Origin of the sequence: Litchfieldia sinesaloumensis (assembly GCF_900156865.1) — a bacterium.
In the GTDB taxonomy this organism is placed as follows: Bacteria; Bacillota; Bacilli; order Bacillales; family Bacillaceae_L; genus Ferdinandcohnia; species Ferdinandcohnia sinesaloumensis.
Map to the genome: position 1 here is coordinate 4,508,784 of NZ_LT732529.1, position 42,508 is coordinate 4,551,291.

Here is a 42,508-nt window from a genome sequence, read left to right on the forward strand (position 1 = left end):
AGTTATATTTTGCGGCATATTGAAGTAGACGATGTACAGTTTGAAATCGTTGAGGCAGATGGTAGTGCGGTTGCTGAAAAGCTGTTAAATGAACAAGAGTTTGACATTGTATTTACTGATATTCGAATGCCAGGGATGGATGGTTTAACACTAATTGATATATGGAGAACAAGGCTCAGTCAGACCCAATGGGTCGTTCTCTCAGGATATGATGACTTCTCCTACGCCCAAAAAGCTATAACTCTAGGTGTAATGGATTATCTATTAAAACCAGTATCGAAAAAAAGTGCACGTCGAACACTAGAAAGACTCTTAGAAAATCATAAAAAACAAACAAACAATTTCATTAGTCTGAATGAACTAAATGAATATCTACAGAAACTTGAAGGAGCAATATGGACACTTGACGTAGATTCTATGAAATCAATCATTTCTTCTATGTGTGACACGTTTAGAACGAAAGAAATCGAAATTAGTTATCTACAAAATACCTTAAATAATTTATACTTCAACCTTGTTCAGCGAATTAATGATCGGGGCAGTGTTTTTATAGATGCCAAGGATTCTTCTGTAAATGGGAAGAATAAGGAATCGAGTATTGAAAGCTTTCAGGAACAATGTATTATTCTAATTGAGCAAATTCGTACACAGCGTAAGGGTCAATTCCTAGATCCAATTGAATATGCGAAAGAGTATATAACAGATAATCTCAATCATAAAATATCTCTTGAAAATGTAGCCAACCGATTAGGACTTAGCCCATCCTATTTTAGCCATCTTTTCAAAAAAGAGACAGGAACAAGCTTTGTCGAGTTTCGCAAAAGATTGTTAATGGAAAAGGCAATGAAGCTAATGGAAAATGGCAGTTTAAAAATAACGGAAGTTGCAAATAGTTTAGGTTATGAAGACCTTCCACATTTTACAAGAACATTTAAGAAGTACACGGGATTATCTCCTTCACAATATATTTCAACATTGGAGATAAAATAATGAAATCCCTATATCTTAGATTGAATTTATTTCAACGACTACTACTGTCAATTTCGATTATCACGGTTACTTCATTAGTATTAGTAGTCGTTACAACCTATATAAAAGCTTCAAGTACGATAGAGCAACAAGCCACATTAAATTTCGAACAAATTGTAAATAATGTTTCTTTCCAAATGGATGATTATCTACATAATTATGAGTTGGCTACCCTACCACTTGTAACAAATGATGAGGTTCGCGCGTTTGTAGAGCAAATTCAGAATACTAGTTTTGAAAGATATTTAAATCATTACGAGATCCAGAGTCAAATGTCAGCATTAATTACACAACGTCCTGAGATTGAACAAATATATTTAATGGAAGAAACAGGTCGTTATATCCGGGCCATCGAAAAAAGAGGTGTTTTTCCGAACCGCGAATTTTATCAGGATTTACATGAACGTACTCCGGAGAGCGGGAGAATTATCACCTATCCCCGAGTTGAGAATAATCAATTCGTTATTACATTAGCAAGAAAAATACGTGGAACAAGTACGTATGATACGAAAGGTATATTGGCGGTAGATTTAAATGCATCCAAATTAATTAGGTTATGGAAAAATATTGAAGTATATGAGAACAGTTTCTTTATGATAGTGGATGAAGATGACAAAATCATTTTTCATCCAAACTATGAGAATATCGGAAAAGAAATTAAAAAATCAATAAAGAGTGAATTAGCTCTTACAACGAATGGAAACTTCTATGAGACTTGGAATCATCAAAATACGTTTTTCTATTTTAAAACATCTGAATTTACGGGTTGGAAACTGGTATTAGCTGTACCGAGAACAACATTGTTCGAGCCAATTTCAGTTATTCGAACAACCGTAGCTATTTTTGGTGTGATTGCGTTATGCTTGTCTCTCATATTAGCTCAACATTTTATTCGGAAAATAGTGAACCCAATACGCGTCTTGGAAAGTACAATGAAATATGTAGAGAAAGGCAATTGGAAACTAGCACCTGAACCTGAGGGACATGATGAAATCAGTACTTTAGTTCGTAATTACAATAGAATGGTAAATCGATTATCCACTTTAGTTGATCAGGTCTATAAAGTAGAGCTTGAAAACCAAAAGGGTAAAATACTATTGCAAGAAAGAGAATTAGAGAAACAAAAGGTAGAGCTTCAAGCATTGCAGGCTCAAATTAACCCACATTTTTTATATAATACGTTAGGGACCATCAATTCCTATGCCATCATGAAAGAAGAAGATGAAATTTCTGAGATGACAGAAGCATTAGCGAATATGTTTCGATATTCTCTTCAAAACATTGAAGTTGTTAAAATCGAAAAGGAATTATCCCATATTAAGAGCTTTTTAATTATCCAGCAGCATCGATGGGACAAGCAGATCTCATTAACGATTGATATCGAGCCGCAGTTAATGCAAACAGAAGTCGTAAAATTAAGCCTACAACCACTAGTTGAGAATGCAATAGAACATGGCTTTGATAGAATATCTGAGGACTTTGAGATTACAATTAAAGCGGAAGTAAGTGGAGATGTTTTATATATTTCGGTAATAGATAATGGTATGGGGATAGGTCCTACGAAATTAGAAGAGCTTAGTAAGCGTCTAGAAAACGAGGAGCTCCATCCAAAAGTTGACCAGGGAATTGGATTACTAAATGTCTCCAAGCGAACAAAATTGTTGTTTGGTCATCGCTTTGGAATTGAAATCTTTAGTGAATTAAATAAAGGGACAAATATAAGGTTAGCGGTTCCCTATAAACGTAAAAAAGCGAATATTTGATGGTGGGGGTTTCAGCATGGATACAGACGGAAGAATGGCACCAATATATAGGGGTATGGAATGGATTATGCAATTTGCCTATTTACAGCTCTTATGGACTATGACAACGCTGCTTGGTGGGGTTATTGTTGGAATATTTCCAGCGACCTTAGCGATGTTTGCTGTAGTAAGGAAATGGATTAGGGGCGATTATGAGTTTTCAGTCTTTTCGGTTTTCTGGAAGCAATATAAGCTGGATTTTATGAAAGCTAATGCAGTCGGTTGGATTATGGTATGCATAGGCTTCAGTCTTTATTTTTATTATGATCTTATTACAGGGTTTGATGGATGGCTATATTCAATTGGTCGTGTAGTAATTGTGATGCTCGCGATTATCTATTGTATGACATTGTTGTTCTTATTTCCATTTTTCGCTCATTATAATGTTCCAATGCTTGGTGTGTTGAAAAAATCAATGTTAATCGCTCTTGCTAGTCCAATCCAAGTACTCATTATGGGAGTTTGTATAGGTGTGTTTATCTACGTAATGAAGCTAATCCCTATAATCACTTTCATTCTAAATATTAGTTTACTAGCTTTTGCGCTAATGTGGATTGCAATTCTAAAATTTTCAAAGTTAGATAGAGAAGCGAAAGTAAATATGTAATGTATTATTAAAGTAAAGGGTAATATAAAGTTAAATCTAAGTAGTAGTAATCATTGTATAGAAAAGAGGTATTTACAATTAGTACCTCTTTTATTTAGGGTAGTTTCAAGACTATGTTGTTTATATATTTTTGATTTTAGGTGGACTGAAGTTAGCCGTATTTATAGAAAACCAAATGATAACATTATTTTTCGAAAATTTACAAAAAAACTATTGATAATTAAAACGCTTACATTTATTATAGAAACATAGATAGTTTGACTAGGAAACAAATGAAATAAAAAAGGTTTCCTTAGTAGATTTGTATTTTTGATTCTAATTGGAAGTGAAATGAAAGCGTTTAACCAACGCAAGGAGGATGATTTGCGTAACTCATATTGAATAATTAAATTTTTTGATTATTTAGTTTGTATGTTAGACAAATATGAAATGACAAAACTTCAATTCACATTAAGAACAAATTATAGCAATCTAATTATTTAAAGGGATGTAAATTGGGAGAAATGTTTACTATTTTAATAGGCAGATTTTTAAGGGGGAAGTATTCATGTCAACTGTCCACGAAATTGATTATAACAAAGCTAAAATTTGGCAAATTGGATTCTTTACATTTAATAATACCGCAACAAATTTATATTTATTTTTAATTGGATTTTTATCATATTACGCCGCAGGTATTGCGGGACTAGCTGTTGTGTTAGTAAGTACATTACTTGGGGCCGCAAGATTCTTTGATGGTTTAATTGATCCGACAATTGGATGGATTATTGATAAAACAGAATCTAAATTCGGTAAATTCAGGCCTTTAATGATTATTGGAAACTTTGTAACAATGCTTTCTGTCATCTTAATATTTATCACACATTTATTACCTGAACCTACACGAATTGCGTTCATTATTTTTGCTTTAATCGTGCACAAAATTGGATACTCACTCCAAACATCCGTTACAAAAGCAGCACAAACAGTTTTAACAAATGATCCTAAACAACGACCACTTTATATGATTTTTGATGGCGTTTACAATGCATTGCTTTTTACTGGCGGGCAAATTTATGTGGCAAGTTATTTAATTGCAAAATACAGTGACTTTACACTGCCGCTATTCGTTGAACTTGTAACAACAATTATTATTTTATCAGCCGTTTTAACAACCTTAGCCGTTATCGGAATTTCCTCTAAGGATAGGAAAGAGTATTTTGGTTTAGGTGAAGATACAGTAGAAACAACATCTATTCGTGAATACTGGCAAGTTATTAAAGGAAATCGCCAATTACAATTACTTACAGTTTCTGCTTCGACTGATAAGTTAGCAACATCTTTAATGAGGGAATCAGTTGTTACCGTAATGTTATTTGGTATTTTACTCGGAGATTACGCGTTAAGTGGTACGATTAGTGCAGCGATTTTAATTCCGGGATTATTCGTTACATTCTTTGTAACATGGTTAGCGAGAAAAGCTGGTTTGAGAAAAGCATACTTAATTTCTGCTTACGCAGGTATGTTTGCACTAATCGCATTCTTCCCGTTTTTCTTATTATTAGATGACCCAACTACTGCTATTTCTATGGAGTCAATTGGTTTTGCTGCAATTGTGTTCATGGTGCTTCGTATCGTTTCTCAGTCATTTGGAGGTGCACCTACCACTCTAGTAGTTCCTATGATTGCGGACGTATCGGACTATGAAACCTCTAAATCTGGACGCTATGTAGCAGGTATGTTCGGTACAATCTTCTCATTTATTGATCAATTGGTATCATCACTTGCACCAGTGATCGTCGGACTAGTGGTAGCGTCAATCGGCTTTAAGGATGCATTCCCAACTGTAAACGATGCTTTAACAACACCATTATTTACAGCTACATTAGTCTTAGCTTTTGGAATACCAGCATTATGCTTATTAATTTCAATCATCACAATGCACTTCTATAAACTTGATAGCAAAACAATGCAAGGTGTTCAGCAAAATATCGCAACTGCAAAGTCTAAAGGAAAAGACAATACAATCGCGATGTAAAAATGTAAATAGTAAAAAGGACTGTACCAACTAGGGCAGTCCTTTTGCTTTTATCTCGGTTATAAACATTTTCTAGTTTTTCACATCGAAAAAAATATAAAAAATTTGTAGAAAAAAGTCTTGTATATAAAAGCGGTTTCATATATTATAAGTTTATAAAGTTAATTTGTTGGCCAAACAAATTATAAACTATCCAATAACGGTGGATAGCGAATAGATTTGTAGTTAGTTTGTTTAGTAGAAAAATAATAAACCATTTGAAAGCGGTTAATACGCTAGGGAGGTTACAAATATGTCAGCAACATCAGCTGTAAATAATCAGCAATACAACAAAGCAAAGCTTTGGGAAATTGGTTTCTTCGCATTAAATAATACCGCAACGAATTTATATATGTTCATCTTGGCATTTGTATCCTATTATGCAGCTGGAGTTGCAGGTATTGCGGTTGTTGTAGTAAGTACAATCTTAATGGCAATGCGAATTTTTGATGGTATCACAGATCCAATCGTAGGATTTTTAGTTGATAAGACGGAAGGTAAGTTTGGTAAGTTCCGACCATTTATGGTTATCGGAAACATCATTCTAGCCGCTTCTATACTTGTAATGTATAATGTAACTCATCTAGTACCTGAATCGTTTAGACTATTGTTCTTTATCTTAATTTATGCGGTTCATATTATCGGATATACATGTCAAACGTCTGTAACAAAAGCAGCACAAACAGTTTTAACAAATGATCCAAAACAACGTCCTTTATTCGCAATCTTTGATGGCGTTTACAACACATTGATTTTCACTGGTGGACAAGTTTATGTAGCGTCTTACCTTGTGAAAAAACACGGTGATTTCAATATGGCATTATTTACAGAATTAAATACTCTTGCAATCATTCTTGCGGGTGTATTTACAGTATTAGCTGTAATTGGACTTTCTAGTAAGGACAAGAAGGAATATTTCGGATTGGCTGAGGATACAGTACAAACAAAATTCCGTGATTTCTGGCCAATCTTAAAAAACAATAAGCCATTGTTAAAATTAGTTACTGCTGTAACCGTTGACAAATTAGCATTCTCACTTTTACGTCACGCTGTAGTAGTCGTTATGTTGTTCGGTATCTTGATTGGTGATTATGCATTAAGTGGTACAATTTCAATGATCACAATTGTTCCAACGCTATTAATTACTTTCTGGGCAGTAGCAAAGGCAAGAAAAACAGGTATGAAGAAAGCGTTCTTATTCTCAACATGGATTGCATTAGGTACATTCGTTGCACTAATTGCGATGTTTGTGTTAATTGATGGTTCATCCATTTCAATGAGTAACGTTGGAATTGCAACAGTCCTATTTATTGCTCTATACACTATGGCAATGGGCTTTGGACAAGTACCGTCAACTCTAGTTAATCCAATGATCGCAGATGTATCGGATTATGAAACTTCAAAATCTGGAAGATATGTACCAGGTATGATTGGAACATTGTTCTCTTTTATTGATAAACTCATCACTTCTTTAGCACCTGCTATCGTTGGTTTTGCAGTCGCTTTAATCGGCTTTAAAGATGCATTCCCATCTGTTACAGATGTGTTAACACCTGAACTTAAAGTAGTAACAATTATCTTAGCGTTCGGTATTCCAGCTCTAGCACTACTTATTTCTGGTTTAATTATGAGCCGTTATGAATTAAGTGCTGAGAAAATGGAAGAAATCCAAGCGACAATAGCTGAGAAAAAATCTAAGAATACTACTAAAAAAGAAGAAAAAATTGCGAACTAAATAAATTGTAAACGATATAAGCCCCTTGACTTAGTGAAAGCTATTAAGTTAAGGGGCTTATTCTTCTATTATAATCATAGGATATTTTTGAAGCTTAAATGAATCTCTAAATATGGGGTGATTGATAAATACATATGACTGGCTTTCGAGAATACCTAAGAATAAGATTATGCAATTTATGTTAAGTTAATTTTGTAGGATTACTCTAACTAACTATTAAATAGAAATGAGGTTATAGTAACATGAAAAAATTTATGGATGAAACATTCTTATTGTCAAATGACACTGCAGTTACTCTGTACAATAATTTCGCGAAAGATATGCCGATCATCGATTATCATTGTCATTTAAGTCCGCAAGAAATTTACGAAAACAAAACCTTCAAAAATATTACAGAAGCTTGGTTGTATGGTGATCACTATAAATGGAGAGCGATGAGAGCTAACGGAATCGAAGAAGATTTTGTAACAGGTAATGCATCTGATTATGATAAGTTTATTTCTTGGGCAAAAACAGTACCGATGACTATCGGCAATCCATTATACAACTGGACACACTTAGAACTCCAACGTTTCTTTGATGTTCATGAGATTTTAAATGAAAAGTCTGCACCGGCAATTTGGGAAAAAGTGAATAATAAGCTTACTGGCGAAGGATTCGGTGCAAGGGATTTAATTAAAAAATCAAAAGTTGAAGTAGTCTGCACAACTGACGATCCAACCGATTCACTTGAATATCACAAGCTTATTGCTGAAGATACAAGCTTTGATGTCAAAGTATTACCAAGTTTCCGCCCAGATAAAGGTTTAGAAATTAACCAAGAAACGTTTGTAGGTTGGGTGAAAAAACTCAGTGAAGTATCTGGTGTTGAGATTTCAAGCTACGATGACTTCTTAACAGCATTAGAAAATAGAATCGAATTCTTCCATTCGCTTGGAGGACGTGTATCTGACCACGCGCTTAACACAATGATGTATGAACATACAACGAAGGAAGAAGCTGCAGCAGTATTTGAAAAAGGAATTAAGGGTGAAAAGGTTTCAGTTGAAGATGAAACTAAGTATAAATCATATACACTTGTATTCCTTGGCAAAGAATATGCAAAACGCGACTGGGCGATGCAACTACATATTCATGCACTACGTAATAATAACTCTAGAATGTTTAGCAAACTAGGACCTGATACTGGTTATGACAGCATTAATGAGGGAGAAATAGCACGTCCATTAAACGAATTATTGGATGCATTAGATAGTGAAGATGCACTTCCAAAAACAATTCTTTATTCTCTAAATCCAAATGACAACTACATCCTTGGCACAACAATTGGTAACTTCCAAGGTGGAGGTAAGCCTGGAAAAATGCAATTTGGAACGGCTTGGTGGTTCAACGATCAAAAGGAGGGTATGCTTGAGCAAATGAAGGCGCTAGCAAACCTTGGCTTATTCAGCCGTTTCATTGGTATGTTAACAGACTCTAGAAGCTTCCTATCTTATACAAGACATGAATACTTCAGACGTTTGGTTTGTAATTTACTCGGTGAGTGGGTTGAAAATGGAGAGGTACCTTACGACATGGATTTACTAGGCGATGTTGTAAAAGGAATCTGCTATAATAATGCAAAAGAATACTTTGAGTTCTAAAAAGTAACATTAAGGATTCATTATGGATAGCTCACCTAATACGTGGGCTATTTTTGATTTCCAATGATATACTAGCGATAATGAATTTGAGAGGAAGGAAGGTCCAGATGGATAAAAAGTTAGCTCCTAATCATGAGCATATTGATGACGGGATGATCAAACTTGAAGTAAATATTGATAATATGTCGGGTGAATGGTTGGGGTATGTTATGGATTTATTATTCGATGCAGGTGCTAATGACGTCTACTACACACCAATCTATATGAAGAAAAATCGACCAGCGGTGCTATTACAACTGTTATGCACCAAACAGAAATTGGGTAAGATGAAGGAAATTTTATTTACGGAAACAACAACGCTTGGTTTGAGATACTATCCACTAACCGTCCATCGACTACAGCGAACATTTACCGAGGTTGTTACAAAATGGGGTAAAGTAACAGTAAAAGAAGGAATCTTCGAAGGAGAAGCGATTCAAAGGTCTCCAGAATATGAGGATTGTCGCAAAATAGCAGAAAACAACAGTATTCCATTGAAAAAAGTATATGAAGAGGTTTGGAAAGTGCTTAATAAACAGTAATGACAGTTCCTTTGGTTAGAATACTGTCACTAAACCAAAAATACTGTCACTAGAAAAAATGAATAAAACCCACTGAAACCAGTGGGTTACATATCATTAATTTCCATCTGTATATACTTCTTTGTTTGTGGACCGTAAATGCCATCATCTGCAAGTGCAGCATACATCGATTGAAATCTTCGAACGGCATCTTCGGTCAAAGGACCATAGCTACCATCGATCATTTTTGGGTCAAAGTTAATGTGTTTTAGTGCACGTTGAATCATGCGAACTTCTTCACCTTTGTCCCCTCGTCCCCATACTCCGTCTGGAAGTGGAAACTCTTCATCAGTTGAATTGTTTTGTTTAATAACTTCTTCAAGTTTACTTAAAGTAGCTGGCCCAACTAGTCCATCTACACCTAATCCATATCGTTTCTGGAATCGCATGACTGCATTCTCAGTTTCAGCACCGAAGCTACCGTCCGCGCCATAGCGTGGTAGGGGGAAACCAGCTTTAATCAAGTCTTGTTGTATTTCCCTAACAAAAGGACCTGTATTCCCTCTACGAATCGGCAATCTTGTTGAAACACCAGCAACTACAGGTGCCGGATTGCTTGTAGGAATCCCTTTAAAATCACGGTTATATGATTCTTGGACATCATTTATAAACTCCTCCCAAGAAATACCATGTGGGCGTAGCGCATTTTGAGGATCTGTTCGTCTAGATGGATCCAAGGCACTATGCGCCACTATATGTCTTTTCGGGTCTAAATTGAACTTGTCACACAAATAGGCATGATACCAAACATATCGCTTATATGCTTCTTGGAAATTGATTCTCCCACCATGACATAGCTCAACTCCAATTGCCGCATCATTCGCATCATCGCCGAAACGCTCATTATCAGCAGTTATATTATAGCGAACGTGCCATGCCTTTTCGGTAAGTGGGATTATTTCTAATACATATTTATCATCAATAAAAGTGTGGGCAGATGCACTCGGCTGGGAGCGGTCAAAATAATTTCGATTCCCATACGCAGTGGAACCAGGATTACCTGTATCATGACTTACGATAAAACGTACTTTTGAAACTTTTTGTCCTGAACGTGAATTTCCAAAACGAATATAATCTCTTGTAATTGGATACTCCATTTCATTCACCTCCATGAAAAAATGAGTAATCGATTCATTCTATGTTCGTTAAGTTTGTACTGTACCAAAAATATACTTTTGTAACATGGAGGTAATAATGAGGTGAGTAAACAAACAAAAACCGAAGGACCAAATCCCTCGGTTTCTTAACTAATGATTATTTCTTTTTTCGTTCCTTTGCTCTGGCATCTGCTGCATTTGAACGTGCTAGAGCTTCTAAATCGTCCTGGTCAGCAAGTTCACGTGAGAACTCTACATCTCGACCATCAGATTTCATGTTCTTTGGAACCTGTGGTAAGCTTGCCTTGTTTTTATCACGTGTTTTATGTCCTTGTGCTCTTCCCATTGTCAGACACCACCCCTACATTAATGGAGAGGTTGCAATTTCAACCTACTCAATTATTAGGATGACCTTTAGAATCAACTTAATAAGTGGAAATTTGTATGTAATTTTAGTGACGAGCCTGTTTTTTAGTGTAGCCACCAGCTTGGTCTGCTAGTTTAAATTCTCTAGAATAGACAACCTCTTGCATACTGCTTAATGTACTTTTTGACTTATTGTCACGTCTTTTTTCTTTTGCCATGATAAATTCCTCACTTTCTAAGTAATGTACTATTATTTTAACCATCCCAAAAAAATCCAAACAAAAAACCCGTTTAAAAAAACGGGTTATGCCTCTTTCAATTGTTCTTCTTCAGTTATATGTCCAACTCGTAGCGTATGCATTGTATATAAATCCTTGGAAACTTCAAAGAGATTGTAAATATCACCATTAGCATTTAACTGGTCGAGCAAAGTCTTTCTCGTTTCATTTGCAGAAGTGACAAAAGGTAGCTTTTGAACTGCCTTGGTAGAACGAAGATTTACTTTCTTGACCCTCATGAAAATCGTTTCAATTTCAAGCTCATAAAACAGTTCTGAAAAGAATGCATCCTTAGCAGCTTGGTTATACCCTTTGCCATGGAATGGCTTACCGAGCCAAGTTCCAAGAAAGCCTGCATTATCTTCGATATCATATAGGTTAATTGTACCGATTGGAGAGCCCCATTCATCTAAGATGGTACGTGAAATCAATTCACCACGCTCTTCTGCCTCAATCGTTTGCTTTGTTATAAATAAAAACTCTTCATATGAATATGCTTTTTGACGCACAAATGGGAAGACATCTGGGTGCACCATAAGATCATAAAGAGCTTGACAATCTTGAAGTTCACGCTTTTTTAGCATCAGTTTCGCCTCCAATGTGAGGACAGACCGGACCTGTGGTATGTCGAATCCACCCTCGAAATTTTTTGTGTGATGTTCAAGTAAACATCACTAAGAGATAAAAAATTTCGGGGTGGGAATCGAACCCACTAGAACCAGTGAAACTGGTGGCGCACCATTTGCCTTCCCTAAAGTTAGCCAATTTTTGTTAGCCAAATTTAAGTTAATATTCTATTGTTGAGCACAATTTTTTTACTTCACTCTCTAGGTATCATACTCGAAACTTTTGTAAAAATAAATAGGTTTTTTGTGAAATTTTTGTATCAAATTATTGGTAATTTCGACGTATCTATTTGATTCTTGTAGAATTATGTCGAGTTACTTTTTGAGAATGTTAATGAGTGCCTTATCGAGTTTTTCATAGGTAAAGGAAAACCCTTGCTCCATCAGTTTTTTCGGTAGCACTTTCTGTCCTTTTAAAACCAATATGCTCATTTCACCGAGTAATAACCTTAAGGCAAAACCAGGTACAGGTAACCAGTGAGGCCTATTCATGATTGTGCCAACAGTTTGACCAAAGGTTTTCATTTGTAAGGGGGTAGGGGAGGTAAAGTTGACCGGTCCACTAAGATTCTCTATGTGTAATAAAAATTCGATTCCTTTTAAGACATCATCAATATGAATCCATGATAACCATTGATTTCCGGAACCAATCGTACCTCCAATATAAAAATGGTAAGGTAAAATCATACGAGATAGTGCTCCAGCACCCTCACCTAGTACAACACCAAGACGTAAATAACAAGTGCGAATTCCAAATTCGGAGGCTTTTGACGCTTCATTCTCCCAAGTAGCAACCGTTGTTGCAAGAAAATCACTACCCCTTTGTTTGGACTCTTCCGTAAAGGTCTCGAATACGGAAGTTCCATAAATCCCAATTGCACTCGCATTTAAAAACACTTTAGGTTTCTTCGGGAGGGAAGCGATGATGCGAAGTGTCTCCTTTGTTGCTGTCACCCGGCTATCCACGATTCGTTTTTTTCGAGAATCTGTCCAACGTCCACTGTTTAGTGACTCTCCAGCCAAGTTTATGAAGGCATCCATATCCATTAACTCTGCTTCTGGATTACTATTTGGAGTGAGCCATTCCACATAATGGAGTGTTGGTTGACTACTTGTTTTGTCTCTGCTTCTTGTTAATATAAACACTTCATGATTTTGACTTAAAAGATAGTCAGTAAGTCGCTTTCCTACAAAACCGGTTCCACCTGCTATTGCAATCTTCATTATGTTCTTCCTTTCGTTCCTTTTCCTACATAATTCAATAACTTTTCCATATATCCTCTAAAATTCTTGTGCTACTATATAAGGGAGGTGTAATTCAAATGGCAATTATAGCAAAAATCACAACTCAAAAGAAAAATGCAGAGAGATATAATATTTTTCTTGATCATGGCAAGGGCGAGGAGTATGCGTTCAGCGTTGATCAAGACATTCTTATTCGTTTTCAACTAAAAAAAGGAATGGAACTGGATGAGCTAGATATCACAGAAATTCAGTTTGAAGACGAAGTGAAGAAAGCCTTTAATATGGCGCTTACTTTTTTATCGTATAGAATGCGCTCCAAAAAAGAAATTGTGGATTACCTTAAGAAAAAAGAAGTGGATGACCCGATTATTCCCGATGTAATCCATAAACTTATTGATTATAAGTATATAAATGATGAGGAATTCGCGAAAGCGTATGTCCGCACTCAAGTCAATACAGCAATCAAGGGACCAGAGGTTATTAAACAAGAGCTTATTGAAAAGGGTATTGAACAGGATATCCTTTTGAAGAGTCTTTTCCTATATACGATGGGCGAGCAGGTTGAAAAGGCAATAAAGCTCATCTCAAAAACAATCCCAAAGAACAATAAAGCCTCAGAACGTCAGACAAAGCAAAAAATTGAGCAAACACTACAACGCAAAGGTTTTACATGGGATGTTATCCAAATCGCCATGGAAGAGGCAGTTATTGAAAAAAATACGGATGAAGAGTGGGGTGCTCTCGAGCATCATGGTATGAAAGCTCACCGTAAATACTGTAAATTAGAAGGCTGGGAATACGAGCAAAAGATGAAACAAGCTCTCTTCCGCAAAGGGTTCGATTTAGATATGATTGAAAAATACATTAACGATATTAAGGATGGAGACTAGTAAGATGCAGGAAAAACGATATAGCCAAATGACAGAGTTTGAATTAAGACAGGAAATTGCGGGCTTAAAAGAACAAGCGCGAAAAGCAGAGCAACTGGGTATGGTTAACGAACTAGCTGTACTTGAACGAAAGGCTGCCATGGCAAAAGCATATTTGCTTAATCCTAAGGACTTTCATCCAGGAGAATCATATGAAATTGACGGCGATCCCGGTAGCTATTTTAAAATTGACTATATAAACGGTGTATTTGCTTGGGGTTATAGAGTGGGACAAGAGGATAAAGAAGAAGCATTACCGATTTCATTACTTATAAAGCAATTATAAAAACCAGAGAGGCTTTCCTCCCTGGTTTTTATGATACCATGTTAGGACTGTTTTCTTGTTTGATGCTCTAAGATAATGAGGTTTTGTGTACGTCTAGTTTCTCCATTCACCTGTGCCCAAGCATGTTTTGGATTAGCCCATGCTTTTTGGAACGGACTAGAATATTCGTTTTGTCTATACCCTTTTTTACCCATAACACGCACCTCCAAGTAAGTCTCGATTCGATTTTTTGCCCCGGGATGTGGGTTACAAAGACGTTGCTACAGATGTGGTGTAATAAGTCTTTGACCGTAAAACCTCTGTGTTAAAAATCGTGTCGTTCACTTGAAGCCTTCATTCGCTCTTGTGGATGTGTGTTAATGGAACCATCTGCTCTTGTTGAAGCGTATTCTGCTTTTGCTCTGGGTTCACCCTGAAACTTATTACGATTCTGGTTTGGGAATCCTCGTTTCTTGTTCCGCATGCGAATACCTCCTATTAGAAGCAAAATTGGACGTCGTGTAAAAAGGAAAGGTGTATTTCCTTTAAACACGTATTACTAGTATGGAGTACTTGTCCTTATAACATGTAAAATGAAGAACGTGAATTAATGGTAATGCATAGAACAAATAATAATCCCCATAGTAATAGTTACTATGGGGAAAATCGGTTATCCTGGGACTAATTCCAGTTTCTTGCGGAGCTTTTCTTCACTGAAAATCCAACCAGTATAAGAAGTAATTATCTTTAAATCGAGGTCTAACTGTACAACTGCAACAAAAGGATAATGCCCTTTGCTTCGATAACGCAGATCGATAAACCGAACTTCATAATACTCATCGTACTCATCTACTTCCCATCGATAAACAGGTGAGAAGTGAAGAAAGGCAGCTAAGTTTTTATCTTTTTTCGCAGCATGTATGACCGGTGTATCCGGAACAGGACATTTAGCAAATTGATCATGTATACTAATCTCATTGTCTTTTGCACGTGCCACATAAAAATACTTATCCGTTACAACAGCAATATGCCATTGATTAAATCGATAGGTCGGAGAAATAATGATGTCCGATATCGTATCATCAATTTTAGCTCTTATTGCCGTTTCGACCTTATTTCTCATTCTAAATCGGATGATATAATAAGCAAATAGTAGAACGTATACCGAAAAAAACGTGATACCTGGATGTAGGCCAAATTTCCATACGATTATACCTGCTAAGTGTATGAGGAAAATAAATGGATCAAACGTATTTATTACCCCTAATGCAACCCATTTGTGTGAAAAAGGTCGTAATGCTTGTGTGCCATATGCGTTGAATATATCAACAAATACATGGAGAATGACACCAATAAAGGTCCACATCCAAAGGTGTAATAAGTTAGCTTCAGGAAAAAAGAACAAAAGAACTCCGGTTATTAATATTGGCCACAATAAAACTGCAGGGATAGAATGTGTAATTCCTCGGTGGTTTTTTATATAATGAGCATTATTACGTAATTTTAATATGGTATCAAGGTCGGGTGCTTGTGACCCAATAAGTGTACCGAAGATGACTGCTTGAGTTGTAGCGGGATTTACTGTAACAACTGGGTCCAGTGTAGCAATGCCTCCTAAGGCAAGACCCATAACGACATGAGTTCCTGTATCCAAATACGAGACCTCCTTTTTTCATACGTCCTATCTTTAATGTATCCAACAATCTTAATTTAAAAAGCAAACCGATGAAATTTCGAAATCAATCTTGTTAGACATCAGTAGGTAAATTAGTATAATTTTAGCACCTTGTGAGAGGGAATGGTATAAATAAATGATAATGTTAGATAAATTTTCAATAAATGCATTTCAACGTGATTTAATTGAGTGGTTTGAAAAAGAACAGAGAGATCTTCCATGGAGACAAGATCAGGATCCTTATAAAGTATGGGTGTCTGAAATCATGCTTCAGCAGACAAGAGTTGATACAGTTATCCCATACTTTGAGAATTTTGTGTCAAAGTTCCCAACCATTGAAGACCTTGCTAAAGCCGAGGAAGAAAAAGTCCTTAAAGCATGGGAAGGATTGGGTTATTATTCAAGGGTTAGAAATCTGCACGCTGCGGTCAAAGAAGTTGCTGAAACGTATGGTGGCAAAGTTCCAAATACAGTGGGGGAAATCTCAAGTCTAAAGGGAGTTGGACCGTACACAACTGGAGCAATTTTAAGTATTGCATATGGGATACCAGAGCCAGCTGTGGATGGAAATGTTATGCGGGTTCTTTCAAGAATCTTATCGGTGTGGGATGACATCGCGAAACCCAAAACCCGCCAGTTGTTTGAGGATATTGTAAGAGAAATTATTTCAAAAGAAAATCCTTCTGCTTTTAATCAGGCGTTAATGGAATTAGGTGCATTGATTTGTGTACCTCAAAACCCAGCATGTCTACTATGTCCAGTTCAAGAACACTGTAAGGCCTTTGCAGAAGGAGTACAAAAAGAACTTCCAGTTAAAAGCAAGAAAAAGGCACCAAGAGCAATCTCAATGGCGGCGGTTGTTCTGAAAAATGAGGATGGTAAATTACTAATTCATAAACGTCCTGAAAAAGGTTTATTAGCAAATCTCTGGGAGTTTCCAAATGATGAAATCATTTCAGATTTACAAACACCGAAAGAACAACTGACTGAATTTCTAAAGACAGGATATGAAGTGGACGCAAAAATAGGACAAGCCTTTACAACAATCGAGCATGTATTTTCCCACCTTATATGGAACATTACTGTATTTGAAGGAGAAATAAAAGGAGAAATCCATGAAACGGACCATCTCAAACTAGTTAGTTTAGACGAGTTAGAGGCATTTACGTTCCCAGTTTCTCACCAAAAGATATTAAGAAGCTTTCTCACCAAATAAGAGAAAGCTTCTTTTTATTAATAGGGATTATCGTACGACAAACGTATATCATTTGTATAATGAGGGTTACGATGGAAACCGCCTCTTGCTTCAATTTCCTGGACGATTTCATTATGAAGGGATCTTCCCTCCGCATTCAAGTACGGAACAATTTGCTGAAAGGAATGGTGAAAAAAAGCAAGTTCACTTTCCTTCCATTCATTTTTTGGGATCATTGATAAATGAGTCATGTCTCGACCAGCATACATCTTCAATTTCCCTCCTTTGAAGTTTCACTTTGTTCAGTCCGTTTCAATTAATAAGATTATCCACTTGATGAAAAATTATCCTTCTAATTCGAAAATTATATAATTATTTTTACGGATATAAAAACCGATTTCGGGATAAATTAATGTTCGTGGAGGTGATAACAATGGCTAAACAACCAAACAAAACACAATCTGGAACAAACGTACAACAAGTAAGACAACAAAACGCTCAATCTCAAGGACAAGGTCAATTTGGTACTGAGTTTGCTAGCGAAACTAACGCACAAGAAGTAAGACGTCAAAACCAACAGTCTCAGTCTAACAAAGGACAAGGCTAATATACGTAAAGTAACTAATACTTAATACAAAAAGCACTTCCTACATTCGGTTAGGGAGTGCTTTTTTTCTGGAGTTCGTTGGTTCGAGGTGCTTTTGACAAAACCTCCTAAATAACTACATACAAAGACAAAGGAAATTAAGTCTATACAAAGAAGTAATAGGATATAACATTACTAACGCTACATAGACAATAGGAGGATAATATGATGAGCAATTTTGATGACCTTGTTGGTGAACAGCTAAAAACAATGGACAAGTTACTTTTCATTCAATCCGAAATTGAACGATGCCAAGAACTTGAAAAACAAATTCTGGAATTGCAAAAAGAAACAGAACTTCAATCAATACAAGACGAGATTAGCCGTATGCAGGAAGAACTAGTGCAAATTCATGACCTATTTCAGCAGCAAACTGAAGAAGTCATCCGATCTTATCAAGGAAAGGTTCATCAAACTGTTTAAGAATCGGAGTTGTTCCCGGAGTCATCGAAAATTCGGTGGCTCTTTTGTATGACATTATTCGCATATCCGACATGCCATATTTGATAAATGCCATATTAAACCGTTATAATAATAGAAAAGGTTTTTCTTTGTTTTTATACTTACGATATGGGAGTTCGGTATTAACCTTATTGTATAAAAAGTAGAGATTAAGATATGTATAAGACAAAGCTGCCCAAAAGTGAAAGTAGGGAGAGAGAATGGGTATTCCCATGGAAGGAGATAAAATACAAATCCATAGCTACAAGCATAATGGTCATATTCACCGTGTATGGGAAGAAACTAGGGTCCTTAAAGGCACACAAAGCCTAGTGATTGGTGGGAATGATCGGACAACTGTGACGGAATCTGATGGTCGAACCTGGATCACGCGTGAACCGGCTATTTGTTATTTTCATGCGCGCCATTGGTTTAATATTATCGGAATGATTCGTGAGGATGGAGTGTATTATTACTGCAATATTAGTTCGCCATTTATTACTGACGATGAAGCACTAAAATATATCGATTATGATTTGGATATCAAAGTGTTTCCAGATATGACATTCATTTTATTGGATGAGGACGAATATGAGAAACATCGTCGTGAAATGAACTATCCTGATGTTATCGATAAAATCTTAAAAAATAATGTGGACAAGCTTATCCAATGGATTCGGGGACGCAAAGGTCCATTTGCACCTGATTTTATAGATATATGGTATGAGCGTTATTTAACCTATCGAAGTTAACCGTTTTACGAAAAACCTGTTGGAACTAAGCAACAGGTTTTCATTTTTGCACTAAAGTTGAAAGAAGGTAAATTAGTTTGGGGAGTACTAGACGTTATATGCAATTCGTGAAACCGTACCGGTTTCAAATCTTTATTACCATTCTGATTGGTATTATTAAATTTTCGATTCCAATGCTGACTCCTTTACTACTGAAGTATGTATTGGATGATGTGATTGCTGCTGAAATAACACAAGATGAAAAACTATCAAAACTTTTCTTTGCAATGGGAATCATGTTTTTTATCTTTCTTGTATTACGCCCACCTGTTGAATATTATCGTCAATACTATGCGCAATGGGTTGGTAGTAAAATACTATATGATATTCGTGACCAGCTTTTTGATCATATTCAAAAGTTGAGTCTTAAGTTTTATGCCAATACTAGAGCGGGGGAAGTTATATCAAGAGTCATCCATGATGTAGAGCAGACAAAGACTTTTGTAATTACAGGGTTAATGAATTTATGGTTAGATCTTTTTACTATCTTTATCGCAATCGCTATTATGTTAACCCTTGATGTGAAACTAACGATTGTATCCATTATTTTGTTTCCACTTTATGGTCTATCGATTAAGTACTTTTATGGTCGACTTCGCCATCTTACAAGAGCACGATCTCAGGCACTGGCAGAGGTGCAAGGCTACCTTCATGAACGTGTACAAGGAATTCCAGTTATTCGTAGCTTCGCAATCGAAAATCATGAGCAAAAGCTGTTTGATAAACAAAACAGTAACTTCTTACAAAAAGCGTTAGATCATACAAGTTGGAATGCCAAAACGTTTGCTGTTGTAAACACGATAACCGATCTTGCTCCGTTACTTGTGATTGGTTATGCCGGTTATCAGGTTATTCAAGGAGACTTAACAGTAGGTTCTTTAGTAGCCTTTGTTGCTTATATTGATCGACTCTATAATCCATTAAGACGACTTGTAAACTCTTCAACAACATTAACACAGGCACTAGCGTCAATGGATCGGGTGTTTGAATTTATAGATGAGAAATATGATATCACGGATCAGCCAAATGCAGTTGAATGTAAGAATGTGTCTGGTAAGGTGAACTTTGAAAATGTCTCGTTTTCTTACGGAGAGCCTGATGATGACCAAGTTGTATTAAAGAATATAAATCTCAATATAGAAAAAGGGGAAACCGTTGCTTTAGTTGGAATGAGTGGTGGTGGAAAGTCTACATTGGTCAGCCTAATACCGAGATTTTATGATGTAACAGAAGGTAGAATTTTACTTGATGGAACCGATATTCGATCTTTAAAGGTTAGAACACTCCGTGATAAAATCGGTATGGTGCTTCAGGATACTTTCTTATTCAGCGAATCGGTTAAGCATAATATTCTTCTTGGAAAGCCTGGAGCTACTGATGAAGAAATTATTGAGGCAGCAAAAGCTGCAAATGCCCATGAGTTTATCGAAAATCTCCCACAGGGTTATGATACAAAAGTAGGAGAAAGAGGCGTGAAACTGTCAGGAGGTCAAAAACAGCGTATTGCAATTGCCCGTGTATTTTTAAAAAATCCTCCGCTATTAATATGGGATGAAGCTACTTCAGCATTGGATCTTGAAAGCGAACATTTGATACAAGAATCTCTTGAAGAACTAGCTAAAAATCGTACTACATTTATCGTGGCACACCGCTTATCAACGATTACACATGCAGATAAAATTGTATTAATAGAACACGGTGAAATAGTCGAAGTAGGAACACATGCAGAGCTTATGAGTAAAAAGGGGAACTACTATAATCTATTTCAGGTTCAACAACTCGATGATTGATAGTCTGAGACACGGTTTGTAAAAACGTGTCTCAGACTGTTGAAAAACGCTCGCATACTTCGTTGCTTGCCTCTCTCGTCCGCTCATGAAGGTAACTTCTATTCGCGTCCAATCGGCTGCGCGCCTCGTCTGACAAACGTTTTCAAGTCAGTCTGGGGAATGTATGAATATAAAGATGTCAGTTGAAGAATTTGTGTAGACACGGTTTGTAAAACCGTGTCTATTTTTGTATTTCCGTGGAAATATTCGTTTGTAGAGTTCAAAGAAAAAAAAGGCATAAAAAAAGTACCCGCCTATCTAAATAGGGGGTACTTTAAAACCACTAATTATTATTTTGTGATTACTACGTTCTGGAAGAATGGAGTACCACTGAAGTTTACGAATAGTCCATCGATACCATTTAGACCGTGAACGAAGTCAGGGTGCTGTAGGTATACCATTGGCGCTTCTTCAACTAGAATTTCAGAAACTTCTTTATAAGCTTCATTACGTTTGTCTTGGTCAGATTCAGTACGAGCAAGGTCTAATAATTCATCTACTCTTTCGTTCTTATAGAAAGAACGGTTTCCTGGATCACCGAACATAGTTGAGTGGAATAGAGCATATAAACCGTAGTCTGCATCACCAGTAACTGTAGTCCATCCAAGGATAAATAATTCGTGTTCACCAGCAGCAGTTTTCTCTAAGAAAGTTCCCCACTCAATAATTTGAATGTCAACTTCAATACCAATTGGTGCTAAGTGAGCTTGAATTAATTCTGCAATATCAGCACGTTCTTTGTTACCTTCGTTTACAAATAGAGTTGTTTTGAAGCCATCAGCAAAACCTGCTTCAGCTAATAGTTTTTTAGCTTCATCAACATCATATGCTAGTGGTTCTAAATCTTGATAGTTTCCTACAACAGTTGGAGCTAATGGACCTACAGCTTCAAGTCCCTGCCCATCAAGGATACCGTCAACGATATCAGCTTTGTTAACTGCCATTGCAATTGCTTGACGAACCTTTAGGTTATCAAAAGGAGCTTTTTCCATATTGAATCCAAGATAGTCCATACGTGTTCCACGTACTCTATCAATCTCAATATCTGGCATTGCTTCAACACGTTTAACGTCTGAAGAACCAAGTAACATAACGTGTGCTTCACCTGTTTCTAACATTGCAACACGAGTTGCTTGTTCTGGTACGTTTTTAATTGTAAGTGTATCTACTTTCGCTTTCTCGCCCCAGTAATCTTCATTTTTAACAAACTTAATGTTGTCTCCACGGGACCAAGTTTCAAATTTAAAAGGACCTGTACCAACTGGTACTTCAGCTAGTAACGTAGTTCCAGCTTTATCTGCCTCAATTGCTGCAGGAGAAATAATTGAACCTGCATTATGTGCTAAATGAGCTGGAAGTGGAGCAAAAGGTGTTTCAGTTTTAATATGAACAGTATATGGATCTACTACCACAATTTCTGTAATCATGTTAAGGATAAATCCTTTTGGAGAAGCAAACTCTGGATCAATTAAGCGCTCAAGTGACGCTTTTACTGCATCTGCATTAAAGTCTGATCCATCATGGAATTTTACACCTTCACGAAGCTTAAACTCCCAAGTTGTTTCATCAATTGCACTAAACTCAGTAGCTAGTAAAGGTACTACACTACCGTCTTCAGCGTAATCTGTTAGACGTTCGTAGACTTGAGATGTTGCATTATTTGATGCTGTATCGTTTTGACCATGAGGGTCAAGTGTCGGTGCATCTGAACCTGTAACAAATACTAAATCTCCGCCTTCAGTAGCTTCAGCAGGAGCTTCAGTTTCAGGTTCCTTCTCATCATTATTGTCTTCGTTTGAAGAATTATCACTGCTACAAGCAGCAAGTGCTAATACTAATGATAGTAAAAGCATAAGAAATAGATTCTTTTTCATCTTCATTCTTATTCCCCCTCTTTTGGTTGTTTGTAAGCATACCCTACAATTGTTTATATTAATCAACAAATCTGAAATATGCAATAATATTTTTAAAAAAATATTTCAAACTGTAAAAATTGTAAATCCTTTTTAATATATATAAAAATTTTGAATATATATTCTTTAATATTTATTATGTAATTAAATAGTAGAGTAGTTGATTTTAGTGGTTTAATCCGTTAAATTACTAAATAGTGAAACTAAAAATAAAGTATTGTAACACTTGAAAATATTTTGATATGATAGAAAAAACTGCGAATATAAAAACTATATTAAAATATCAAATTTTTCACTGGAAGGATGAGAAAATTATGAGTTCACCACAGCTTCAACCTAATGGGGCTTTTGTAGAAGCAAATAAGACACGAACTACTCGTTGGTCTTCTTTCTTTAAAAAGCTAGCAAAGAATAAGGCAGCTATTGCTGGTGCTATTATTGTTTTATTATTTGTGATTCTCGCTGCTCTAGCACCACTGATTGCACCATATGATCCAAAGTTGCCTGATATGAGTAAAAAATTAGAGACTCCATCTGGGGAACACTGGCTTGGGACTGACGATAAGGGCCGCGATATATTAAGCAGACTATTATTTGGGGCAAGGATATCATTAATGGTTGGTATTTTATCGACAGTCTTAGGAGCATTCGTTGGAATTATTTTGGGAATTGTATCTGGATATTATGGTAGGTGGATAGATTCATTGATTATGAGAATCTGTGATGTTCTGCTAGCGTTTCCAGGGATATTATTAGCATTAGCTATTGTTAGTATACTAGGTTCAAGTACAACAAATGTTATCATCGCAGTTGCATTTTTTGCTGTTCCTACCTTCGCTAGAATAGTCAGAGGGTCAACATTAACCGTTAAGAAATTAGAATATATTGATGCTATCAGAGCAATGGGAGCAACAGATTTCAGAATCATTTTTAAACACATCTTTCCGAATATTGTCTCTCCGATAATTGTTCAAGCTACACTATATATAGCATCAGCAATTATTACGGCAAGTGCTCTATCTTTCTTAGGGATGGGGACTCAGCCACCTACACCAGAGTGGGGAACGATGTTAAGTGATGGTCGTTCGTATGTTTCTTATGCACCACATCTAACTCTATTCCCTGGTATTGCAATCTTATTAGTCGTAATCGGCTTCAACTTGTTTGGAGATGGGCTAAGAGATGCATTAGATCCAAAATCGAATAAATAAAAGGATGGTGATTAAAATTGTTAATATATACACTTAGAAGACTCATTCAGATTATACCGGTAATGATCGGTGTTACATTAGCGGTTTTCCTAATGATGCATCTAATCCCTGGTGACCCAGCAAGGATTATGGCAGGTGAGGCTGCTGACCCAGTGCAGGTCGAACAAATGCGTGAAAATTTAGGGTTAAACGATCCTTTATATGTTCAGTATTTTCGATATGTGGGTAATGCAATTCAAGGAGATTTAGGTACATCAATACGAACAAAACGTGATGTAGTAGATGAAATTTTTGATCAGCGTTTTGCAATCACAGTACAACTTGCTGTTATTGGAACAGCACTTTCAGTTCTGTTAGGGTTAGTAGCTGGTATCATCTCAGCTACAAGAAAATATTCATTTATAGATGTTTCGGTAATGATAGCCGCATTATTCGGATTATCGATGCCAAACTTCTGGTTAGGAATCATGTTAATTTATCTATTTGCAGTAAATATGGGTGTGCTACCAGTTGCAGGATGGGGTACATGGCAACATATGATATTGCCGGCGATTACCTTAGGGACGGGCGGAGCCGCAATTATTGCGCGTATGACTCGTTCTAGCATGCTTGAAGTTATTAACCAAGATTATATTCGCACCGCTTATGCGAAGGGTGTAAGTGATAAATTAGTCATCTATAAACATGCTCTACGCAATGCCTTAATTCCTGTTGTAACCGTGGTAGGTTTACAGTTTGGTGGTTTATTAGGTGGAGCAATTGTAACTGAAACAGTATTCGCGATTAACGGATTAGGAAGACTCATTATTGATTCAATTCGTGCGCACGATTTTCCAATGGTACAAGGTACAATCCTTGTCTGTGCAGTACTTTTCGTAATGGTTAACTTCTTAGTAGATATTACGTATCGTCTAATAAATAAACGTATTGACTTGAACTAATATAGGATGTTCAAAAAAAGGCAGGGACGGTGAAAACTATGACTATATCAAATACTGAAAAAATCCTTGAGGTAAAGGATTTACGTACATCATTCTTTACGGATGAAGGCGAAGTTAAAGCTGTAGATGGGGTTGATTTTTCAATTGAAAAAGGGAAATCAATCGGCATCGTAGGGGAATCAGGATCAGGAAAAAGTATCACCTCTTTATCCATTCTCCGTCTTTTACAAGAGCCTGTTGGTAAAATAGTCGGTGGAGAGATTGTGTTTAAGGGAGAAAACCTATTAAACAAATCCAAAAAAGAAATGATGGGGATTCGTGGAAATAATATCTCGATGATTTTCCAAGAACCAATGACTTCTTTAAATCCGACATTAACGTGTGGTGAACAAATTGCTGAATCAGTTCGGATTCATCAAAAGTTAAATAAGAAAAAGGCATGGGAAAAGGCAGTGGAAATGCTCACATTAGTTGGGATTCCTTCGCCTGAAAAACGTGCACATCAATATCCATTTGAACTATCAGGTGGGATGAGACAACGTGTAATGATTGCGATTGCTCTAGCTTGTAATCCTGAATTACTAATTGCAGATGAACCGACAACTGCATTGGACGTAACGATTCAAGCACAAATTCTCGAGTTAATTAAAAAATTACAAAGAGAGCTTGGTACATCGTTAATGATGATTACCCATGATCTTGGTGTTGTGGCTGAAATGTGTGACAAGGTAGCTGTTATGTATTGTGGTAAGGTCGTTGAATATGCAGATGTAAAAACGATTTTTACAGAACCAAAGCACCCATACACGGTTGGACTTCTTAATTCAATACCGAAGCATGATGAGGATATTGAAGGTGATCTAGCAGTAATCGAAGGTTCAGTTCCAAGTCCGTTTGAATTACCTAAGGGGTGTAGATTTGCTCCCCGTTGTCCTCATGCTAGAGAAATCTGCCATTCGCAGTTACCTACATTAGAGACGCAAGAAAATGGTGATCAGGTTCGTTGCTGGATGTATACAGAACGTTGGGAGAAACAAGAGGAAGTTGGTGTGCGGACATGAGTGAAAAGCCACTTTTAGAAGTAAAAAACCTTAAACAATATTTTCCAATAAAAGGTGGAGTATTTGGTCGAACGGTTAACCATGTTAAAGCTGTTGATGATATAAGCTTTTCCGTTTTTGAGGGAGAAACAGTCAGTATCGTAGGAGAATCTGGTTGTGGAAAATCAACGACTGGTAGGGCCATACTCAGATTGGATAATCCATATGCGGGAGAAGTTAGCTTTGAAGGAAACGATCTACTATCATTAAGTAAATCGGAAATGCGAAAGAAACGAAAAGACTTGCAAATTATCTTTCAAGATCCATACGCTTCTTTGAATCCAAGACAAACGGTAAGTCAGATTCTCGAAGAGTCATTAGCTATTCAGAACGTTGTTCCTCGAAATGAGAGACGCCAAAAGATTAAGGAGTTACTTGAAACAGTAGGAATTGGTTCTCATCAGATAGATCGATATCCACATGAATTTAGTGGTGGTCAACGACAACGTATTGGTATCGCAAGGGCTTTATCAGTAAACCCTAAATTAATTATTTGTGATGAAGCTGTTTCTGCATTAGACGTGTCAATTCAGGCTCAGGTATTAAATTTATTAAAGGATTTACAACGTAAGTTCAACCTAACATACCTATTTATTTCGCATGATTTGGGTGTAGTTCGTCATATATCTGATAGAATTATCGTTATGTATCTTGGTAAAATTGTTGAAATTGGTGACAAAAAATCACTTTTTGAAAATCCGCAGCATCCATATACACGTGCACTATTATCAGCTATCCCAAGTACGAATGTAGTTGAAGAAAAAAGAGAGAGAATTATCTTAAAAGGGGATGTTCCTTCTCCAATTGACCCTCCAACTGGTTGTCGCTTCCACACACGTTGTCCGTATGCAATGGACCGTTGTAAAACGGAAGAACCAAAGCTTCATAGTGTACATGGAGATGAGTATAAAGTTGCATGTCATCTTGTAGAAGATGGGGTTGTAAATTATAAGGAACTTCAAACCATCTATTAAGAGTTAAAAAACCAAATTAAAAAAGGTGCCAACCGCATAAAGTTGGCACCTTTTTCTATCCTTTATCCATTTCCTCAACAATTATTTCGTTATGAAAGTTTTGAAAGCTGTCTACTAAGGTATCCAATCTTTCAAGCTGATCGGAATACTCAAGGATAGATGAAACAAGAGTCATGAGATGATACCAACTTTCTTGATTTTCATCATCCATCGGTTGCTGATTTTCTAAAAATGTATCAATTACCTTTTTACGATCAAATGCAAAATCAAGCTTTAATTCATCAGGTGCTTGAATCTTTACCTTCCCAACAAATTTTAAAAGAATCTGTTCATGGAAATGGATGAGATCGTCAATTTCTTTCACAAATAATTGTTGAGAAGGAATCGGCATATCTTGAAGCTCGTTTTCATGCCTGTGTAATTTTCTTAGCATATCCAATGCACGATTTGTACAAGTAATCATTTGTCTAAATAAGACAAGCTTACGAGACTTTTCATACTCCACCTTTTTAAAATAATTCCTTTCTTCTTTATAAAGAAGAAAGAGTTGGTCAATTTGAATGATGTTTTCCTTGATTTTTTCAATGTCATCTTTAAGTGTATTGTATTCGGATGCATGACGTGTACTTACCCGCACCCATTTAAAGATTTCCTCACATTGTTCTACAATCCGATCGTATAATTTCTTCTCATATTTAGGAGGAAGAAAGACAAGGTTAACCACAAAAGCGGACAATATACCTAGAAGAATTGCCAGAAATCGAAGACTAGCAAACTCTATAAATTGTTCACTAGGGCTTTCCATGATAGCTATTACCGTTACAATTGCTACTGGAATGTTTTTTTCCATTTTAAACTTAAGTGTAATCGCAATTACAAGAACAACGGTAAGTCCAATAATGAAGGCATTATTACCAAAGTACATTCCGAATAAGACGGCAAAGATAGCCCCGATTAAATTTGCTTGTATCTGTTCAATTACTGTTAAATAGGACCGGTAAATGGATGGTTGTATCGCAAATACCGCTGAAATTCCGGCGAAAACCGGTGAAGGTAGTTCCAATAGTTTTGCAAGCATTAAAGCTAGTGTAATGGCAATTCCCGTTTTTAAGATGCGGGCACCAAATGTCATTTTTTACGTTTCCTTTCTATAAAAAAGCTAGTTTTCTTAGCGTTAGCTTTTTTTCCATAATCTAAACCAATACAGTATCATACATTGATTTTATGTTTATCGCAAGGGAAACATGTCCCGAGTTGGGTGCCTATTATACGGATTAGGTTTTAGTTGAATATTCGAAAAATATAATAGGTTTTTATGCCTATAATTGAGAATAAAATGTCATAAGAATCTAGATTCGAAGTAAAAAAACCTGCCAGTTTCGGCAGGTTTGCAATTTATATTATTCAAAATGTAAATTTTTAAACGCATATTCGACTGCTTCAAGTGTCTCCACAATATCTTCTTCAGTATGTGCGATAGTGAGGAACCAAGCTTCATATTTTGAAGGTGCAAGGTTAATCCCTTGGCTGAGCATCAATTTGAAGAATCGACCAAACATTTCACCGTCTGTATTCTCAGCCTGCTCATAGTTTTCAACTTTTTCTTCCGTGAAGAAGATTGTTAATGCACCTTTTAGTCGATTAATTGTAATTGGAACATTGTAGTTTCTAGCATGCTGTAGTATTCCATCTTCAAGAATTGCACCCAGACGGTCCAATTTGTCATATAATCCTTCTTCTTGTAGTACTTCCAAACAAGCAATACCTGAGAGCATGGAAGCTGGATTTCCGGCCATTGTTCCTGCTTGATAGGCTGGACCTAGCGGAGCAACCTGTTCCATAATTTCTTTTTTACCGCCATATGCTCCGATTGGGAGTCCACCACCGATAATTTTTCCAAGAGCAGTTAGATCTGGTGTGATCCCTAATAGGTTTTGAGCACCACCATACATAAAACGGAAAGCTGTTATCACTTCATCAAAAATGACAAGTGCGCCTGCCTCATGAGAAAGGTCAAGTACCTGTTCTAAGAAGCCTTCATTTGGTTCGACGATTCCAAAGTTCCCAACGATTGGCTCAACGAGAACTCCAGCGATTTCAGTGCCCCATTTTGCAAGTGCCTCTTTGAAAGGCTCAATATCATTAAAAGGAACGGTAATTACTTCTTGAGCAATACTCTTTGGAACACCTGCAGAATCAGGGGTACCCAATGTAGAAGGGCCAGAACCTGCAGCTACAAGCACAAGGTCTGAATGTCCATGATAACACCCAGCAAATTTAATGATTTTTGTTCGATTTGTATAGGCTCTTGCTACACGGATGGTTGTCATAACGGCTTCAGTACCTGAATTTACAAAGCGGACCTTGTCCATTCCAGGAATTGCTTCCTTCAGCATTTTTGCAAATTTCACTTCATGTTGTGTTGGTGTCCCGTATAAGACACCAGTTTCTGCTGCTTTTGTGATCGCTTTGGTAATATGAGGATGAGCATGGCCAGTAATATTTGGGCCATATGCTGCAAGATAATCTATGTATTTATTTCCATCTACGTCCCAAAAATAAGCACCCTGTGCGCGTTCCATTGCTACGGGGGCACCGCCTCCAACGGCTTTGTATGAACGTGACGGACTATTTACGCCACCTACGATATGCTCTAAAGCTTCATTATATAGATCTTCTGATTTTGAAAAATTCATTTATGTTGTTCCTCCTAGCATTTAAATCAACTATTCTATTTTAGCATGAAAGCCTATAAAGGGAAAAAACATCGATGAAATATATGTGTCAAGGACGCTTCATTTGTATAACGCGAGAAAGTTTTGTACCATTTAATTAATAGCAAAATAATGGAGGTAAGAAAATGACGATTGAGATTGGACAAAATGCGCCAGACTTTACTGCAACAGCAAGCAACGGAGAATCTGTTTCTTTATCTGATTTTAAAGGAAAGAATATCGTATTGTATTTTTATCCGAAAGATATGACACCAGGATGTACAACGGAGGCTTGTGATTTCAGAGATGCACATGAGAGCTTTAGTGGCCTAGATACTGTAATCCTAGGTGTGAGCACAGATTCACTTGAACGCCACAAAAAGTTTATCGATAAATACGATCTTCCATTTCAATTATTGGTAGATGAAGAGCATGAGCTAGCAGAAAAATATGGGGTTTGGAAGCTTAAGAAGAACTTCGGCAAGGAATATATGGGGATTGAGCGCTCAACCTTCTTAATTGATAAAGAAGGAAAGCTTGTGAAGGAATGGCGGAAAGTTTCAGTTAAAGGTCATGTAGAGGAAGCACTTGCTTACATTAAAGAAAATCTTCAATAAATCGCTGTTGAGTAACAGATAACTTGTGAAGTTTTTGTGAAGTAATAGAAAAAAACGCCTTATTTTATCCTAGTGTGTAGTTATGAACCTAGTAGGGACAATGGCTTAGAAATTTGACGGGTGGTAAATATGGAACCACCCGTTTTCCCTATTTGTAGGTTGATTTTAGACTTTTCTTTACTTATAATGAAGTTAATAGTAATGATAATCGTTTTCAACTATCGTTCTAAGAATATACAGGTTATGAGGATTGGCAAATGAGACTATGGATATTAATAATCGCTGCCATTGTTCTATCCTTCATATCGCTATTTATAGGAGCTATTAATATTACACCAATGGACCTACTTGATTGGGAGTCTGACGAGACTCAGATTTTTCTCATAAGTAGGGTGCCACGTTTAATGGCGATCATATTAGCGGGAGCAGGAATGAGTATTGCAGGGTTAATTATGCAAAGCTTAAGTAGAAATAAATTTGTATCCCCAACAACTGCAGGTACATTAGATGCTGCGAAACTTGGGATTTTAATTTCAATGCTGTTCTTTACAAACGTAACGTATACACAGCAAATCATTTTTAGTTTTGCATTTGCTTTAGTGGGTACACTAATTTTTATGCAAATTTTAGACAAAATTAAGTTTAAAGATGTGATTTTCGTTCCTTTAATTGGTATTATGTATGGAAATATTTTATCTTCTATTGCGACGTTTTTCGCCTATGAGGCTGACCTTATTCAGAATATTTCATCATGGCTGATGGGGAGCTTCACATTAATAATTGCAGGAAGATACGAGCTTTTATATATAGCTGTTCCTACAATTATCCTAGCGTATCTTTTCGCTAATAAATTTACTGTTGCTGGCATGGGTGAGGATTTTGCAAAGAACCTAGGGTTAAGCTATAAGGTTGTTCTAAATATAGGTCTCATTCTAGTGGCTATTATTTCAACTACTGTTGTTCTAACGGTTGGAGTCATTCCATTTTTAGGATTAATTGTACCGAATATCGTTTCGCTTTATTTAGGTGATAATTTACGGAAAACAATTCCACATACAGCAGCATTAGGTGTTGTGTTTCTACTAATCTGCGATATTTTAGGTAGAATTATAGTTCATCCTTATGAGATTCCAGTCAATGTGACTGTTGCAGTTATCGGCAGTGCGATCTTCTTAATTATGTTATTTAGGGGGAGAGCATATGCGAAATAGTACAAAGTTAATCATCCTAGCAGTTATTGCCATTGTCTGTATTTTATTGTATGGCTTTTATGATTTAAAAGGCGGTTTCGATTATGCCTTTCCTAAACGAATGATCCGCGTTTCAGCAATGGTTGTAACAGGTATTGCAATTGCCTATTCGACTGTCGTATTCCAGACAATTACACAAAACCGAATTTTAACACCTTCCGTTATGGGGCTTGACTCCATGTACGAAGTAGTTCAAACACTGATTTATTTCTTTGCTGGCTCCATGTCTATCTGGGTGTTAAATAAGTATTTAAATTTTGGTGCTGCAATTGCAGCAATGGTCATATTTGCACTTATTTTGTACCGGTTTCTTTTTAAATCTGATAAACATCCAATTTATTTGCTTCTATTAATAGGGATGATTATCGGAACATTATTGGGAAGTCTTGTGACATTCTTGCAGGTTATGATAGACCCAGTTGAATACCTTGCTTTACAAAATCGTTTATTTGCAACTTTCTCAAACGTAAAAGCGGAGTTGTTATATATAGCGATTGGAATTTTACTCATGGCCTTTATCTATGGTTATACAATCATGGGTAAATTAGATGTTATGTCTCTTGGTCGTGAAAATGCAATGAACTTAGGTGTCAATTATGACAAGATGGTCATGAATATATTAATTCTATCTTCTGTGCTAATTGCTACAGCCACTGCATTAGTTGGCCCGATTACATTTTTTGGGTTAATTGTAGCAAATCTAGCGTATCAGTTTTTAGTCACATATAAACACTCAATTTTGATACTAGGTGCAAGCTTAATGAGTGTCATTGCACTCGTCGGTGGACAGTTCCTAGTTGAACATATTTTTGAACTTCGTACTACATTAAGTGTCATTATTAACTTTATTGGTGGTATTTACTTTATCTTCTTACTATTAAAAGAAAGTAGGTCTGCATCATGATTGAAATCAAAGGATTATCCAAGTATTTTGGAAAAAAGCCAGTTGTTGAAGATGTTTCAATAACGATTGAACCCGGTACAATTACATCGTTTATCGGGCCGAACGGTGCTGGTAAGTCCACGCTTCTTTCGATGGTAAGTCGCTTATTAGATTCAGATACTGGCGAAGTTCTACTAGATAAAAATGATGTGCAAAAATGGAAGTCCTCAGAGTTTGCAAAACGTGTTTCGATACTTAAGCAATCAAACTTCTTAAATGTGCGTTTATCGATCCGTGAATTAGTCTCATTTGGACGCTATCCATATTCAAAAGGACGTCTTACAGATGAAGATGAGAAATACGTCGATCAAGCTCTTGAGTATATGAACCTGGTTGACATACAGGATAAGTTTTTAGATGAATTATCAGGTGGACAAAGACAACGTGCTTTTATCGCTATGGTTATTGCACAGGATACAGATTATGTTTTACTTGATGAGCCTTTGAATAACTTGGACATGAAGCACTCTGTCCAAATTATGAAGATACTTCGAAAACTTGTGGATGAGCTTGGCAAGACTGTTGTCATCGTCTTACACGACATTAATTTTGCTTCCGTCTATTCTGATCGAATCGTAGCACTGAAAGATGGCAAGCTTGTTAAAAATGGACCAACACATGAAATCATTAATTCAGATGCATTACGGGAAATTTATGATATGGACATTCCTATCCAGGAACAAAATGGATGTCGTATTTGTGTTTATTTTAATTCACACGCATAACGATCTAGAGAATAAGTCTCTGGATCTTTTTTTATAATTTTTTAAAAACCGGGGAAAATATAAAAATATTTCTTCATTTCATATTGACGTAAGATTTATATGGCTCTATAATGAGAATTGTTATCAGTGATAATGATTCTCATTTTTAGTGAAAATACATAATGTCCAAAAGGAGAGGAAAGTTAAATGAGAAAGTGGAAATTAGCAGGTGCAGTTTTAGCACTAACCTTTGCTCTTACAGCATGTGGTAATGATGATGAGGCTACAAAAGAGAAGACAAACGAAACGGATGTAGCAGGGGAACAAGGAACTAATGAAGTAACTGGTCAGTACCCTATGACAATTTCTCCAACAATTGCTTCTACTGATACAGAAGAAGCGGGTACAGTAAATTTTGAAGATATAACGTTTGAATCGATGCCGGAAAAAATGGTTGTATTCGATTACGGCTTCCTAGATACATTGGATACACTAGGTGTTGAGGGAGTTGTTGGGGTTCCGCAAGATTCCAACTTACCATCAAACTTAGAAGAGTATGCAGGCGATGAGTATGTGAATGTTGGAACTCTAAAAGAACCGCTACTAGAAGATATCGCTGAAATTGGTCCAGATGCTATATTCATCTCTGGTCGTCAATCCCCTTTCTACGAAGAATTGAGTGAAATCGCTCCTGTAGTTTTCGTTGGCACTTCACAGGATGACTACTGGAATACATTCTTAAAATCTGTAGATGTTGCGGCTAAAATGTTTGATAAAGAAGCTGAAGCAGAAGAGCATATTGCAAAAATTGAGTCTTCTATCGAAGAAGTTAAGACTCTTGCGGGCAACTATGAAACAACGTTAGTGACTATGTACAATGAAGGTAAATTATCTGGTTTTGCAAGAAACTCTCGCTTTGCTTATATCTATGATATTTATGGATTTAAACCAGTAATTGATGATATTGCTGCTTCTTCTCATGGATCTAACTTTGGTTTTGAAGCTATTTTGGATATGGATCCAGAAGTATTGTTTGTAATCGACCGTACAGCAGCGGTAGGTGACCAATCTAATATTGCAAAGGACATGGAAAATAAAATCATTGAGAAAACGCAAGCTTATCAAAATAAACGAATTGTGTATTTAGACGGTGTATTGTGGTATATAAGTGGAGGCGGCTTGACCTCTGAGTTAGCGAAAATCGATGAAATTTTAGCTGAGTTAAAATAAAGATGAATTAGAAAGCTGTTCAGATAGTTAGGGGAAACCTGATAATCTGGGCAGCTTTTTTTGGACTTGAATCTGGTAGGTGATATGGACTATGTTCATCAAGAAAGTTCTAGAGGTACACTCATGACGGAAAAAGAGAAGAGCGTGTCCCGCAAGAAGAGTCTAGAGGTACATGCATGACGGAAAAAGAGAAGAGCGTGTCCCGCAAGAAGAGTCTAGAGGTACATGCATGAAGGATAAAAAGAAAAGCATGTTCTACAAAAAGGATAAAGTATAGCTGAGAATTAGGATTATGAATCCTTTTTATACGCAAAACTAACCTCTATAAAGAACTTTCTCCATCTGTTATACTACTGGTAAGAAACTGGAATTAGTGGGAGGGGGTATTCCGATGACTCGAACCATATTAATTGTTGACGATCAACCAGAGATCGTGGAGTTATTAAGCCTATATCTAGAAAAAGAGAATTATAGAATTCTAGAAGCTTTTGATGGGCATGAGGCGTTGGAAATTATTAATAAGGAAAAGCTGGATTTAATGCTGGTTGACTTAATGATGCCCAACATCAATGGGTACCAGCTTATCAAAAGGGTTAGACAGGAATTGGAAATCCCTATTATTATCATATCTGCTAAAAATGATGATAACGATAAGATATTAGGTCTTGGCCTTGGTGCGGATGATTTTATACCAAAACCATTCAATCCATTGGAAGTCATAGCAAGGGTGCAAGCACTTCTTAGAAGAAGTTATAACTATACTCAAACTACTGAGATAATGACTGAAAAAGGACAGATTAAGGTAGGAGAAATCGTTCTAGACGAAAGTTCCTTTTCGGTGATAAAAGGTAGTGTTGTAATATCCCTAACCAAAATCGAATATCGAATACTTGAACTCCTCATGGGTTCGCCGGGAAGGGTTTATACAAAACAACAAATCTTCGAAAGAGCTTGGGATGATTTTTATATGGGCGGTGAAGAGGACAATACAATTAATGTCCATATATCAAAATTAAGGGAAAAGCTCGAAGAAAACATGAAGAAGCCAATCTACATAAAAACGATCAGAGGCCTAGGCTATAAATTTGTAAAACAAAGTTAAATTATGAATCTACGAGGACAATTTAATGAAGAAACTGCTTTATCGGATTATCCCGGAAAAAGAAGGCGTTATTCCGTATGTATACATTGCGAACCTAGGTTTCCCACTCTATTTTTTATTTCAGGAATCAGGGGGGAGACTGCTATTAGGATTGTTTTTAATGGCTATTTTTATTGTCGCGTATCGACAAGTTTACTGGAGCCCGCAACATATACCAATGCTTATTCTTATTCAGATATCAATTATTCTACTATTCGGTTTCATGTATGATCCGTTGTATACTTTTATGATATTTATTAGTGTATACCAGTTGGTTCGACTGCCAATGCAGATGCTTTATGTTGTATGTGGACTATTCACTTTTTTTGGACTTGTACTCGGCTATCAGGTCATCCTCACCGAAGAATATTATACCCTTCTCAATTTAGGACCGCCCTTATTTGGTGGTGGAATCTTACCCTTTTTCATGAAGGGATCTATTAAGTATAAGGAAATGAGCGAAAATTTAAGGCGGACCGCAGAAGAATTAGAGAACAAAAATCGTGAAAAAACTCGACTAGAAGAAAGTAAAAAGCAAATGCTTGCTGATATTTCACATGATTTAAAAACGCCAATTACTACGATTCAAGGATATTCTAAGGCGTTGTATGAAGGTGTTGTGAAAGATGAAGAACAAACGAAAAAGTATTTAAAATACATTTATGATAAATCCATCCGGGTTACATCATTAATTGACGAACTTTTTATGTATTCAAAATTAGACAGTCCTAATGTTCCTATTCAAAGAGTTTATATTGATATTTGCGAATTTTACCGTGGTATCATCGCGGAGCATTATGATTTATTCGAAGAAAAAGAGATGTTGCTTGATATCGATATTCCAGATGAGAAAATGATGTACTCCTTTGACCAAAAACTTTTATACAGAGCAATATCGAATCTATTGCAAAACACGATAAAATATAACCCTGTGAACACAGAGATTTACCTTCAATTATATCAAAGGGAAGACCATCTAATTGTTGAAATAGGTGATGATGGTGTGGGTATCCATGAGGAACTTGCGCAATCGTTATTTGAACCTTTTGTAAGAGGGGATAAAAGTAGAGTGACTGACGGTGGTTCGGGTCTTGGACTCGCTATTACTAAAAAAATCATTGAGCTCCATAACGGGTGTATCAAAGTCGACACGTCACCAAAACGAGGAAAAACGAACTTTATAATCGTGCTCCCATTTGAAAAGGTATAGCAGCTGCTATGCCTTTTACTTTTTTATAGAAAAAATGAATTGTTAAGTAAGAAATAAGACTCACTTAAGATTCAGTTAAGGTTCGTTGACTAAGATAAAGATAACAAAACAAAAGGAAGTAAAAAGGAGGACCTTAACTTGAAACAAACGGTTATTGAACTTAACAATATAACAAAAAGCTATGGAGATGTGAAGGCTGTTGATGGGATTAGTTTAGAGGTTAAAAGAGGTGAAGTACTCGGAATTATCGGGGCTAACGGTGCTGGGAAATCAACAACATTAGAAATCATGATGGGCATTCGCAAAGCAGACGCGGGAACTGTCAATGTACTTGGAATGAATGTTGATGAAGCATCAAACCAAATTAAACAAAAAATTGGAATCCAACTTCAGCAAACAGCCTTATACGACCGAATTAAAGTTAAAGAGGCCTTGAGTTTATTTAGCTCGTACTATGAAAGTAAAAGAGATCTACAGGAGATTATTGATACTCTTGGACTTCAACCTTACCTTAATAAATATGTAAAAAATCTATCTGGTGGCTGGCAACAACGTACATCATTAGCCTTAGCGCTAGTAAACGACCCGGAAATCATTTTTCTTGATGAACCTACAACTGGGTTAGATCCACAAGCAAGGCGCGACCTCTGGTCCTGCATTAATCGGTATCGAGAAGAAGGTAAAACAATCATATTATCTACACATTACATGGATGAAGCCCAAAGAAATTGTGACCGAATTGCTATTATCAAAAAGGGAAAACTCGTTGCGTGTGATCAACCTCAGAACTTAATCGATGCTTATTTGCAAGGAGCAGGAACGATGGAAGATGTGTACTTAAAATACGCTGTTTCATAATTAGGAGGAAAGTTAAATGCAAACAATTATTACACATACACAAATGGAGTTAAAACTATTTTTTCGAGAAACATTAGCTTTATTGTTTACTTTTATTGTCCCAGCTGTCAGTTTTATTGTTTTCGGTTTTATGTTTGATTCAAACACATACAATGGGCTAAATTACTTTCAAGCATATATACCTAGCATGATTGCCATTATCATTTTTACTACCGCTTTTTTCTCGATGGGCCTACAAATCGTTATTGACCGAGAGAAGGGAGTGTACAAACGATTAAAAGGTACACCAATTAATCAAAATGCCATTTTCATAGCAACAATCATAAAAGGATTCATTGCCATTTACGTTGGTGCCATTGAAATCCTATTGATTGCAAAGTTTGGTTTCGGCTCACAACTAACGACACACCCTATTGAATTTCTAGTAGCTTTAACATTATGTGCAATCACGTTTTTCTCAATCGGTTTTATTGTTTCAAGTGTTACAAAGCGTATGCAAACAGCTTTAGGAATCGCAATGATTTCAATGTATCCAATGATGTTTTTGTCAGGAGCCACAATTCCTTTAGAAACGTATCCTGTATTTCTACAAAAAATCGCTGCCTTCGTGCCATTAACCTATGTTGTAAATGTCTTAAGGGATGGCTGGAACGGAACTCTCTTTACAACTGATGCGCTACTTGATATCGGAATACTAGTAGGAATATTAATGGTAGCAACCTTCATTGGTCTAAAAAATTTTAAATGGACTGACTAATAGTAAAGGGTGCCTATTTTTATAAGATAGTGTCAAACGTCTATACAATATCGTTATAACGGACGTATCTTATTAGTGTAGGGCATACCTCCTCAGATGTTAGCGTATTTTGTGCGAGAGAAATCTCGCACCTTTTTTTGTACTTCCACCTTTTAATGAAAGTTGTTACTATAGGTATAAGGAGGCGTAATAATGCGAATTTTATCTACATTCAAACCAATCGAAGAAGTAACAGAAAAGATGAAAAAGGCGTTTCCGGATGAAGACTTTATCTATTGCGAAGACATTGAAGAGGCACTGCCGGAACTACATAATACAGATATTTTATTAACATATGGGGAAGATTTAACATCAGAACATATTGAAATGGCAAAAAATCTTAAATGGATAATGGTAATATCAGCGGGACTAGAACTTATGCCGTTTAAAGCCATTAAAGAAAAAGGAATCCTTGTAACAAATGTAAGGGGAATACACAAAATCCCGATGGCCGAATACACATTTTCGATGTTGTTGCATGTTACAAAGAAAAATGAAAAAATCGTCGAGCAGCAAAAAAATAAAAGTTGGGACCGGCTAACCCATTTTCCGGTAAGTGAGTTACATGCGAAAACTATCGGAGTCTTAGGTGTTGGTGCAATCGGGGGAGAAATTGCCCGACTTGCTAAAGCATTCAACATGAAGGTTATCGGCCTAAACCGTAGTGGCCAAAAACATGAATTTATAGATGAAATGGTTCAGTTCGATGGACTTAACTACATTTGTGAGAATGCGGATTACCTTGTTTCTGTCCTTCCGAGTACAGATGAAACTAAATATATTTTAAACGACTCTCATTTTAACTTAATGAAAAAAGAAGCGATTTTTATTAATATTGGCCGAGGCGACTTAGTGAAAGAAGAGGTCATACTAAGGGCTGTTCAAAATAATAAGATCTCACATGCAGTTTTAGATGTATTTGAACAAGAACCCCTACCAAGTGACCATCCATTTTGGGCACTTGAAAATGTGACGGTAACTCCACATATCTCAAGTAAATCGAATTATTATCAACCACGATCATTTGAAATCTTTGAAAAAAACCTTCATATATTTATACAAGGTGGTAGTCATTTTATAAATAAAATTGATGTAGACCGGGGGTATTAACATGAAAATCTATACAAAAACAGGGGATAAAGGTACAACCTCATTAGTTTATGGTCAGAGGGTTTCAAAAAATGACTTACGTGTAGAAGCGTACGGAACATGCGATGAAGCCAATTCGATGATCGGATTAGGGTTAAGTCACTTACATGAGGCGGTATTCGAAGGAAAGGATGAAGTTGAGCAGGTCTTCAAAAGAGTTCAAACAACTCTATTCCACGTGGGTGCAGAATTAGCAACACCTGCCGGAAAAGAGGTAAAATGGAAAGTTTCTGAAGAGGATATCTCACTGTTAGAGGCCACTATTGATAAATGGGATGCAGGAATTCCCCCTCTTACAAACTTTGTTTTACCAGGTGGAAGTCAAGCGGGTGCTTCATTCCATGTTGCACGAACAATTGTGAGACGAGCTGAAAGAAAAGCTGTTTCAATCGGTGAACAAGTAAACCCACTTGTTAACTCGTACTTAAACCGACTATCAGATTTTCTTTTTGTCGCGGCTCGGTTTGTAAATCATAGGCTTGGGCAAGGTGAACCTACACTTCATCAGTGAATAGTAGAAGAAATAAGCGTATTTCGATGGAATAAGTCATATAGTAATGGTAGATATGTTGACAAAAACGGTCGGAGCGAGATACACTAATTATAAGGATTATAAAGTAATAATGTTTACTAGAAAAGAGGTGCATGGCGGTGTCAGAAAATCAGTTGAAAGAAGCGCTTGATACGTTGAAAGAAACCGGGGTACGAATCACTCCGCAACGTCATGCGATATTAGAGTATCTAATTAATTCAATGAGTCACCCGACTGCAGATGATATCTATAAAGCACTTGAAGGTAAGTTTCCAAACATGAGCGTCGCAACAGTGTACAATAATCTCCGTGTATTTCGAGAAGTTGGCTTGGTAAAGGAATTACCATATGGTGATTCATCAAGTCGTTTTGATTTTATTACAACTCAGCATTATCATGTCATTTGTGAAGAATGTGGTAAAATTGTGGACTTCCACTACCCGGGTCTAGATGAAGTGGAAGCATTAGCAGCACATGTAACGGGCTTTAAAGTAAGTCATCATAGAATGGAAATCTACGGCTCATGTCAAGATTGTCAAAAGAATTCAGCACATTAAAAAAGCTGACAAGTTAAACTTGTCAGCTTTTTTCTATCTTATTATATCTCTTACTGTTGTATTTCTCATCGAACTCTTTTCCGTCAAGTTCCGGATCGAGTGTTAATGGTTCTTTACAATACATACAAACATCAACACGTCCTAGCATCTTTGTCTGTTTTTCACATGAAGGACATGTTACTTGAATGGTTCGAGTAGAAAGTAAACCAATCCAGAAATAAACAACTGTACTTGCTAAAATAAAAACCAAACCGAGAATCATAAAAATAGTCATTACAATAACATTCTCTCTAAAGAAGATGCCACCGTACATAACAATAAATCCAGCAAAAATTAAACCAAGAGCAAAAGAACGGATTTTATTAATTTTACTTGAATATTTTACACCCATTTTTCATACAACCTCCTTCATATACTATACAATATAAAAAAGAAAGATAAAAATAAAAAAAAGATTCTGCCCAAAAAGAGCAGGGTTTTATTTTTTAAGCGTCGAAATATATACCCAATGGATTTGAATGGAGGAAATCAAAATGGAAGATTTACTTCGACCCCTTTACCAAGAGAGAGCCAGCCAGCCCAATACTCTAGGGATCATTTTTGTAGAAAAGGGTAAGGCTACTTTTTCAAATGTTGATTACTTTGATATCGCCTTACTTGTAATTGTTAAAGAGGCTGATAGGAATGTGTTCATCAAGCATTATAACTATGACAACAAAAAAGCTTCTTTATATACTGTGAAAGAAAGTCAACTAAAGGATTGGTTATTTTTTGGAACGAACCGAAAAATAGTGGATTGGATACTGAACGGTAAAGTCTTATATGACCGTAATGAATACATAATTAATTTTCGAGATAAACTACATGAATTTCCTACAGAGGTAAGGCAAATCAAAATGGGTATCGAATTTGCAAAACTAATTCGGCGCTACCAGGATGGGAAGGCCTTTTTTAATGCAAAGCAACACCTTGACGCATACAACTATGTCATTCATGCACTACATCACTTAGCTAGACTAGCTATCATAGAAAATGGCTTTCATCCGGAAGTCACAGTTTGGAATCAAGTAAAACAAATCGATCCTCAAATTTATAAATTATATATCGAACTTCTAGAGAGTGAGGAATCATTGGAAAAACGATTGGAACTCCTGTTCCTAGCAAGCGAATTTCTTATCCATTCAAGAGCTAAACGTGGTGCTAGTCATATTCTAAATGTATTATCTAGAAGGGATGAAGCTTGGACATTTGGCGAAATAATGGAACTCCCTGAACTTAATGTATATTCAGTGGATCTTGAGGTATATTTAGAATTCCTTGTAGAAAAACATTTAATAAATGTAGAAATGCTTGAAACAAAAGGAAAAGGAATTTTCCATAGAACATATCATGTAAATGGGTAAATCTCAGAACTCCTCCATATACTTTGAGGAGTTTTTATTATTTTAATAAAATATTTGATTTTATGTTGACGGATAATAATCCGCCGTGTTATATTAGATTTCGCCGCTTAAGAAACACAGAGCAGCGAAAAAGTTCTAAAAAAATATTATTGACATTAATATATCACCATGATATATTAATAAAGTCGCTTCTGAGCGACGAGTTAAAAAAGTTCTTTGAAAACTGAACACAATACAAGCGTCAACGTTTTAATTTTGGTAACAATTATTGAGCAATCAATACTCTTATTGGAGAGTTTGATCCTGGCTCAGGATGAACGCTGGCGGCGTGCCTAATACATGCAAGTCGAGCGAACTTTTGGGAGCTTGCTCCCAAAAGTTAGCGGCGGA

Annotated in this window: 44 protein-coding genes, 1 rRNA gene and 1 pseudogene (1 of these 46 running past the window's edge); 32 read left to right on the plus strand and 14 right to left on the minus strand. The window is 36.4% G+C overall.

Annotated features, from left to right (window positions below):
• The 7 genes from CZ490_RS21890 to larC2 all read left to right on the plus strand — a co-directional run.
• Positions 1-990 carry the 3' portion of a response regulator transcription factor gene (locus CZ490_RS21890; protein WP_268762202.1) on the plus strand. 33 nt of this gene lie to the left of the window's left edge, so only the last 990 of its 1,023 coding nucleotides appear in the window; the start codon falls outside the window, past its left edge; it ends in the stop codon at positions 988-990.
• Positions 990-2,792, plus strand: a complete 1,803-nt coding sequence (locus CZ490_RS21895) for a sensor histidine kinase (RefSeq protein ID WP_077620848.1) — start codon at positions 990-992, stop codon at positions 2,790-2,792. Before CZ490_RS21890 ends, CZ490_RS21895 begins: the two co-directional genes overlap by 1 nt.
• Before the next feature lie 16 nt (positions 2,793-2,808).
• Positions 2,809-3,438 (plus strand): YesL family protein, encoded by a 630-nt coding sequence (locus CZ490_RS21900; protein WP_077620849.1) that lies wholly within the window; start codon positions 2,809-2,811, stop codon positions 3,436-3,438.
• Positions 3,439-3,985: 547 nt separating this feature from the next.
• Positions 3,986-5,455: an MFS transporter gene (locus tag CZ490_RS21905; protein WP_077620850.1), complete on the plus strand. Its 1,470-nt coding sequence runs from the start codon at positions 3,986-3,988 to the stop codon at positions 5,453-5,455.
• A gap of 292 nt (positions 5,456-5,747) precedes the next feature.
• Positions 5,748-7,229, plus strand: coding sequence for an MFS transporter (locus CZ490_RS21910; protein ID WP_077620851.1), 1,482 nt, complete (start codon positions 5,748-5,750; stop codon positions 7,227-7,229).
• A 242-nt stretch (positions 7,230-7,471) separates the two neighbouring features.
• On the plus strand, positions 7,472-8,872 hold the full coding sequence (uxaC, locus tag CZ490_RS21915; protein ID WP_077620852.1) for a glucuronate isomerase: 1,401 nt from the start codon (positions 7,472-7,474) through the stop codon (positions 8,870-8,872).
• A 107-nt stretch (positions 8,873-8,979) separates the two neighbouring features.
• Complete coding sequence (larC2, locus tag CZ490_RS21920) at positions 8,980-9,453, plus strand: nickel pincer cofactor biosynthesis protein LarC2 (protein WP_077620853.1); 474 nt, start codon at positions 8,980-8,982, stop codon at positions 9,451-9,453.
• Positions 9,454-9,539: 86 nt separating this feature from the next.
• On the opposite strand, the gene CZ490_RS22740 is transcribed toward larC2, so the two are convergent.
• From CZ490_RS22740 to CZ490_RS21945, 6 genes and pseudogenes are all read right to left on the minus strand, one after another.
• Entirely contained in the window at positions 9,540-10,010 is a 471-nt protein-coding gene (locus CZ490_RS22740) for a peptidoglycan-binding domain-containing protein (protein WP_234987329.1), read from the minus strand.
• Positions 10,011-10,076: 66 nt separating this feature from the next.
• Positions 10,077-10,589, minus strand: a pseudogene (locus tag CZ490_RS22745) (peptidoglycan recognition protein family protein); the annotation flags it as partial.
• Between the two features lie 157 nt (positions 10,590-10,746).
• Entirely contained in the window at positions 10,747-10,935 is a 189-nt protein-coding gene (locus CZ490_RS21930; RefSeq protein WP_077620855.1) for a YfhD family protein, read from the minus strand.
• Positions 10,936-11,041: 106 nt separating this feature from the next.
• Positions 11,042-11,173, minus strand: a complete 132-nt coding sequence (locus tag CZ490_RS21935) for a YfhE family protein (RefSeq protein WP_077621145.1) — start codon at positions 11,171-11,173, stop codon at positions 11,042-11,044.
• An 86-nt stretch (positions 11,174-11,259) separates the two neighbouring features.
• Positions 11,260-11,817: a GNAT family N-acetyltransferase gene (locus CZ490_RS21940; RefSeq protein WP_077620856.1), complete on the minus strand. Its 558-nt coding sequence runs from the start codon at positions 11,815-11,817 to the stop codon at positions 11,260-11,262.
• A 357-nt stretch (positions 11,818-12,174) separates the two neighbouring features.
• A complete protein-coding gene (locus CZ490_RS21945; RefSeq protein ID WP_077620857.1) occupies positions 12,175-13,083 on the minus strand; it encodes a TIGR01777 family oxidoreductase in 909 nt (302 codons plus the stop codon).
• A 98-nt stretch (positions 13,084-13,181) separates the two neighbouring features.
• Between CZ490_RS21945 and recX the strand changes: the two genes are divergently transcribed.
• Together recX and CZ490_RS21955 are read left to right on the plus strand one after the other, a co-directional pair.
• The gene (gene recX / locus CZ490_RS21950; RefSeq protein ID WP_077620858.1) at positions 13,182-13,994 is read left to right on the plus strand and encodes a recombination regulator RecX; all 813 of its coding nucleotides are present in this window, start codon (positions 13,182-13,184) and stop codon (positions 13,992-13,994) included.
• 4 nt (positions 13,995-13,998) lie between these two features.
• Positions 13,999-14,319 (plus strand): YfhH family protein, encoded by a 321-nt coding sequence (locus CZ490_RS21955; protein WP_077620859.1) that lies wholly within the window; start codon positions 13,999-14,001, stop codon positions 14,317-14,319.
• A 41-nt stretch (positions 14,320-14,360) separates the two neighbouring features.
• Here CZ490_RS21955 and CZ490_RS21960 read toward each other — a convergent pair whose 3' ends face one another.
• From CZ490_RS21960 to CZ490_RS21970, 3 genes are all read right to left on the minus strand, one after another.
• The gene (locus tag CZ490_RS21960; RefSeq protein ID WP_077620860.1) at positions 14,361-14,513 is read right to left on the minus strand and encodes a YpzG family protein; all 153 of its coding nucleotides are present in this window, start codon (positions 14,511-14,513) and stop codon (positions 14,361-14,363) included.
• Positions 14,514-14,623: 110 nt separating this feature from the next.
• Positions 14,624-14,782, minus strand: coding sequence for a small, acid-soluble spore protein K (locus CZ490_RS21965; protein WP_010677476.1), 159 nt, complete (start codon positions 14,780-14,782; stop codon positions 14,624-14,626).
• A 186-nt stretch (positions 14,783-14,968) separates the two neighbouring features.
• Complete coding sequence (locus CZ490_RS21970) at positions 14,969-15,952, minus strand: metal-dependent hydrolase (RefSeq protein WP_077620861.1); 984 nt, start codon at positions 15,950-15,952, stop codon at positions 14,969-14,971.
• Between the two features lie 157 nt (positions 15,953-16,109).
• Here CZ490_RS21970 and mutY point away from each other — a divergent pair, with 157 nt between their 5' ends.
• Positions 16,110-17,189, plus strand: coding sequence for an A/G-specific adenine glycosylase (mutY, locus tag CZ490_RS21975; RefSeq protein WP_077620862.1), 1,080 nt, complete (start codon positions 16,110-16,112; stop codon positions 17,187-17,189).
• A 17-nt stretch (positions 17,190-17,206) separates the two neighbouring features.
• Here mutY and CZ490_RS21980 read toward each other — a convergent pair whose 3' ends face one another.
• Positions 17,207-17,437: a cytosolic protein gene (locus CZ490_RS21980; protein ID WP_077620863.1), complete on the minus strand. Its 231-nt coding sequence runs from the start codon at positions 17,435-17,437 to the stop codon at positions 17,207-17,209.
• A gap of 164 nt (positions 17,438-17,601) precedes the next feature.
• Here CZ490_RS21980 and CZ490_RS21985 point away from each other — a divergent pair, with 164 nt between their 5' ends.
• The 4 genes from CZ490_RS21985 to CZ490_RS22000 all read left to right on the plus strand — a co-directional run bounded on the left by CZ490_RS21985 (position 17,602) and on the right by CZ490_RS22000 (position 20,836).
• Complete coding sequence (locus CZ490_RS21985) at positions 17,602-17,775, plus strand: gamma-type small acid-soluble spore protein (RefSeq protein ID WP_077620864.1); 174 nt, start codon at positions 17,602-17,604, stop codon at positions 17,773-17,775.
• 207 nt (positions 17,776-17,982) lie between these two features.
• Positions 17,983-18,237 carry a YgaB family protein gene (locus CZ490_RS21990; protein ID WP_077620865.1) on the plus strand — a complete coding sequence of 85 codons (255 nt, stop codon included), beginning with the start codon at positions 17,983-17,985 and terminating at the stop codon, positions 18,235-18,237.
• Between the two features lie 239 nt (positions 18,238-18,476).
• Positions 18,477-19,007: a nucleoside tri-diphosphate phosphatase gene (gene ntdP, locus CZ490_RS21995; RefSeq protein ID WP_077620866.1), complete on the plus strand. Its 531-nt coding sequence runs from the start codon at positions 18,477-18,479 to the stop codon at positions 19,005-19,007.
• A gap of 77 nt (positions 19,008-19,084) precedes the next feature.
• Positions 19,085-20,836: an ABC transporter ATP-binding protein gene (locus tag CZ490_RS22000; protein ID WP_077620867.1), complete on the plus strand. Its 1,752-nt coding sequence runs from the start codon at positions 19,085-19,087 to the stop codon at positions 20,834-20,836.
• 329 nt (positions 20,837-21,165) lie between these two features.
• Here the strand turns inward: CZ490_RS22000 and CZ490_RS22005 are convergent, their stop codons facing one another.
• On the minus strand, positions 21,166-22,755 hold the full coding sequence (locus CZ490_RS22005; protein ID WP_077620868.1) for a glutathione ABC transporter substrate-binding protein: 1,590 nt from the start codon (positions 22,753-22,755) through the stop codon (positions 21,166-21,168).
• Positions 22,756-23,102: 347 nt separating this feature from the next.
• Between CZ490_RS22005 and nikC the strand changes: the two genes are divergently transcribed.
• From nikC to CZ490_RS22025, 4 genes are read left to right on the plus strand one after another with little or no spacing between them, the layout of a single operon-like run.
• On the plus strand, positions 23,103-23,999 hold the full coding sequence (gene nikC / locus CZ490_RS22010; protein ID WP_077620869.1) for a nickel transporter permease: 897 nt from the start codon (positions 23,103-23,105) through the stop codon (positions 23,997-23,999).
• 17 nt (positions 24,000-24,016) lie between these two features.
• On the plus strand, positions 24,017-24,940 hold the full coding sequence (locus CZ490_RS22015; protein ID WP_077620870.1) for an ABC transporter permease: 924 nt from the start codon (positions 24,017-24,019) through the stop codon (positions 24,938-24,940).
• A gap of 38 nt (positions 24,941-24,978) precedes the next feature.
• Positions 24,979-26,001 (plus strand): ABC transporter ATP-binding protein, encoded by a 1,023-nt coding sequence (locus CZ490_RS22020; protein ID WP_077620871.1) that lies wholly within the window; start codon positions 24,979-24,981, stop codon positions 25,999-26,001.
• Complete coding sequence (locus tag CZ490_RS22025) at positions 25,998-27,014, plus strand: ABC transporter ATP-binding protein (protein WP_077620872.1); 1,017 nt, start codon at positions 25,998-26,000, stop codon at positions 27,012-27,014. Before CZ490_RS22020 ends, CZ490_RS22025 begins: the two co-directional genes overlap by 4 nt.
• Before the next feature lie 55 nt (positions 27,015-27,069).
• On the opposite strand, the gene CZ490_RS22030 is transcribed toward CZ490_RS22025, so the two are convergent.
• Both CZ490_RS22030 and CZ490_RS22035 read right to left on the minus strand, forming a co-directional pair.
• Positions 27,070-28,146, minus strand: a complete 1,077-nt coding sequence (locus CZ490_RS22030; RefSeq protein ID WP_077620873.1) for an FUSC family protein — start codon at positions 28,144-28,146, stop codon at positions 27,070-27,072.
• A gap of 268 nt (positions 28,147-28,414) precedes the next feature.
• Positions 28,415-29,710: a glutamate-1-semialdehyde 2,1-aminomutase gene (locus CZ490_RS22035; protein ID WP_077620874.1), complete on the minus strand. Its 1,296-nt coding sequence runs from the start codon at positions 29,708-29,710 to the stop codon at positions 28,415-28,417.
• 164 nt (positions 29,711-29,874) lie between these two features.
• On the opposite strand from CZ490_RS22035, the gene bcp reads away from it, so the two are divergent.
• The 12 genes from bcp (at position 29,875) to perR (ending at position 40,715) form a co-directional block, all read left to right on the plus strand.
• Positions 29,875-30,345 (plus strand): thioredoxin-dependent thiol peroxidase, encoded by a 471-nt coding sequence (bcp, locus tag CZ490_RS22040; protein WP_077620875.1) that lies wholly within the window; start codon positions 29,875-29,877, stop codon positions 30,343-30,345.
• 257 nt (positions 30,346-30,602) lie between these two features.
• Positions 30,603-31,556 (plus strand): ABC transporter permease, encoded by a 954-nt coding sequence (locus CZ490_RS22045; protein WP_077620876.1) that lies wholly within the window; start codon positions 30,603-30,605, stop codon positions 31,554-31,556.
• Positions 31,546-32,499 carry an iron chelate uptake ABC transporter family permease subunit gene (locus CZ490_RS22050; protein ID WP_077620877.1) on the plus strand — a complete coding sequence of 318 codons (954 nt, stop codon included), beginning with the start codon at positions 31,546-31,548 and terminating at the stop codon, positions 32,497-32,499. Before CZ490_RS22045 ends, CZ490_RS22050 begins: the two co-directional genes overlap by 11 nt.
• Positions 32,496-33,263 (plus strand): iron ABC transporter ATP-binding protein, encoded by a 768-nt coding sequence (locus CZ490_RS22055; RefSeq protein ID WP_077620878.1) that lies wholly within the window; start codon positions 32,496-32,498, stop codon positions 33,261-33,263. The genes CZ490_RS22050 and CZ490_RS22055 overlap by 4 nt, the downstream gene beginning before the upstream one ends.
• Positions 33,264-33,449: 186 nt before the next feature.
• Positions 33,450-34,472, plus strand: a complete 1,023-nt coding sequence (locus CZ490_RS22060; RefSeq protein ID WP_077620879.1) for a siderophore ABC transporter substrate-binding protein — start codon at positions 33,450-33,452, stop codon at positions 34,470-34,472.
• A 391-nt stretch (positions 34,473-34,863) separates the two neighbouring features.
• A complete protein-coding gene (locus tag CZ490_RS22065) occupies positions 34,864-35,574 on the plus strand; it encodes a response regulator transcription factor (RefSeq protein ID WP_077620880.1) in 711 nt (236 codons plus the stop codon).
• A 25-nt stretch (positions 35,575-35,599) separates the two neighbouring features.
• Complete coding sequence (locus tag CZ490_RS22070; RefSeq protein ID WP_077620881.1) at positions 35,600-36,823, plus strand: sensor histidine kinase; 1,224 nt, start codon at positions 35,600-35,602, stop codon at positions 36,821-36,823.
• Positions 36,824-36,961: 138 nt separating this feature from the next.
• Complete coding sequence (locus tag CZ490_RS22075; protein WP_077620882.1) at positions 36,962-37,681, plus strand: ABC transporter ATP-binding protein; 720 nt, start codon at positions 36,962-36,964, stop codon at positions 37,679-37,681.
• A 16-nt stretch (positions 37,682-37,697) separates the two neighbouring features.
• On the plus strand, positions 37,698-38,438 hold the full coding sequence (locus CZ490_RS22080) for an ABC transporter permease (RefSeq protein ID WP_077620883.1): 741 nt from the start codon (positions 37,698-37,700) through the stop codon (positions 38,436-38,438).
• Positions 38,439-38,630: 192 nt separating this feature from the next.
• A complete protein-coding gene (locus tag CZ490_RS22085; RefSeq protein WP_077620884.1) occupies positions 38,631-39,587 on the plus strand; it encodes a D-2-hydroxyacid dehydrogenase in 957 nt (318 codons plus the stop codon).
• Position 39,588: 1 nt separating this feature from the next.
• On the plus strand, positions 39,589-40,137 hold the full coding sequence (locus tag CZ490_RS22090; protein ID WP_077620885.1) for a cob(I)yrinic acid a,c-diamide adenosyltransferase: 549 nt from the start codon (positions 39,589-39,591) through the stop codon (positions 40,135-40,137).
• Between the two features lie 134 nt (positions 40,138-40,271).
• A complete protein-coding gene (gene perR / locus CZ490_RS22095) occupies positions 40,272-40,715 on the plus strand; it encodes a peroxide-responsive transcriptional repressor PerR (RefSeq protein ID WP_077620886.1) in 444 nt (147 codons plus the stop codon).
• A gap of 22 nt (positions 40,716-40,737) precedes the next feature.
• Here the strand turns inward: perR and CZ490_RS22100 are convergent, their stop codons facing one another.
• The gene (locus tag CZ490_RS22100; RefSeq protein WP_077620887.1) at positions 40,738-41,106 is read right to left on the minus strand and encodes a YgzB family protein; all 369 of its coding nucleotides are present in this window, start codon (positions 41,104-41,106) and stop codon (positions 40,738-40,740) included.
• Positions 41,107-41,248: 142 nt separating this feature from the next.
• Here CZ490_RS22100 and CZ490_RS22105 point away from each other — a divergent pair, with 142 nt between their 5' ends.
• Together CZ490_RS22105 and CZ490_RS22110 are read left to right on the plus strand one after the other, a co-directional pair.
• Positions 41,249-42,118, plus strand: a complete 870-nt coding sequence (locus CZ490_RS22105; protein WP_077620888.1) for a nucleotidyltransferase-like protein — start codon at positions 41,249-41,251, stop codon at positions 42,116-42,118.
• A 285-nt stretch (positions 42,119-42,403) separates the two neighbouring features.
• Positions 42,404-42,508 (plus strand): 16S ribosomal RNA (locus tag CZ490_RS22110); the annotation flags it as partial.

What these genes read in the sequence shown, in the direction of transcription:
- CZ490_RS21895 (WP_077620848.1), top strand. Translation starts at nt 990, where the DNA reads ATGAAATCCCTATATCTTAGATTGAATTTATTTCAACGACTACTACTG.
- CZ490_RS21900 (WP_077620849.1), top strand. Translation starts at nt 2,809, where the DNA reads ATGGATACAGACGGAAGAATGGCACCAATATATAGGGGTATGGAATGG.
- CZ490_RS21905 (WP_077620850.1), top strand. Translation starts at nt 3,986, where the DNA reads ATGTCAACTGTCCACGAAATTGATTATAACAAAGCTAAAATTTGGCAA.
- CZ490_RS21910 (WP_077620851.1), top strand. Translation starts at nt 5,748, where the DNA reads ATGTCAGCAACATCAGCTGTAAATAATCAGCAATACAACAAAGCAAAG.
- uxaC (WP_077620852.1), top strand. Translation starts at nt 7,472, where the DNA reads ATGAAAAAATTTATGGATGAAACATTCTTATTGTCAAATGACACTGCA.
- larC2 (WP_077620853.1), top strand. Translation starts at nt 8,980, where the DNA reads ATGGATAAAAAGTTAGCTCCTAATCATGAGCATATTGATGACGGGATG.
- CZ490_RS21930 (WP_077620855.1), bottom strand. Translation starts at nt 10,935, where the DNA reads ATGGGAAGAGCACAAGGACATAAAACACGTGATAAAAACAAGGCAAGC.
- CZ490_RS21935 (WP_077621145.1), bottom strand. Translation starts at nt 11,173, where the DNA reads ATGGCAAAAGAAAAAAGACGTGACAATAAGTCAAAAAGTACATTAAGC.
- CZ490_RS21940 (WP_077620856.1), bottom strand. Translation starts at nt 11,817, where the DNA reads ATGCTAAAAAAGCGTGAACTTCAAGATTGTCAAGCTCTTTATGATCTT.
- CZ490_RS21945 (WP_077620857.1), bottom strand. Translation starts at nt 13,083, where the DNA reads ATGAAGATTGCAATAGCAGGTGGAACCGGTTTTGTAGGAAAGCGACTT.
- recX (WP_077620858.1), top strand. Translation starts at nt 13,182, where the DNA reads ATGGCAATTATAGCAAAAATCACAACTCAAAAGAAAAATGCAGAGAGA.
- CZ490_RS21955 (WP_077620859.1), top strand. Translation starts at nt 13,999, where the DNA reads ATGCAGGAAAAACGATATAGCCAAATGACAGAGTTTGAATTAAGACAG.
- CZ490_RS21960 (WP_077620860.1), bottom strand. Translation starts at nt 14,513, where the DNA reads ATGGGTAAAAAAGGGTATAGACAAAACGAATATTCTAGTCCGTTCCAA.
- CZ490_RS21965 (WP_010677476.1), bottom strand. Translation starts at nt 14,782, where the DNA reads ATGCGGAACAAGAAACGAGGATTCCCAAACCAGAATCGTAATAAGTTT.
- mutY (WP_077620862.1), top strand. Translation starts at nt 16,110, where the DNA reads ATGATAATGTTAGATAAATTTTCAATAAATGCATTTCAACGTGATTTA.
- CZ490_RS21980 (WP_077620863.1), bottom strand. Translation starts at nt 17,437, where the DNA reads ATGTATGCTGGTCGAGACATGACTCATTTATCAATGATCCCAAAAAAT.
- CZ490_RS21985 (WP_077620864.1), top strand. Translation starts at nt 17,602, where the DNA reads ATGGCTAAACAACCAAACAAAACACAATCTGGAACAAACGTACAACAA.
- CZ490_RS21990 (WP_077620865.1), top strand. Translation starts at nt 17,983, where the DNA reads ATGAGCAATTTTGATGACCTTGTTGGTGAACAGCTAAAAACAATGGAC.
- ntdP (WP_077620866.1), top strand. Translation starts at nt 18,477, where the DNA reads ATGGGTATTCCCATGGAAGGAGATAAAATACAAATCCATAGCTACAAG.
- CZ490_RS22005 (WP_077620868.1), bottom strand. Translation starts at nt 22,755, where the DNA reads ATGAAGATGAAAAAGAATCTATTTCTTATGCTTTTACTATCATTAGTA.
- nikC (WP_077620869.1), top strand. Translation starts at nt 23,103, where the DNA reads ATGAGTTCACCACAGCTTCAACCTAATGGGGCTTTTGTAGAAGCAAAT.
- CZ490_RS22020 (WP_077620871.1), top strand. Translation starts at nt 24,979, where the DNA reads ATGACTATATCAAATACTGAAAAAATCCTTGAGGTAAAGGATTTACGT.
- CZ490_RS22025 (WP_077620872.1), top strand. Translation starts at nt 25,998, where the DNA reads ATGAGTGAAAAGCCACTTTTAGAAGTAAAAAACCTTAAACAATATTTT.
- CZ490_RS22030 (WP_077620873.1), bottom strand. Translation starts at nt 28,146, where the DNA reads ATGACATTTGGTGCCCGCATCTTAAAAACGGGAATTGCCATTACACTA.
- CZ490_RS22035 (WP_077620874.1), bottom strand. Translation starts at nt 29,710, where the DNA reads ATGAATTTTTCAAAATCAGAAGATCTATATAATGAAGCTTTAGAGCAT.
- bcp (WP_077620875.1), top strand. Translation starts at nt 29,875, where the DNA reads ATGACGATTGAGATTGGACAAAATGCGCCAGACTTTACTGCAACAGCA.
- CZ490_RS22045 (WP_077620876.1), top strand. Translation starts at nt 30,603, where the DNA reads ATGAGACTATGGATATTAATAATCGCTGCCATTGTTCTATCCTTCATA.
- CZ490_RS22050 (WP_077620877.1), top strand. Translation starts at nt 31,546, where the DNA reads ATGCGAAATAGTACAAAGTTAATCATCCTAGCAGTTATTGCCATTGTC.
- CZ490_RS22055 (WP_077620878.1), top strand. Translation starts at nt 32,496, where the DNA reads ATGATTGAAATCAAAGGATTATCCAAGTATTTTGGAAAAAAGCCAGTT.
- CZ490_RS22060 (WP_077620879.1), top strand. Translation starts at nt 33,450, where the DNA reads ATGAGAAAGTGGAAATTAGCAGGTGCAGTTTTAGCACTAACCTTTGCT.
- CZ490_RS22065 (WP_077620880.1), top strand. Translation starts at nt 34,864, where the DNA reads ATGACTCGAACCATATTAATTGTTGACGATCAACCAGAGATCGTGGAG.
- CZ490_RS22070 (WP_077620881.1), top strand. Translation starts at nt 35,600, where the DNA reads ATGAAGAAACTGCTTTATCGGATTATCCCGGAAAAAGAAGGCGTTATT.
- CZ490_RS22080 (WP_077620883.1), top strand. Translation starts at nt 37,698, where the DNA reads ATGCAAACAATTATTACACATACACAAATGGAGTTAAAACTATTTTTT.
- CZ490_RS22085 (WP_077620884.1), top strand. Translation starts at nt 38,631, where the DNA reads ATGCGAATTTTATCTACATTCAAACCAATCGAAGAAGTAACAGAAAAG.
- CZ490_RS22090 (WP_077620885.1), top strand. Translation starts at nt 39,589, where the DNA reads ATGAAAATCTATACAAAAACAGGGGATAAAGGTACAACCTCATTAGTT.
- perR (WP_077620886.1), top strand. Translation starts at nt 40,272, where the DNA reads ATGGCGGTGTCAGAAAATCAGTTGAAAGAAGCGCTTGATACGTTGAAA.
- CZ490_RS22100 (WP_077620887.1), bottom strand. Translation starts at nt 41,106, where the DNA reads ATGGGTGTAAAATATTCAAGTAAAATTAATAAAATCCGTTCTTTTGCT.
- CZ490_RS22105 (WP_077620888.1), top strand. Translation starts at nt 41,249, where the DNA reads ATGGAAGATTTACTTCGACCCCTTTACCAAGAGAGAGCCAGCCAGCCC.